A 57,188-nucleotide genomic window follows, 5' to 3' on the forward strand; every position below is an offset into this window, starting at 1 on the left:
CGAGCAGAACGAGGAGATCAAGCGGATCTCGGCGTGGGCGGCGATTCTGTTCGCGCCCACGCTGATCGGCACGGTCTACGGGATGAATTTCGACACCATGCCGGAATTGCATTGGGCCGCAGGATATCCCATGGCCCTACTGATGATGGTCATGACGTGCGCGGGGCTCTACGCGATCTTCCGCCGCCGCGGCTGGTTGTAGCCGGCCGCGGCGGACGGCGACCTCAGAGTGTGTCGGTGCAGACCACGAAACGACGCTCGCTGTAGACGAATCCGCCTTCGGAGACGGAGCAGTCGTTCACGTTGTCGGTGTTCTGCAGGATCTCGGTGACCTTCTCCGTCTCGGGGCCGGGCGCGGCGCAGTCGACGCGTTGCGGGTCCTCACCGGAGATGTCCATGCAGCTGTCCACCACCCAGTCGACGTCGAGGCACAGGGCGCCCACCTCGACACCGGCGGAGGACTCGTAGTAGGTCTGGTCGGCGTCCGAGACACACTGCTCGCTGGAGTCGACGATGTCGATCACCTTGTAGTTCGAGTCCATGCTGCCGCAGGTCGCGTTCTCGATGGTCGCGTCGTCGACGGTGCCGCCGAGGCGCACGCAGTCGCCGATCTCGACGTCGATGTCCAGGCCGGAGGAGCCGGGGGACGTCGGTGCCGTGGTAGTGGTCGGACGGCCGGTGGTGGTCCGGGTATCCGATGCACTCGCCGACGTGGTCTCGGACCCGGACTCGGGCACCGCCCGGGGCTCGACGTCCGATCCGCACGCGCCGAGTACCAGAGCCGCCGCGGCCAGCGCGACGGCGGTGCCGCTCACCCGTCGAATGAAGTTCATGGGGGGAGAGCGTACGGAATGTCCGCCTCGGGCGGGAAACGTAGGGTGATTTCTCGCAAATCCGGCGGGCACGAGTCGGCTCGGGGTGCGACCATGGGCCGGTGCAGCTGCCCGTCGCTCCGCCGATCGCACCGATGCTCGCCAAGGCCGTGTCCGAGGTCCCGGCTCAGCCCGCCGACGGCGACCCCGAGTGGTCGTACGAGCCGAAATGGGACGGCTTCCGCGCCGTCGTGTTCCGCGACGGCGACGAGGTGGTGTTCGCCTCGCGCGGCGGCAAGGACCTCGTGCGGTACTTCCCGGAACTGGCGGCGGCGGTGCGGGCCGAGTTGCCCGCCCGGTGCGTCGTCGACGGGGAGATCGTGGTGCCGCGCCCGCGCGACGGCCGGATCCGGCTCGACTGGCAGGCGCTGTCCGAGCGAATCCACCCGGCGGCGAGCCGCATCGCGTTGCTCGCCGAGCAGACCCCCGCGCAGTTCGTCGGCTTCGATCTGCTCGCGATCGGTGACGAGAACCTGATGGAGGCGCCGTTCGCGCGGCGCAGGGAGCGGCTGCGGGCGGTGGTCGGCGGCGGCCCCAGCTGCCACGTCACGGCCGCCACCCGCGACGCGGACACCGCCGGCCGGTGGTTCGCCGAGTTCGAGGGTGCCGGTCTCGACGGGGTCGTCGCCAAGCGTCTCGACGGGCCCTATGTGCCGGACAAGCGGGAGATGCTCAAGGTCAAGCACGCCCGCACCGCCGACTGCGTGCTCATCGGCTACCGGCCGCACAAGAGCATCGACGGGGTCGGGTCCCTGCTGCTGGGCCTGTACGACGGCGGCGACGAACCGGTGATGGTGGGCGGTGCGTCGGCGTTCACCGTCGAACAGCGCAAGGAGCTGCTCGCCGAACTCGCACCGCTGCGGGTCGGCGCCGACGTCGTCGCCGAGGGGGAGCCGAGCCGGTGGCGGACGGCGGTGGACCGCCGATGGATACCGCTGCGGCCGGAGCGGGTCCTGGAGGTGGCCTACGACCAGATGGAGGGCAACGCCGAGACCGGCCTGCGGTTCCGGCACGCGGCGCGGTTCCTGCGGTGGCGACCGGACCGCGAGCCGCGCAGCTGCACCTTCGAGCAGTTGGACGTGCCGGTGCGGTACGACCTCGGCGACGTCCTCGACCGGACAGGAGTGTGACCTCCGGTGCCCGATGCGAAGCGTTCTCCCGCCGTGGAACTGGACGTCGGCGGCGTGCCCGTCCGCCTGTCCAACCCCGACAAGGTGTACTTCCCCCGGCTCGGAGAGGCCGGCACCAAGCGCCGCCTCGTCGAGTACTACCGGACCGTCGCGACGGCCGGCTCGGCGCCGCTGCTGCAGGCGCTGCGGGAGCGGCCGACACATCTGCAGCGGTTCCCCGACGGGATCGAGGGCGAGGAGATCTACCAGAAGCGGGTGCCTGCCCGCCGGCCCGACCACGTCGCGACGTGCGAGGTGACGTTTCCGTCCGGCCGCACTGCCGACGTGCTGCGGGTGCGCAGCGCGGCGGACGTCGTGTGGGCGGCGAACCTGGGCACCGTGACGTTCCACCCGTGGGCGGTGCGCTGCGGGGACGTCGACCGCCCGGACGAGTTGCGCATCGATCTCGACCCGCAGCCGGGGACCGCGTTCGACGACGCCCGCGCGGTCGCGCTCGAGGTGCTGCGACCGCTGCTCGACGAGCTGGGTCTGGTCGGTTTCCCGAAGACGTCGGGCGGCCGCGGCCTGCACGTGTACGTCCGCATCGTCCCGGAGTGGGACTTCGTCGGCGTGCGCCGCGCCGGGATCGCCCTGATGCGGGAGGTGGAACGCCGCAGCGGCGGCCGGGCCACCACCGCGTGGTGGAAGGAGGAGCGCGGGCAGCGCATCTTCCTCGACTTCAACCAGAACGCCCGGGACAAGACGATCGCGTCGGCATATTCGGTGCGGCGCACCCCGATCGCGACGGTGTCGACACCCCTGACGTGGGACGAACTCGTCGACGCCGACCCGGACGATCTCACGATCGCGACCGTGCCGGGCCTGCTCGAGCGCCGCGGCGATCCGATGGCCGCGATGGACGAGACCGCGCAGGCGCTCGACGTGCTGCTCGAGATGGCCGAGCGGGACGCCGCCGCGGGCCTCGGCGACCTGCCCTACCCGCCGACCCATCCGAAGATGCCGGGCGAGCCGAAGCGGGTGCAGCCGTCCCGCGACACCGACCGCAAGCGGCCCGGCTAGGGATTCACCGGGGCGGTGACCTCTCGTGACCGCATCGATGCCCGCCGACCCGGTGAACCGGTGCGCGTCTCCGTAGACTCCCCCTGGGGGATTCGGTTTGCGGGGGACGAGGCCGGAGGAGGCAGTCACCGTGTCGGTGGTAGCGGATGCGCGGAAGTCGGTTCGGGTTCTCGGTGGTGGGGCCGTGGTGGCGGCGGCCGTCGGGGCCGCACTCGTCGCGGCGCCGTCCGCGCAGGCGGTGACGTGTGCGGCGCCCCCGGGTTCGGCGGCCTCGGTCACCCAGCTCGACGGGCGGACCGCGTGCGGCGCGGTCGCGGACGCACCGAGCGGCGCGTGGGCCCACGGCGACGGCGGAGTCGGCTTCGCCGACGCGCGCACCGGGGCGCGGGTGCTCGCGGCCGGGCTCTCGGGGGGTGCCGGGGCGGGCGAGGCCCGCGGCGGTTCTCTCGCCACGCTCGGTTTCGGTGAGGACGCGCTGGCCCTGGGCATCGTCGAGGAGCCCGCGACCGCGGTCGTCGTGGCCGGCCCGCAGTCCCAGGCCTTCATCGGCGACCTGCGCGACCCGGTGCTGTGCGAGGGGTCCGCCGCGACCGCCGTCAACCTCACCACCGGCCGTGGGTGCGTCGTGCTGGGGACGTTCCGGTACGTCACGCCCTGACCGGGAGCCTGCGGAAAACCCGTTCGGGACCGGACGCTGCGACGTAACCTGGCGGCACGATGTCGACTGGGAGGTACCACGGATGACAGCCCGACCGGTGCGGGGCGCGGCGGCGGTACAGGAACCGCCGCCGACCGAGATGCACGTCGACCGGCGATTCCTGCCGCTCGCGGATCGCTTCTTCGACCTGTACCGGCTGCCCCGGCACGGGGGCGGGGCCCTCGCGGCCTACCTGGACGGCGAGAAGGTGCTCGACATCTGGGCGGGCTGGGCCACCCGCGACCGGCGGTGGAACCGCGACACGGTGTCGCTGTCCTTCTCCACCGGCAAGGGCGTGGCGTCCACCGTGGTGCACCGGCTCGCCGACCGCGGCCTGATCGACTACTTCGCCCCCGTCGCGCGGTACTGGCCGGAGTTCGCGGCGGCCGGCAAGGAGGACGTCACCGTCGCGGACGTGCTCACCCACCGGGCCGGACTGCACCGGGTGCGCAACCTGCGGCCCGGCCGGATGGGCATCGTCGACTACGACGCCACGGTGCGTGCGCTGGCCGCAGCCCCACCCGACCCGCGCCGGCTGGAAGGCCCGGGATACCACGCCGTCACGTACGGCTGGCTCGTCGCGGAGATCGTGCAGCGCGTGACCGGGTCGCCGTTCGTCGACGTCGTCCGGCAGGAGATCGCCGAACCCCTGGATACCCCCGAATTCTGGTTCCGGGTGCCGGAGGAGCAGCGGCACCGCATCGCCAAGCTGTTCCCGCGGATCAATCCCGCCGGCCTGCACTGGGGGATGACCGCCTCGGTGCTGTCCCGGGTGAGCCTCACCCGGGGCCTCGCGGAGGCCGCGATGCCGGAGGAGTTCGACGAGCTGGTGCGCGATCCCGCGGTGCACGACGCGGTGATGCCCGGCTGGAACGGGGTGTTCTCGGCGCGCGCCCTGGCGCGGATGTACGGGGCGATCGCCGCGGGCGGCACGATCGACGGCGTGCAGTTCCTGCACCCGGAAACCATCGAGGCCATGAGCGAGGTCCAGGTGCGCGGCCGCGACTACGTGCTCGGGGTCCCGATGGCGTGGCGGCTCGGCTACCACCAGCCGGTGTTCGTCAGCCGGGAGCGGCCGCGCGGGGCGCTCGGCCACTACGGGGTCGGCGGTTCCGGCGCCTTCGCCGACCTCGACACCGGACTGGCGCTCGCGTTCACGACGAACCGGCTGGGCAGCGGTCCGATCGCGCTGGGCGATCTGCGCCTCGCGCGGCTCGGCGCGCTGGCGCGCGACCTGGCCCGCCGCGCCTGAGGAAGGTGCCGCGGCGCCTACCCCCACGATTGTTCGAAGCAGTTCGATACGGAGGGAGCGACACTGTGAGCCACGTGTACCGGGTGATCGAGGTGGTGGGTTCGTCGACGGACAGCGTCGACGACGCGATCAAGCAGGCCGTCGCGCGTGCGGCGGAGACCACGCGCCACCTCGAGTGGTTCGAGGTGATGAACGTCAGGGGCCACATCGACGACGGGGCCGTCGCGCACATCCAGGTGACCGTGAAGATCGGCTTCCGCATCGAGCCGACCGACGGCTGACGCGTCCGGTCCGGTGGCGGGGGACACGCCGGGAGAGCAGGGGCGGCGAACCGGATCTCGACCGGAATTGGAACACGTTATAGTCTGAGTGGGTCGTCGAACCCCCGGCACTTCAGGCAGGTATCCACCGTGGTTTACGTGATCACCCAGGCGTGTTGCAACGATGCCTCGTGCGTCGAGGTCTGCCCCGTCAACTGCATCCATCCCACGCCCGACGAGGCGCCGTTCGCCACCACCGAGATGCTCTACATCGACCCGGACACCTGCATCGACTGCGGCGCGTGCGTGGACGAATGCCCGGTGGACGCGATCTACGCCGACAACGAGCTGCCCGCCGCGCACGAGCCCTATCTGAAGATCGCCGAGGACTACTACCGGCGATACCCGATCGGACCGGACTGGCCCGAGGAACGCGACCGCACCAAGATTCCCGCCGAGCTCGGCACCCTGCGGGTGGCGATCGTCGGCTCGGGGCCGGCGGCCTGCTACGCCGCGCTGGAGCTGACCGGCCGGGCCCGTGTCGAGGTCGACATCTTCGACCGCCTGCCCACCCCGTACGGCCTCGTCCGCGCAGGTGTCGCCCCGGACCATCAGAGCACCAAGGCCGTCGGCGAGCTGTTCCGTAGTGCCCTCGGCCACAAGAAGAGCCAGTGCTGGTTCAACGTCGAGGTGGGCACCCACATCAGCCACGAGGAACTACTCGCGCACCACCATGCCGTGCTCTACGCCGTCGGCGCCGCCGGGGACCGGCGCCTGGACGTGCCCGGCGAGGACCTGCCCGGTTCGCACGCGGCCACCGAGTTCGTCGCCTGGTACAACGGACACCCCGACTACGCCGACCGCACCTTCGACCTGTCCGGCGAACGCGCGGTGATCGTCGGCAACGGCAACGTCGCCCTCGACGTGGCGCGGGCACTGGTCATGGACCCGGACGAGCTGGCGAAGACCGACATGGCCGACCACGCCGTCGCCGCCCTGCGCGAGTCGAACATCCGCGAGGTCGTCGTCGTGGGACGCCGCGGACCCGCCCAGGCCGCCTACACCAACCCGGAACTGCTGGCCCTCGGTCAGCTCACGGGCGTCGACATCGTCGTCGACCCGGCCGAGGCCGAACTCGACCCGGCCAGCCGCGCCCTCGTCGACGACCCCACCGCCGAACCGCGGATCGCGCTGAAGGTCGAACAGGTCCAGGGCTTCGCCCAGCGGCGCCCCACCGAGGGCAACAAGCGGATCGTGCTGCGCTTCCTCGCCGCCCCTGTCGAGCTGAGCGGTGACGGCCGGGTCGAATCGATCACCCTCGAACGCACCGAACTGGTCGAGGCGAACGGCCGGCTCGAGGCGCACCGCACCGGGCAGACCGAGACCCTGGCCACCGGCCTGGTCCTGCGTTCTGTCGGCTACCGCGGGGCCCCCGTCGCCGACCTGCCGTTCGACGACCAGCGCGGCATCCTCCCCAACGAGGAGGGCCGGGTCGTGGACCCGGAGACGAACGAGCCGCTGCCCGGCGTGTACACCGCCGGCTGGATCAAGCGCGGACCCACCGGCGTCATCGGCACCAACAAGCAGTGCTCCGCCCAGACCGTCGAGCACCTGGTCCAGGATTTCGTGGCCGGCCGGCTCGTCGCACCCGTCGCCGACCGGGAGAAGCTCGCGGCGCTGGTCTCCGAGCGCCGGCCGGAGTACGTCGACTACCGGGGCTGGCAGCAGATCGACAAGCAGGAACGCGCCCGGGGCGGCGCCGCGGGTCGCTCTCGCGTGAAGTTCGTCGCTGTCGCCGATCTCCTTGCCGCCTCTCGAATCGAGTCCTGACCTGGGCGCGAGCCCGCGAGGGGTGGTCCGGGCGGGCATGGTCGAATTGCCCGCTTGCGGGGGAGCTGTGTCTAATGGGTTCGCCAAGTCGTCGCTGTCGGGGCGGACGTGGGTGCGACGGCACGAACGAACGATGGGTTGTCGAATGTTCGAGAAGAAGGGTCGGCCGAGCAGTCGTGGCCGCGCCGGTCGCTGGTCCGGCCGTGTCGCCACCGCGCTGGTGGGGGCCGGCGCCGCCATGCTCACCATGACGGGACCCGCCGCCGCGGTACCCCTGTGGCCGGGCGGGCCCGAACTGCCGAGCGTGCAGGAACTCGTCGAGAGGCTTCCGGGCGGCTCGAACTCCGTCGCACCCACGCCGCCGCCGTTCTCGGCCCCGTCGATCAACCCGTCGAACGGTGAGACGGTCGGCGTGGCCCAACCGATCATCATCCGCTTCGACGAGAACGTCACCGATCGCGCGGCCGCCGAGCGCGCCATCACCGTCACGTCGAACCCGCCGGTGTCCGGGCACTTCTACTGGGCCTCGGACCGGCAGGTGCGGTGGCGGCCGTTCGAGTTCTGGCCGGCCCACACCCAGGTCACCGTGAACGCCGGGGGCACGCAGTCGTCGTACACCGTTGGCGACGCGCTGATCACCGTCGCGGACGACAACACCAAGACCATCACCGTCACCCGCAACGGCGAGGTCGTCAAGACCATGCCGACGTCGTTCGGCAAGCCCGGCTACGAGACGCCCAACGGCACCTACATCGTCGGCGAGAAGTTCCGCGACATGTACATGGACTCGTCCACGTACGGCGTTCCGGTCGACTCGCCCGAGGGATACCGCACCTACGTCGAGTACGCGACCCGCATCTCCAACAGCGGCATCTTCGTGCACGCGGCGCCGTGGTCCGAGTGGGCGCAGGGCAACACCAACGTCAGCCACGGGTGCCTGAACGTGAGCACCGAGGACGGTCGCTGGTTCTTCGAGAACGCCCAGAAGGGCGACCCGGTGATCGTGCAGAACACCGGTGGCGGCACCCTCAACGGCTGGGACGGCCTCGGCGACTGGAACCTCTAGCCGGACAACGGTCGACGCCGGCGAGCACCTGGTGACCTTCCGGGTGGCGAGAGTACTCGCCGGCGCCAGACCGGCGTAACCTCCGGTTCGCCCGCGGCAGGCACACTGCCGCAGTGCGCTCGAGTCCGGAAAGAGTATTGCCCCAACCCGATCGGGGGCTGTCGCGACGCCCATGGGGCGACTACGCGCTGTTCGCCGCGCTGATCGGACCGAATCTCGCGCTGCTGATCCTGTTCACGTACCGGCCGCTCGTCGACAACATCCGCCTCTCGTTCTTCGAGTGGAACATCTCGAGCCCCACCGCCACGTTTGTCGGATTCGGCAACTACCGCGAGTGGTTCGGCCGCGCCGACACCTGGCAGATCGTCGGCAACACCGTCGTGTTCACCGTCGCCACCGTCGCGGGATCCATGCTGCTCGGTCTGGCGCTGGCGCTGTTGCTGGACCGTAAACTCCTGGGCCGCAACCTCGTCCGCTCCGCACTCTTCGCGCCGTTCGTCATCTCCGGCGCCGCGGTGGGCGTGGCGTTCCAGTTCATGTTCGACCCGAACTTCGGCCTCGTCCAGGACCTGCTGGACAGGGTCGGGATCGGCGCCCCGGACTTCTACCAGGATCCGGCCTGGGCGCTGGTGATGGTCACCCTCACCTACCTGTGGAAGAACCTCGGCTACACCTTCGTCATCTATCTCGCCGCCCTGCAGGGCCTGCGCCCCGAACTCTCCGAGGCCGCCGCGATCGACGGCGCCTCGTCGTGGACCGCCTTCCGGCGCGTACTCCTGCCGCAGCTGCGACCCACCACCTACTTCCTGTCGATCACCGTGCTGCTCAATTCGTTCCAGGTCTTCGACATCATCAACGTGATGACCCGGGGCGGACCGCTCGGCACCGGAACCACCACGATGGTCTACCAGGTCTACAACGAGTCCTTCCGCAACTTCCGGGCCGGCTACGGCGCCACCGTCGCGACCGTCATGTTCCTCGTACTGCTGGCGGTCACGGTGTACCAGGTGCGTCTCATGGACCGCGACGACCGGCCCCGCCCCGTCCGCGGCCCCCGCCTTCGCCGTCGCCGTCGCGGGCGCGGGGCCGAATGTGACACGCGTTCGGTCCCCTCGACGGAATGTGACATCCGGCCGGTGGCGCGGAAGAAGATCGTGGGATGACGGCGCTTCTGGACCGCCGGATCGTACGTGCGGAGCCGACGGCGGCAGAGCCGTACCGGCGTCGGGAGCGCGCGATCCGTGTGCTCGCCTACGCCGCGATGGTCGTCGCACTGCTCGTCGTGGCGCTGCCGCTGTACTGGATCGTGGTGACGTCGTTCAAGCAGCGGCCCGACATCTACACGCTGCCGGTCACCTGGTGGCCCAGCATGTTCCATCCCCAGAACTACACGGAGGCCGTCACCTCGGTGCCGTTCGGCACGTTCCTGCGGAACTCACTGATCATCACCACGGTGCTGTCGAGCGTGAAGTTCGTCCTCGGCATCCTGAGCGCCTACGGTCTGGTGTTCCTGCGGTTCCCCGGCAAGAATCTCGTGTTCGTCGGCATCGTCGCCGCCCTGATGGTGCCGAACCAGATCACGGTCATCTCCAACTACGCGCTGGTGGCGGAATGGGGATGGCGCAACACCTTCCAGGGGATCATCGTGCCGCTCGCGGGCATCGCGTTCGGAACGTTCCTGCTGCGCAACCACTTCCTGTCCATCCCCGCCGAGATCATCGAGGCGGCACGGATGGACGGCGCCGGACACGTCCGTCTGCTGTGGCGGGTCGTGCTGCCCGTGTCCGGCCCGACCCTGGTCGCGTTCGCGCTCATCACCGTGGTCAACGAGTGGAACGAATACCTGTGGCCGTTCCTCATGGCCGACGACGCGTCGGTGGCCCCGCTGCCGATCGGACTGACCCAGTTGCAGAACAACGACGGCGTCACCAACTGGGGTCCGGTGATGGCCGGCACGGTGCTGGCCATGCTGCCGATCCTCGTGGTCTTCCTTGCGCTGCAACGACACATGATCAAGGGCCTCACCTCCGGTGCGGTCAAGGGCTGAACTCTTCCAGGAGCAACTTCGTGAACATCGACAGGCGTGGATTTCTGGGACTGACCGGGGTGGTCGCGGCGAGCGCAGCGCTGGCCGCGTGCGCCGGCACCGGCTCGTCCGGGTCGGCGGGCACCTCGGGGTCCGCCTCCGACGCGAACACGATCAAGTTCTGGTCCAACCACCCGGGCAAGTCCCAGGACGTGGAGAAGGAACTCATCGCCCGGTTCCAGGCGAAGTACCCGGACCTGACCGTCGACCTCGTCGACGGCGGCAAGAACTACGAAGAGGTGTCACAGAAGTTCAACGCAGCCCTGTCCGGGGGCGATCTGCCCGACGTTGTGGTCCTGTCGGACGTGTGGTGGTTCAACTACGCGCTCGCCGGCGCGATCACGCCGCTCGACGACCTGTTCACCGAGGTCGGCGTGGATACCGGCGACTACGTCGATTCCCTGCTGGCCGACTACCTCTTCGAGGGCCGCCACTTCGCGCTGCCCTACGCCCGCTCGACCCCGCTGTTCTACTACAACCGCGACGTCTGGCGGCAGGCGGGACTGCCCGACCGCGGGCCCGCCACCTGGCAGGAGTTCTCCGAGTGGGGGCCCGAACTGCAACGCGCCGTCGGCTCAGGCAAGCTGGCGCACGGCTGGGGCAACGCCAAGGACTACCTGGGTTGGACCTTCGAAGGACCGATCTGGACGTTCGGCGGTGCCTACTCCGACGGCTGGCGGCTGCGCTTCGGCGACGCGGAGACGATCGCCGCGGGACAGTTCCTGAAGGACATGATCCACACCGGGAAGTACGCGGGTGTCTCCACGGACATCGCCAACGACTTCTCCGCCGGGATCATCGCGTCCACGATCGCCTCCACCGGCGACCTGTCCGGCATCACGAAGAACGCCGCGTTCGACTTCGGCACCGCATTCCTGCCGGCCCCCGACGGTACTCCGGGATGCCCCACCGGCGGCGCCGGACTGGCGATCCCCGCGAACATCTCCGACGAGCGAAAGCGCAACGCGCTGAAGTTCATCGACTTCGTCACCAACGGGGAGAACACCGCCTACTTCTCGCAGCGGATCGGCTACATGCCGGTGCGCAAGTCCGCCACCGAGAACCCCGACATGAAGGCGTTCCTCGAGCAGAACCCCAACTCTCGTACCGCCGTCGACCAACTCGCGCGCACCCGCTCGCAGGACTACGCGCGCGTCTTCGTACCCGGCGGCGACCAGATCATCGGCACCGGCCTCGAGCAGATCGCCCTCCAGGGCGCCGACGTGACGACGGCGTTCGGCGACGTCACCCGTCAGCTGCAGCAGATCATCGATCGCCAGATCACCCCGAACCTGTAGGAACAGCCTTGGCAAGCATAGGTTTCCGGACCGTCACCCACCGCTACCCGGGCGTCGAACGGCCGTCGGTGGACCGGCTCGACCTCGACGTCGCGGACGGGGAGTTCCTGGTCCTGGTCGGTCCGTCGGGCTGCGGGAAATCCACGAGCCTGCGGATGCTCGCCGGGCTCGAGGCAGTCGACGACGGCCGCATCGACATCGGCGGAGCCGACGTGACGGGGTTGCCGCCCAAGGCACGCGACGTGGCGATGGTGTTCCAGAACTACGCGCTGTATCCGAACATGACGGTGGCGGAGAACATGGGTTTCGCGTTGCGCAACGCCGGCGTCGGCAAGGCGGAACGGTCGGCGCGGGTGCTCGAAGCCGCGCGGATGCTCGAGCTCGAGCCGCTGCTCGACCGCAAACCGGGCAAGCTCTCGGGCGGGCAGCGGCAGCGCGTGGCGATGGGCCGGGCCATCGTGCGACGGCCCGCGGTGTTCTGCATGGACGAACCGCTGAGCAACCTCGACGCGAAGTTGCGGGTCAGCACACGCTCGCAGATCGCGGGACTGCAACGTCGGCTGGGCACCACGACCGTGTACGTCACCCATGATCAGGTGGAGGCGATGACCATGGGGGATCGGGTGGCCGTCCTCGACGGCGGCCGCCTGCAGCAGGTCGCCGCGCCCCGCGACCTGTACGACAACCCGGTCAACACCTTCGTCGCCGGATTCATCGGGTCGCCCGGCATGAACCTGCTCGACGCGCCCGTCCGCGACGGCGCGGCCGTGCTCGGCAGTCTGCGGGTCGCCGTGCCGGCCGACGTCGATGCCGAGCGGATCGTCGTCGGGGTGCGGCCCGAGGCGTGGACCCCCGTCGGGGCGTGGCGTTCCGGAACCCTGTCGTTGACGGTGGACCTCGTCGAGCAACTCGGCGCGGAATCGTTCGTCCACGCGACGGCCGCCGAGCCGGCCGACTGGTCGAGCGCGTCGGGCAAGGTCGTGGTGCGGGTGGATCGACGCGTCCCGATCGGTCCGGGCGAGCGGGTGCACCTGCTCCCGCAGGCGGGCGAGGTCTACTTCTTCTCGGCGACGACGGGCGCCCGCCTCTGACCCCGAGTGGGCGGCCGAATGTCACATGCATTCGATTGAACTGAATGCGTGTGACATTCGGCCCCACGGCGAGCGGACGGTTCACCGGGATCACCCGTCGCCGGTCGGGCCCCGCAGGCTCGCGGGGGCCCAGCACGGCCCGTCCGGTGGCGGGGTGTGCTCGTAGCCGGGGTAGCAGGGCAGTATCTCGGGCGCGGGCGCGGGCGCCGGCGGTGCCGGGGCTGGTGCGGGGGGTGAGCCGGCCGGAAGGCAGGGTCCGTCCGGTGGCGGGGTGTGCTCGTAGCCGGGGTAGCAGGGCAGTACCTGCGGCGCGGGCGCCGGCGGTGCCGGGGCTGGTGCGGGGGGTGAGCCGGCCGGAAGGCAGGGTCCGTCCGGTGGCGGGGTGTGCTCGTAGCCGGGGTAGCAGGGCAGTACCTGCGGCGCGGGCGCCGGCGGTGCCGGTGCCGGTGCAGGTGGCGGTGCCGGTGCCGGTGGCGATTGCGGTGCGGATCGGGGTGTGGGTGCCGGTGGGGCCGCCTCCCGAAGCGGAGGAGCCTCGGCGGCCGGAGCTTCCGTCCGAGGTGTCGCTGGTTCCGGCGGCACCTCGTCCGCACCTGTCGGGGTGGTCGGTGGCGACGGTGTCGGCGCGGCCGGCCGCGCCGCGATCGGGAGCGGAGCGGGGTCGGCGCCCTCGGACGAGGGCGATATCGCGCCGAGTGCCATGCTGCCGACGACGAAAACGGCGATGATCGCCGCCAGCGCGAGGCCTGCGACCAGGATGCGCCGGCTCCAGTCGACCGGAACGATCGCGGTCGAGGCCCTGTGGGCGGGTCGCTGCGATGTTGCCGCGGTGCGCGCGGCAGCGGCCAGCTCGCCCACCGATCCGTAACGCCGCGCGGGTTCGGCTGCCGTTCCGCGGGCGATCACGTCGACCATACCGGCGGGCAGGGTCGAGAGCACCGACGACGATTGCGGTGGCAACGTCGGTCCGCTCGACGACTGGAAGAGTCGGCCGGTGAGGCATTCGTACAGCACGGTGGTCAGGCCGTAGACGCCCGACGCCGCGCCGGGATGCGGGGGGAACCCCACATCGGTGAGGCAGATCAGCCCATCGTCCTGCACGAGGACGTTCGCCGACGTCACCTCCTGCTCGACCAGTCCGGCCGCGTGCACGGCCTCGAGGGCCGACGCCAGCTGCTCGACGACGTCGACCGCGCGCGGCACCTCCATTGCGCCGGTGGCCCGGAGCATCGCCTGCAGGCTCGTGCCCTGGACGATCGTCGTTGCGAGGAAGAGCCGGCTGCCGATCTGCCCGAAGTCGTGGATCGGGACCACATGCGGGTTCCGGATGCGCGCTGCGATCTCGGCTTCCCGTTCGAAACGAGCGCGGTAGTCGTCGTCCTCGGTCGCCTCCGGCGGCAGCGCCCGCACGGCGACGTGCCGATGCGTGATCGTGTCGAACGCGGCCCACACCTCGCCGGTCGCATCCACCGACAGTGGACGGTCCAGGCGATACCTGCCGAACAGGGCACCAACTTGCATATGTCACTCTCCGCCCCTGGAAATTGCCGCGGTTGCGGAACTGTGCGCCGGGGAGGGGAGGGTCGACCGCCTCCTCCACCGGCAGTCTATGCGGCGGATCCGGATGGTGTCGCGCTCGGCTGGGAACCGCCCACCTACGCTGCTACTTTCGATCGGGCGGGCAGCGAGATTCCTCGCGGATACGCGGACATGCGCATCCGCGGAAGCGGGCCCCGGGATGCTCGGAGATTCCGTACGGGGGCCTCAGGCGGCCGGCTGCTTCGCTGTCGGGACCGCTGCCCGGGAGAAGCGCATGGCGCCGTCCTCGAGCCCGCCGCGGCGCATCATCACCAGGTCACGGACGTAGTTCTGGAACAGTCGCCACGGAGCCGCGGGGCCCTGCTTGGGGAGCGAATCGATGCTGCGCAGTACGTACCCGGACGCCAGATCGACCAGCGGTGACGCGGCCGTTGTGGAGGCGGGAGCGGTCGGGGTGCAGTAGGCGTACCCGCGCGCGTCCATGTGCCGCAGCAGGCGGCACACGTATCCGGCGACGAGGTCGGCCTTTAATGTCCAGGACGCGTTGGTGTATCCCACGGTGAACGCCAGGTTGGGGACACCGGAGAGCATCATCCCCTTGTACGCCAGCGTCTTTCCCATCTCCACGTCGCGACCGTCGACGCGTACGGCCATCCCGCCGAGCAGGAGCAGGTTCAGCCCCGTCGCGGTGACGACCACGTCGGCCTCGAGTTCCTGCCCCGAGGCGAGCCGGATTCCGTTCTCCGTGAACGTGCCGATCGTGTCGGTCACGACCGTCGCCCGGCCCTCGCGCAGGGCCTTGAACAGGTCGCCGTCGGGAACGAAACACACCCGCTGGTCCCACGGGTCGTACCGCGGCCGGAAATGGACATCCACCTCGTAATCCGCGGGCAGGTGGCTCAGCACGCCCTTGCGCAGCAGCCTCTTGACCAGAGCCGGCCGGCGCCGGCTCAACTGGAAGAAGGCCATGCTGCCCAGCACGTTGGCCCAGCGGACGATCGGATAGGCGATCTTCGACGGCACCCGGCCGAGCAGCGCACCGGCGACGGGGTCGATCGAAGGCCGTGACATGACGTAGCTCGGGGAGCGCTGCAGCATCGTCACGTGTGCGGCCGACTCCGCGAGCGCCGGGACGAGGGTCACCGCGGTGGCGCCGCTGCCGATGACGACAACGCGCTTGCCGGTGCAGTCCAGGTCCTCGGGCCAGTGCTGCGGATGCACGAGCGTGCCGGTGAACCGTTCGACGCCGGGCAGTTCGGGGGTGAATCCCTCGTCGTAGCGGTAGTAGCCCGAGTTGACGAACAGGAAGCCGCACGTGAGACGAATGCGCTCGCCGGTGTCGGTGCGCTCGGCCGTCACGGTCCAGCGGGCCTCGGGCGTGGACCACTCGGCGCGGACCACACGATGGTGGAACCGGACCTTCTCGTCGATGCCGCGGGTCCGCGCGGTGCGACGGACGTAGTCGCGGATGGACGGGCCGTCGGCGAAGGTTTCTGGTTCGGTCCAGGGCTGGAACGAGTACCCCAGGGTGAACATGTCGGAGTCGGAGCGGATGCCCGGGTAGCGGAACAGGTCCCAGGTGCCTCCGATGGCGTCGCGCGCCTCGAGGACGGTGTAGCTCTTGTCCGGGCATTCGTCCTGCAGATGGCAGGCCGCGCCGATCCCGGAGAGTCCGGCGCCGACGATCAGAACGTCGACGTGCTCGTCGTGCATCGCGCTTCTCCGTTCCCCGAGGTCTCGGCGACCGAGGTAGGTGACGCAGAACACTATCAACGGGCGGGCGATCGGCCAACGGCCTCGGCGCGGACAGCACACGCCCGCGCACGACGCACCGCACACGGCCGTCCGGAAGGTGTGAAGTCAGCGGCGGCGCCGCAGCGCCCCCTGCAACGCTGCGGTGCCACCGATGCCTGCTGCCAGCACGAACAGCAGCAGGACGACATTGGCGGTCACGGCTGCACCCGCCGTGCCGCGGTCCGGAGGTCGCACCCGCGGTGTGCCGCCTCGAATGCCGGACCGAAGGTGTCGAAGCACGCGATCCGGTCCTCGAATCCCGCGTCCCGTACCGCGCGCCGCACCGCCGCACCGCCGGCGACGGTGATGTTCGCGCCCCGCTCGCGGAGCAGCGACTCGGCCCGCTCGAGCAGTGCCGCGGTGTCGCACTCGACGGCGGTGACCTGCAACAGGTCCAGTACCACGCCTCGACCCCGCACGACGGCCTCGCGCAGGAACGAGTGCAGCACCGGCGCGGCGCCCTCGTCGACGCTCCCTGACACCTGCACCACGACGGGACCGCCCGGCGGTTCGTCGACGTCGATGCAGACCCGGGTCCCGTCGCCGGAGAAGTCGTCGAACAGCGCGGTGTCGAGCAGCGACGACGAATACCGGTGCGGTGCGTCCAGGATGGAGCGCAGATAGACCATGGCTGTTCCTCCGATGATTCCGACTGCTGGAGCAGCGCCCGGTCGGGGGACAGGGGAGCGCAGCAATCGCCTCCACGAGACGAGAACCGGCTGCTTCTCAACCTTGTTCGCAACAGTAACGTCTCGGCCCTGTGCCCGGCGGCCGAATCTGTGAAATTTCCGTGAAGATCCCGGGAGTCCCTTCAGCGCGCTCCGGAGCGCGTGGACCGCACCGCCTGCCGCGGTTCCGGCACGCACCGCTCATAGGTGCGCACGGCGTCGGCGGCGGACCGGTCCCACGAGTAGCGGGTGCTCGCCCGGTCGTGGCCGGCGAGACCGAAGGCGGTGCGCTGGACGTCGTCGGTGAGCAGGCCGTGCAGGGCCGCAGCGACGGCCTCGGATGCGTGCGGGGGCACCAGCGTGCCCGTCACCCCGTCGACGACTGTGTCGAGCAGGCTGCCGACGGCGGTCGCGACGACGGGCCGCCCGCAGGCCATCGCCTCCAGCGGCACGATGCCGAGCGGTTCGTACCAGGGAGTGCACACCACGACGTCCGCCGACCGCAGCAGCGCGGGCATGTCCTCCCGGGGCACGGGCCCGGTCATCCGCACCCGGTCCCGCACGTCGTGCTGTTCGGCGACGGCGCGCAGGCGGGCGGCCTCGGCATCGTCGGCGAGGTCGCCGTCCACCGGTCCGCCGGCGATCACCAGTTCCGTGTCGGGGAGCAGGGCCAGGGACCGGATCGCGACGTCGAAGCCCATGCGCGGCACGAGCGGGCCCACGGTGACGATTCGGTGCCCGGCCCCGCGCGCTCGATGCTCGGGGCCGGTGGGCGTGAAGAGCTCGAGGTTCACGCCGCAGGGCACGACGGACGTGCGGGTGCGGGGCAGACCCAGCGTGGCGAGCTCGAACACCTCGTCCGAGCAGGTGGCGGCCACCCGGCTCGCGCCCAGGGCCAGGAGCCGCTCGACGCGGATCCGGCTCGACGAGCCGGAGTCTGCACTGCCCTGGTGCCGGCGCTCGACCACGCCCAGGGTGTGGAAGGTCTGCACCGTGGGCACCCGGGCGTTGCGGGCGGCGAGCTGGGTCGCGATGCCCGACATCCAGAAGTGGGCGTGGGCGACGTCGGGCCGGTCCTTCGTCCATGCGCGTTCGAGGAAGGTGCCGAACTCGCCCATCCGCGGGAGGAGTTCGTCCGCCGGCAGGCGGGTGGGTGGCCCGGCGGGGACGTGGACCACCTCGTACCCCTCCTCGGTCCGGGCTCGTTCGGGAAGATCGGGGTCGTCGCGACGGGTGTAGACGGTGACGTCGTGTCCCGCCCGTACCAGCGCCGCCGACAGTTCGGCGACGTGCACGTCCCGGCCGCCGGAGTCTGCGTCGCTCGGGGCCGCGAGGAGGCGTGCGTGCTCGGACACCATCGCAATCTTCATGACCCTTCCCTCCTGCGGGTTGCCGCGCTCGTCACCTCGTCGATCAGCGCGTACCGCCCGCAGCAGCCCCGCGCCCACGGCCCGCCGTCGAGGAGGGACGGCAACGGGTCCTGGGACCCCTGAACGTGTGAGGGCGTCCACGAGCCGTGGATCTGCCACGGAAGCACGTTCGGTGGGTGCGCCATGGGCACAGGGTTACCGATTCTGCGGCGGGTAAAACCGAGGAGGCGGAATCGTCTCGGACGCACGCGTGCCTCGATCCGGCGGACGGGATCGTCGCACTGCCGGGGGAGCGTCTCGAGTTTGATCGGCGGCTGTGCGGGTAGCGCCCTCGGCCTGACGCGCACAGCCAGGATCCGGGAGCCGTGGAACACACGCACGGGGCAGGCGCACGTCCCACGGCCCGGCGAGCCGTGACCGACCCGGTCGACATGCAAGCTGGCGAAGACCGACCGGTACCCCTCATGGCACCGGATGTCGCGGTGTACCGCGTTCCGCGGGAACGGGTTACCGGTCGAAATCGGTACCGCTCTCGAGGACGCCGACGACCGCCTTGGCCCGAGCGATCCACTCTCGTACCCGCGTCCCGGACACCCGGCGAGGAAGTTGCGCCAATCGCAGCGTGAGCGTGTAGTCACCTTTTCGGTCGCGAACCGGTAGTACGACCGAACCGAGGTCGTACGTTTCCGCACCGTCGAGGTCGTGCAACCGGTAGTCGACCGTCGACCTTACGACGCATTCCCGGATGCTCCGTTCCTGTGCCGGTGTCAGCCTTCCGCTCTCGTACCGGCGGGTGGCGGCGCGCATCTCCTCGTATGCGGCACCGCCCTCCCGGGGCAGGAACGACAGCAGGAACCCGTGTTCGCGGACGAAGTCGAGACGGTCCCGGTAGAGCTGTCTGCCGGACTCCTCGACGCCGCGAGCCTTGGCGATCCACCGCTCCTGATCCTCGGGAGGCAGATCGAAGACGAGTGAATCGCCGATGGGTGGCACGATCGGAACTCGCTGCGCCAGTCCGTTCTCCGGGTCGATTCCGGGAGCCGACGCGGAGAGAACGGTCGCCATCTCGTCATGGCCGACGGCCGTGTAGAGCGTGACTTCGCAACCTATTTCGTTCGCGAGGTCCCTCACGGCCGGCCGCGCGCAGTCCGCATCCTGAATCGCCGACAGAATCCGGTGCTCCATCCGGGCCATCAGCGACGTGCCGACGAAACTTCCGTAACCGCCCTGAAAGAAGATCAGCGGGGCCACCGGGTTGGTGACGGCCATGTCCGCCACAGCGCACAGGACGATCCAATGGTCGCCCGCCTCCACCGTGTCGGTGATGCGGGTGTCGATCCACGCCACCGATTCCGCCAGTACGGGGTCCCCCGACGGGGACAGGAACCAGTCGATCCCGTCGAACTTGTTCTCCCAGCGTCGTGCGACGGTGGCGACCAGTTCCTCCTGCTCGCCGCCGACGATGTTGACGCACAGCGAAGTACACTCCCGCATCTTGGCGAACGTCCTCGACGTCTTCATCGGCATGAAGGAGACGAGGGGCGGATCGAGAGACACCGAACCGAAGGTTCCGACCACCAGGGCGAGCAGTTCCCCGTCGTCCGCGCGGCCGGTCACGACAGCCACACCGGTCGGGTAGTGCCCCATCACTTCCCGGAAGAGCCCCTGGTCGACCGGGGTCGCGAAACCTGTCATGGAGGTCCTCCTGATCTCGGGGACGGTGGGATGGTGCCGGCATGCATCGAGATGCCGGGTTCAGTGCTTGACGTACTTGGACTGCAGTTTCCGGCCGAGGCTCTCGGGCCGCAGGAAGAGGATGCAGAGGAGACCGCCGACGAGAAGGATGATGCCGGTGATGGTGAATGCCTGGTGCACACCGATCGCCATGTTCGTCGCCATTTCGGTGGTCAGTTCGCTTCCTGCAGCGGGAGAGACGTAACCGGCGCGGGCCATCAGCCAGCCCACGAGCGTGGGGGAGACGATGGCACCGATCGACGCCACGCCGCCGAGCGTGGCCATGAGAATCGGTCGCTGCTTGGCGCCGACCGCATAGGCGATCGCAGAGGCGGTCATCGGGTACGCGAGGCTGCAGCCCGCGGCGAGGCACAGGAGGGCGACGGCCAGCACACCGGAGGTCGCCTGGACCAGGATGAAGCAGACTCCGGCCACCAGAGCCGCGATGCCGAACGGGACAGCGATCGCGCGATGCGCGTTGTGGCCGCGCTTCATCAACCGGTGGCCGAGGAAACCGAGCAGCAGCAACACGGCGGCTCCGAGGATCCAGGGAAAGGTGGTGACGGTGCCGACCTGAGGAAGCGACAGGCCGACGACGGTGCCGAGGTACTGGGGCAACCATGTCGTGACGAACCCCTGGACCCAGAAGTTGGAGGCGCCTCCGATCACCGCGGCGAAGAAAGTCATGCTGAGCAGGGCACGCCATACGACGACAGGCTTCTGTTCGTCCACATCGTTCGTGGCCACCTCGTCGGCGACATCGGCCGGCTTCCGATCGGCGGTGCGGTCGGCGGCGGGGTTCTGCTTGCCGTGCCCGGCAAACGGTCCGTCACCGGCGATCAGGAGCCAGGCGACGACCCACACGAGCCCGACGATGCCGAGGACGCCGAAGGCCCAGCGCCATCCCCAGGCGACGATGACCCAGGCGAGGGCAGGCGCGGCGATGACCGGGCCCAGGGTCGAGCCGGCGGCCACCAGGTTGGACGGCAGGGCGCGACGGCGCGGCTCGAACCACGAATGGGCCGCGGTGAGGGACATCGCCGTGGCGGGACCTTCCGCGCCACCCAGGACGATGCGGGTCACCAGCAGCACCGCGGCACCGCCACCGAGGAGCATCGGGAACTGCATGACCGCCCAGACGACGCCCATGGTGAGGATGATCCACTTGACCGAGAATCTGGCGGCGAGGAAACCCGTGACCACGGAGACCACCGCGTAGAGGAAGAAGAACGCGCTGCCGATGAAACCGAACTGTACGGCGGAGATTCCGAGATCGGGCATGGCCTTCGAGGCCACCAGGCCGAGTACGGCCTTGTCGGCGAAGGCCACGATCTGGAAGAGGACGAGCAGAGCCGTGATTATCCACGCCTTGCGGTTCATCCTGTGGAAGTCGATCCTCTTCTCCCCGGGTTCCGGGGAGACAGAGACTTCGGGCGCCACGGTCGAAGCCATGAGCAGCCACCTTTCCTAGCGAGCTGCGGATGCGGAATCCGCCAGCGGGTCGACAGTGGTTCAGAAGCTATTTCCATGCGTCCTTACTGCGGTAGGAGGGAAACCTTTACTGTCGGCCCTCGGCTTGTTCGCCCAGAATGGAGGAGTCGAGACCGGAGGAGGAGTATGAGCACGCGCGCGTCGGAGCTGTCTCTGCGGGAGCAGGTCGGGGTGGTCCGGACCGGGTCGGTGCCGGCCGAGGACCTCGCCACGCAGGTCAGACGAGCGATCGAGCTGCGCGAACCGGAACTCGACGCCTGGGTCTGCCTGTCGTCGACGATTGCGGCAGAGGCTCGTGCCGTCGACCGGGACCCCGGCTCTGCGCCTCTGGCCGGTGTGTCCGTCGGAGTCAAGGACCTCATCGACGTAGCCGGGATGCCCACGCGTGCCGGCTCTGCAGTCACCTCCCCGGATGCCGTCGGCACCGATGCTGCCTGCGTGACCCGTCTGCGTTCCCTCGGTGCGATCGTCCAGGGCAAGACCGTGACGACCGAGTTCGGCTACTTCACCCCCGGCCCCACCCGCAATCCCCACGCCCTCGATCACACCCCCGGCGGGTCCTCCAGTGGATCGGCTGCGGCCGTCGCGGCGGGGACCGTGCCCCTCGCGCTCGGCACCCAGACGGCGGGTTCGCTGACCCGGCCGGCCTCGTACTGCGGAGCCGCCGGCATGGTCCTCGCCCACGGCACCACGGACATGTCCGGCATCACCGGTCTGAGCGAGTCACTCGACTCGCTGGGCCTGCTCACCCGGTCCGTGGCCGATCTTCGCTTCGTGCACAACGCATTCACCGGTCGCGAGCGCTCCGATGCCCGGGCTCCGGAGCCGGTTGCCCGGGGCCTGGTCTGGAACGCCGGTGCTCTCCACCCTCTGGAGCCGCCCATGGCGGCGTTGCTGGAACATGTGCCCGCCCTGCTGGAAGAGATCGGAGTGAAGGCCGAACCGCTCGACTGGGACGATCATGTTCAGACCTTGGCCGAGGACCACGTCACCGTCATGTCGTACGAAGCCGCCCGGGCACGGGCACACGAGTTCGACGAACATGCGCAGGCACTGAGCGCGCCGATCCGAGACCTCCTGGAGAACGGTCGCAGGACCCCCGGGGCCGAGTATTCCGCGGCCCTGACCCGTCGGGACCGCTCTCGTGAACTGCTGGACGAGATTCTGGACTCCGCTCCGATCATCGTCGGTCCTGCAGCGCTGGGTCCGGCCCCGCTCGGCCTGTCCGCGACCGGGTCGCCGATCCTCAGCCGGCCGTGGCAGCTGCTCGGTCTACCGGTCGTGGTCGTGCCGGGTGCCCGTACCCCCGCGGGACTGCCGCTGGGCCTGCAGATCGTCGGGCTGCCGGGGCACGAGGACCGGCTGCTCGACGTGGGCGAGAAGCTCGAGGCCCTCCTGCGTGAACTGCCCGTGATTGCCGTCTGAGCCGCCCGCTCGCTCGGCTCGGTGACAAGACTCGCTCGGCTCGGTGACATTACTCGCTCGGCTCGGTGACATTACTCGCTCGGCTCGGTGAAAGGATCAGCCATGCTCGAACCCCGCCCCACCAACCATCACAGGATGTTCCTCACCTGCTACGAGGACACGTTCGACCGCGGTTGGCACCACGTCGATCTGTTCGTCCACGACGAGTACGGTCGTGAGGTCAACTGGGTCCACTGGACGGTGGAGGCCGACGGCCCCGAGGCGGCCGACGAGTCGGTCCGCAGGGAAGAACCACTCCTGCGACGGACCACCGCCTGGCGGCACCAGGTGAGCGCGGCGGGAATGAACTACTGGACCGCCGATGCCGGCTGGGACGACGCCGCGGCGGACGTCGCCTGAGCAGGTGGTTCCCACCGCGGGGCGGACGGGGACAATGTCGGGAGCCAGGGATACGCCCTGGCCCCCGAATCCGGAGGTGAAGAGCCATGGCGGAGAGTGCGGACGACCTCCGAGCCGAGACGACGGTGTACGTGGTCGACGACGATCTCGAACTGTGCGAATCCGTCGACTGGTTGCTGGAGAGCATCGGGATCAGACCGGTGATCTGCCACAGCGGTGAGCAGTTCCTGAACGCCTACGACGGGAGCCGGCCGGCCTGCATCGTCCTCGACGTGCGCATGCCCCGCATGAGTGGGACACGGTTGCAGGAGAAGCTCAACGAGTTCGCGCCGCACGTGGCGATCATCTTCGTCTCCGCCCACGGCGACATCCGGATGTCCGTCTCCACCCTGAAGGCGGGGGCGCTGGACTTCCTCGAGAAGCCCTACGATCCGCAACGGCTGCTGGACGCCGTGCAGGCCGGGGTGGAGAAGGCCCGGCTCCGCTTCACCGACCATGTCGTGCGGGAATCGGTCCGGAACAAGGTCTCGTCCCTCACGCCGCGCGAGCGTCAGATCCTGGCCCTGGTGGTCGAAGGCCTACCCAGCCAGAACATCGCCCGGAAACTCGGCATGAGCGTGAAGACCGTCGACGTCCATCGTGCTCGTATCAAGAGCAAGACGGACGCCGACAGCATCAGCACCCTCGTGCGGGACGTCCTTCGGTACGGGGTGGACGTGCCGGTCGAGGATCAGTAGTCGAGGATCAGTAGTAGTCCAGCACCAGGCGCTCGCCCGCTGCCCGGGACACGCAGACTGCCATGATCTCGCCGGATTCCTTCTCGGACTGCGTGAGAACGTTGTCCCGGTGGATCGGAGTCCCTGCCAGCACCTGCATGATGCAGGTACCGCAGATGCCCTCCTGGCAGGACGTGTCCACGTCGCAGCCGTTCTCCTGAAGCACCTCGACGATGCTCCGGTCGGCCGGGACCTGATAGGTCTCCCCCTCCAGTTCCACCTCGAACGCGGAGTTCTCGGAGGCGTCCGGCTGTTCCGCCGCGTGGAAGTTCTCGAGGTGGATCGACCCGGCCGGGACGTGCCGGCCGGCGAGCGCAACGACCTTGGTCATGAACCCGTCGGGTCCGCACGTGTAGACGTGGGCTCCGGGATCCATTCCCGCAAAGGTGGTTCCGAGGATCTCGTCCTGGTCCTCCCGGGCCACCCCCAGATGGGCACGGAGCTTCTCCGGGCAGCGGTCACGCAGCAGCGGAAGGAAGGCGGCTTCCTTCTCGCTGCGCGCGAAGTAGTGCAGTTCGAAGCTGATGCCGTGGACGTCCATGTAGCGCGCCAGGCTCAGCATCGGGGTGATGCCGATGCCGGCGGCGACCAGGACGTGGTGCGTGGCGTCCGTCGCGATGCTCAGCAGGTTCCGTGGGGAGCTGATCCGGAGAACGTCGCCCACCCCCACTTCGTGGAGGGCGGCCGAGCCGCCGCGGGAGTTCTCCTCGCGCTTCACCGCGAAGGCGAACGAATCCTGCGCATCGGGCGTGCTGAACAGCGAGTACTGGCGGGTGATCGACGTGGGTCCGACGACATCGATGTGCGCGCCCGGCAGATACGTACCCAGTGGCGACCCGTCGGTCTTCGCCAGCCTGAACGATCTGACGGTGGGTGATTCCTGAATGATCTCGGCGACGGTGACGTCGATGAGTGCCATGTCCGTTCTCCTCGTGAATTTCTCCGGACGGAAAACGCCGACCGGGGCCCTCCCGGACGGGAGGACTCCGCTCAGCGGAGGTACAGCCCGCCGTTGACGTCCCAGCAGGCACCTGTGACGAAGTAGGCGTCGTCCGAGGTGAGCAGCCCGACCATGTCCGCCACGAACGACGGACTTCCCAAGCGGCCCACCGGAATCCCGGCGACGATGCCCGCGAGCCTGTCCGGGGGCACCGTGGCCCGCACGACCGGGAGGTCGTGCGGCCCGGGAGAGATCGCGTTCACGGTCACTCCCCGGCCGGCCAGCTCGCGCGCGAAGACCTTGGTGGTGGTCAGGATCGCTCCCTTGGAGGCCGCGTAGTGGCCACCGGTTGCCGTCCCTCCGTTCTGGCCGGCAAGTGAGGCCATGTTGACGATCCGTCCGAAGCCCTGGTCGGCCATGGCCGCGCCGAACACCTGGCAACCGAAGAAGATGCTGTTCACGTTCGTCGTGAGCACACTCGTGAAGTCCGCCTCCGCCAGGTTCATCAGATCCGCTGCCTGCGTGACGGCAGCATTGTTGACGACGATCGTGGGGATGCCCCAGATCTGCCGGCATGTCGCCAGGGCCTCCTCGAATCCGACCTTGCGACTGACGTCGAGCTCGAGACCGCGTGCGGTCGATCCGTCGGGGGACAACTCCGCCGCGAGGGCTTCGACACCGGCCGTGTCGATGTCGGCGAGCAGAACCCTTCTACCGTCGGCGTGGAGTTTCCGGGCAATGGCGGCACCCATACCTCCGGCCGCGCCGGTGACAACGGCGATACCCGGCCCGGTGCCGGTGGACTGAGAGATCACATCGGCCCCCTACAGCAGGTAACCCGAGGCGCTGACCGCGTCCTCGCTGTCGATGAGCCGCACGACCTTGAGCGAGATTCTGTCCCCGTCCGCTCCGAGAACGATCCGGTGGGTCAGCTCGGCGCCGAGCGTCGTGAATTCGTTGCGCTTGAACGCATTGAGGATCTGGGCCGATCGGAGAGTGACCGAGGTGTCGGTGATTTCCTCCACGGTGAACCGCGAGACGATCCGCACGGTCCGGGCCGCGGCCACCGCGGAGGGCGAGTAGCCCTGCATCATCCGCTCGACGCGCAGGTGCCGCATGCGCTTGTCGTCGTAGACCATGTTCAGGCCCGCGGCGAAGTCGTCGGTGTCCGGATCGATGGGAATCACGTAATGTGCGTCGTCCGTGTACATCTGCTCCCAGGCTCGATAGTCCTTGGCGTCGAGGACCTGAGCTTCCTTCCAGACGAGCTCGATGGCCCGGAGGGTACGGGAGTCCGTCAGGGTCGGCATCGGTACGACCTCAGTCATTGCTCATCATCTTCTTCCACATCGCGTAGGCTTCCCGCATCCCCGTCTCGTCGGTGACATGAGAGGTGGGCCAACCTTCTTCGGTCGTGTACTCGCGTCCCTCGCCGCGGTTGACGAGGATCGGCATGTTCGGATTGCCGCCGGCCCCGATCTGCACCCGGATCCAACCCTCGGCGTCGTCGGGGCTACCGAAACCGAACGGCCCCTGGAAGTGCTCGTGGATCCTCAGTCGCTCGCGGTTGACGCTCTCGGGCCCGCCGTCCATGCCGAGGGCCATGTGCCAGATCTCGGTCTCGTCGACGGAGAGAGGGATCAGGACCCGGAAGAACGACGACGACATCGCGACGTTCGGGAAGGTGTTGAGGTTGAACCCGCAACCGTGCATGGAACGCATATAGCGACGGATCCGTTCGGGGCTTTCTCCCGCGGCGGCGAGTTCGTCGACCAGATGCTGGAAGCGGGGCTGGATCTCCTCCGTTCCGTCGTCCACATCGAGATCCGCGTGGGCCGCGGCCATGATCGCGACGCTGTGCCCGTTGCCGAGGGCGTGGGTCTCGGCCGCGGGGTCGTCCATGAATGACATCATGTCCGCCGTCTCGGCGTCGACGGAGGCCATCCACGACTTGTGCACCATCGGGAAGTGGTACCCGTCCGTGGTGTTCTCGAGCTGGATCTTCCAGTTCCCCTTGAACCGGAACTTGTGAACGCCGAGCACCTTGGTCGGAAATCCGTTGCTCTGCTTGAAGAAGCGTTCCATCCAGATCTTGGCGTCGCCGAGGAAGTCCTCGAGCGGCTCGGCGTCCTGGTCGAAGGTTGCCCAGATCATCCCCAGGTAGCTCTCGGTGCGCAGCGTCTGGAGCGGGAAGTCCTTCTTGTCCACGACGCCCTCGTAACCGTCCGGGTAGGGGATGCCGCGAAGACGTCCGTCGAGTGCGTAGGACCAGTTGTGGTACGGGCACGTGAAGCCGTTGGCCTTGCCGCTGCGCTGGTCGCACACCGTCGCCCCGCGATGCCGGCATCGGTTCAGCAGGGTGTTGAAGTTGCCCTTGCGATCCCGGGTCACGATGACCGGCTGGTCTCCGACCTGGGTGGTCTTGAACGAGCCCGCCTCCGGGATCTCGCTCTCGTGTGCCACCCACACCCAGGTCTTGTAGAAGATCTTCTTCATCTCCTCCTGGAAGATGTCCGGATCGGTGTACAGCCGGCCCGCGACCCGGTCGTTCGCGACGAGGTCCGCGTAGGTGCGTGCGGTGGGTTCTTCTGTCGTCGTCATGTGATTCCTTCGTTCGTGAAGTGCAAGGGCGGGCATCACCGGGATGCATCAGATCCGTTGGAACATCGCCTCGGCGGGCAGCGGCGCGGCGAACATCCGGCGGGTGCAGAACCGGCTCATGCGAGCCGCCGTACGTCCCCCGGTCCGGCCCAGGTCGAAGTCGATCGTGAGCCGGGCGCAGAGAATCTCGGCCGTTCCCGTCGCATAGAGCGACAGTTGCTGCATGATCCACTGCCCGCTCGCACGGTTGCCGTCGAGACGGATCTGCTCGCTCCCGAGGAGATGCACGTTGCGGAGGAAGTGGTCGGCCGGCGGCAGGTACCGGGACACGAGGGCCACGATTTCGTCTCGGCCCCTGGCGATTCCGAATTTGCCGGCGTACTCCGGACCCAGTCCTTCCCAGGTCGCGTCGTCGGTGAACAGGACGCCGAGCTGATCCGGGCTCTGCAGCGGGCCGGGCACGTCACACAGGTCCAGATAGCGGGCGAGACAGTCGCGGACGGCCTCCTTCGCCTCGACCACCTCGAGGCGGTGCTCCGTGTCGGTCACGGATCAGACCTCGACGTCGGCGCGGATCGTCAGCTCTCGGCCCATGCGGGCCTCGATCTTGAAGTACTTCCAGAGGGCGTACTCGCCGATCATCGTCGTCCGCAACAGGTTGCACGCGGCCCGCACGGTTTCCTGGTCCTTCACGTCGGCCAGGACGTAGCAGGTCCAGGGCCAGCCGTCGGACGGGCCCACCATGTGGGCGTCGTCGTCGAACGTGCCGATGACATGGATGCCGTCCATGTTCGCGAGATTCGAGAGCATGGTGGAGATGCCGACCCACACCGGGCCGATCTCCGCCTTCGGCAGGTCGAAGAAGTTCTGGTTGTTGCCGATGCAGAACAGGGTGCGCAACGGTTCGGCGGTCATGGGGCGTCCTTTCGCTGGGAAGGCAGGCGCTGGTCTCGAAGATCCCGCCCTGGTCAGGGGAAACTGGGGATCCCGGGTTCCAGGCCGAGGAGAACGGCTCCGGCCGCCTCGAAGGTGTTGGTCTGAAGCATGGCGTGCTGAGCCGGGACGAGAGCGTCCCGAAGGTAGCGCTGCAGCGGGTGGCTCTCGTAGATCGCCCCGGTGCCGGCCAGGTCGAACGCGGCGAGCACGACGTTGCGGCCGACGTGGGCGGCCTGGGTTGCTCCCAGGCGGAGCAGGGCCGTGTACTCGTCGGTGATCTCGTCGCCGCGGACCGCCAGGTCCCACACCTCGTCGGTGATCTCGTAGAAGAAGGCCCGAGCGGAGCGGAGATCGGCCTCGGCGCGGGCCAGGCCGGTCTTGTAGGCGGGCCGGTTTCCCTTGCTGTCACCGCCGGTGATGCTGGATCGGACCGCTCCGACCTCGTGGACGTAGTCCAGCGCGCCGCGGGCGGCGCCGAGAGTCACCACCGCCAGCACCTGGGCGGCGTAGGCGAGCGACGGATACCGCGTGAGCGGCTCGTCGATCAGGGGAGCGCCACCGCGGACGAACGTCATCTCCTCGGGGACGAAGAGCCTGTCGGCCTTCACTGCGTGTGACCCCGTCGCCTTCATTCCGGCGACATCCCAGTTCTCCACGATCTCCACGTCGGCAGGGTCCACGAGGGCGGTCAGTGGCTTGCCGTTCGTTTCCGGGCCTCCGGCGAGACCGATGCCGAGGATGTCGGCGCCCAGGCATCCGCTGGCGAACTGCCAGAGCCCGCTGCACAGGTAGCCGCCGTCCACCTTCTCGGCCTTCTGCATGGGGAACAACCCGCCGGCATAGGCGACGTCCGGGCCGTCGGAGTAGATCTTCTCCTGGGTTTCGACCGGCAGGGCCGCGAAGTACACGAGCGAGGATCCGAAGCTTGCCACCCACCCGGTGGCCGGATCCACCGCGGAAATCCGCTCGACCTGCCTCATGAAGGAGGAGGGGGCCATCGGTTCTCCGCCGAACCGTGCCGGGGTCGACGCGCGGTAGAGTCCGGCCTGCTTCAAGAGCGCGATGAAGTCCTTCGGCACGAATCGTTGCCGGTTGAACTCGTCGCGCCGGTCCAGCAGCACGGCGAGGGCGTCCTCGAAGGCCTTCTCCCGGGCAGGGCCCACCGCTGCCGCCTGCACTGGTTTCATCGTGCTCCGGATCGCCATCGTCGTCTCCATCCACCTCGTCGTGTCGCGCTGAGGAAAACGCTAGGAAAGGTTCGGACGAGGCGGTATCGGGATTTCCTCCGCCGGTCATAAAGCATTCCCCTATGGTCGATCCGCCGCTCGTGGGTCGACAATGAACCGTCACGGCACCCGGAGGTGAGGATCGATGTTCCCGACAGGCCGCGACTTCCAGGAGATGGTGGAGAAGACGGAAACAGGGATCCTCATCCACGAGGCCGCGTCCAAGAACATCCTCTGGGCCAACCCCGCCGCGTGCCGGATGTTCGGTTTCACCCTCGACGAACTGCGACCGTTGAAGGCCCACCACATGAGCAGCCAGGAGCGTCAGTACCGGCGCTCGGTCGGGGTGGCGTGGTTGCAGGACGCGGTCGTACACGGCTCGAGCCGCAGACAGTGGAAGTACCGGACCAAGGACGGTCAGGACTTCCTGGCAGACGCGGTCGCCTCGCTCCTGACCTTCCAGGACGGGCAGGTCGTGATGGTCGAGTTCCGCAACATCGCCGAAGAGGTGGAGCTCCAGGAGGAGCTCAGCTGGGTGTCGCAGTCCCTACAGCGCATCATGACGCACACGTCGGCGGGCATCGTGGTGCTCGACGAGATGAACTGCATCGAGGACATCTCGCCGCTCGCGGCCCAGCTCTTCGGCAGAACGCCGGACGAACTGTCCGGTGTGTACCTGGAGGATCTGGGCCGGTGTGAGCCTCGCCTGACCGCCGAGCCCGTCGTCGCCAAATTGGACGCGGCGGCCGGGCCGGTGGGCATCATGCAGGAGATCGAGAAGAGCGACGGCAGCACCACCTGGCTGGCCGGCTTTCTCGAGGCCGTGGTGCACGACGGAATGACGTCCCGGGTGCTGACGATCCGTGACGTGACGGATCGCGTGGAGTGGGAACGCCGGCATGCGTATCAGGAGGCCAACCTCCAGTACCTCAGCCGGTACAACGCGATGGGTGACATGGCCATGATCCTCGCTCACGAACTCGGGCAGCCCCTCGCCGCCTCGACGAACTATCTGAGCGGCCTCAAGGCGCGCATCTCCGACCGATCCCTCGACCCCGAGGCGCTGAGCTACGGGTTGGACAGGATGGAGAAGCAGCTCGGCCGGGCGGCGGAAATCGTGTCCTCCGTGAAGCGCTACGTGCGGCGGATCGAGAGCACCAAGGCTGCCATAGACCTCAACGAGACGGTCGAGGAGAGTTTGTACTTCGTTCGTCTGCGGGCAGCCGAGCGGGGCGTGCACATATCGATCGACAGGTCCCGTTCCCCGTTGCCGGTGGAAGGAGAGAGCGTGCTGATCGGGCAGGTGGTCATCAACCTCTGCTTCAACGCGATCGACGAGATCGTGTTGCCCTCGACTTCCGTCAAGGAGCTGACAGTCCGGACGGCCCGGCGGGGTGAGTGGGCCTGCGTCTCCGTTCTCGACCAGGGACGAGGGATGGACGGTGCCTCGGGAAACCGTCTGGCCTCCGGGGCCTTCTCGGCCAAGCAGGACAGTTCCGGGATCGGCCTGATCATCTCGGAGCACATCGTCGAGCGACACGGGGGCAGCATCCGGTACCTGCCAAACCACCCGCACGGTACCGAGGTCCGGATGTGCCTGCCCATCTCCGAGTAACTGCGATCCACCTCCGAGGGCAACCTCGGCTGACACAGGTGTGCTGGGTACGGCGGCACCCGGCCCGGGGCGGCGCCGTGGCCACAACGGCGAAGGTTCCTGGATGACGGGTCCCGGAGAAGCCGCTGACTTCGGTCGTCCCTGGGGGCGAGCTATGGGCTTTGGACCCTAGAGAGCCGGTGATGTGATTCGTAGCGTCGGAGTCGGCGGCATCGCGACGAGGAGGCTGGCGATGACTGATACGACGGCGACCCCCATCCCGGCCGGCATCGAGTCGCCCGACGAGGTTCACACCCGGTTGGGCACGTTGCGGTTCTTCGACGGCTTCCCGGACGACGCGACGGTCCGGACGTTGTTCGACAACCTGGACTTTCAGCGTGCCGTGCAGGCGTACCTGCTGGCTCTGCCCGCGCTGAACATGGCGGCGATGCGCAGCGCGCTCCTCGAATGGGGCCCGGTGAACTCGACGGCGTACGTCTTCGAAGACCTGATGCATCCGCGCACCGTGTGGCTCACGGCTAACACGAGCACGTCGTACACCGCCATCTGGATCGACCTGCACGACGGTCCGCTCGTGATCGAGGCGCCGCCCGGCGTGCTGGGCGCGATCGACGACAGCTGGGGACGCTGGGTGGTCGACGTCGGCCTGACCGGACCCGACAAGGGCCGGGGCGGCGCCTACCTGCTGCTGCCCCCCGGCTACGACGGTGAGGTCCCCGGCGGCTACTTCGTGGTGCGGACCAACAGCTTCGGCATGGTGCTGTTCGTTCGGGGCTTCCTCGACGAGCACGGCGATCCCCACCCCGCCGTCGAGGTCATCAAGGACAAGACCCGGGCCTACCCCCTCGCGCTCGCGGGCCGTCCGCCGTCCATGCGGTTCGTGAACGTGTCGCCCGAACCCATGGTCGGCGTCCCCCCGGCCGACTTCCGGGCGTGGGAAATGCTCGACGAGGTGGTGCAGTCGGAGCCGCCCGAGTCGTCCGATCCGCTCACCCTGGGATTCTTCGCCTCGATCGGCATCCGGCGCGGCAGGCCGTTCGACCCCGACGAGCGCATGCGCGCGATCCTCACCGAAGCCGCCGCGGTGGGTGACGCCACCGGTCGCGCCCTCACCTACCGGTTCCGGCAGCCGGAGGCCTACCGCTACCCGGGCAGTACTTGGCGCGCATTCTTCCTCGGTGGTCATCGGTTCGAGGAGGACGGGGTCGCCCTGCTCGACGCCGCCGCTCAGTTCAACTTCTCGGTGACCGGCGTGAGTCCGGCAGAGGACGTCGAGAGGATCGGCACCGGTTCCCAGTACGTCGTCGCCTGCGTCGACGCCGACGGCGCCCCGTTCGACGGCGGCCGGACCTACCGGCTCCGCGTCCCTGCGAACGTTCCGGCCGGCAACTTCTGGTCGATCCTCGCCTACGACACCCAGACCCGGTCCATGCTGCAGACCGGACAGGAGTGGCCGTCGGTGACGAGCCAGGACCGCGATTTCACCACGAACGAGGACGGCTCCGTCGACGTCCACTTCGGTCCCGAACCGCCCGAGGACGGTCACAACTGGATCCAGACCGTTCCCGGCAAGAGTTGGTGGGCCATGTTCCGGCTGTACGGCCCCCTCGCACCGTGGTTCGACAAGACGTGGCAGCTGCCGGACATCGAGCGACTCGCGTAGAGGCGCCGACGCGGCCTCGTGGTGCCCTCGGCCCGGCACCGGCGAGATCCAGTCGGTGCGATCTCAGATCTCGCGCCAGCTCTCCCCGGCCATGTCGTGGCCGTGTGCCGCCATGAGCATCAGTCCACCGTCGACGGGAATCGAGCCGCCCGTGAGGTACGACGAGCGCGGCGACGCGAGGAATGCGATGGCCGACGCGACCTCGTTGACGTGCCCGGGCCGGCCGACCGGGTTGCCGGGGCGGTCCTCACGATACGCCTGGGATTCGTCCATGCCCGTCATCGGGGTCGAGATCTCGCCCGGCGCAATCGCATTGACGAGGATGCCGTGCCGCCCCAGCTCGAGTGCGAGGCACTTGGTGAGCATGCCCAGGCCGGCCTTGGCGCTGCAGTAGGCGGCGGCGCCGAGCCGGGGGATGTGCTCGTGCACACTCGTGACGTTGATGATCCGGCCACCGCGGCCGCCCGCGATCATCCGACGGGCGGCGCGCTGAGCGCACAGGAACGGACCCTCGAGGTCGGTCGCGAGAACCTCCCGCCACGTGTCGTAGCTCAGGTCGAGGATCCGGTCCATGTGCCCGATTCCGGCGTTGTTGACCAGAACGCCCAGGCCGCCGAGCTTCTCGGCGAGCGTGTCGACGACGTCGGCGGTGTCCGGACTGGTCAGGTCCTGGTGGACGACGAAGCAGCGCTGTCCGCGCTCCTCGATCCCGTCCCGGGTGTTCCGGGCCCCGGCCTCGTCGGTGTGGAACGTGATGCCTACGTCGAATCCCTCCGAGGCCAGCACCTCGGCGGTGGCTTTTCCGATTCCCGAATCGGCTCCGGTGACGATCGCAAGTCTCTCGGGTGCAGGAATATTCATGCAGGGCCTGTACCCACTCGTCGTCCCCTCCACGCCGATCGGTGGTCGACGGGCGCTCACCTCGAGTAACGTCATGACCGGTGAGCACAGGAGGTGCACCCATGACGACCTTTGCCGTGACCGACACCGGCGACGGGCTGGATGTCACCGTCGACGGCACGACCCACCGCCTCGGCGTGGCGGACGCGCGCCGGCTCGCACACCGGATCCTCGACGTCGTCCACGCCGCCTATCCCGAACGCACGGGCGCGGGACTCGAATCGTGGCCCACGGAGCGCCTGGAGGAGTTCGTCGCCGACCTCGAACGGACCGTGAACCCGGACCGGCCCGGGCACATTCTCAGGGCCGCTCGGGTGGAGCTGGATCGCCGTCGGGGCGCCGCCCGGTGATGAGGAAGATGACCCGTTCGGCCACGTCCACGGCCTGGTCCCCGAAGCGTTCGTAGAAGCGTGCCACCAGGGCGAGGTCGACGGCGGGGGTCACGCCGTGCGTCCACGCCGGGTCCCGGAGCGTCCCGAGCAGACGGGCGTGGACGGCGTCGAGTTCCGCGTCGGTGCTCCGGACCCGGGTGACCAGCTCCAGATTCGGCTCCGTGAAGACGTCACACAGTCCGCGCGCCATGCCAGCCGTGAGTTCGCCCATCCGGGCGATGTCGTCCCGGACCTCGTCGGGGGCGAGCTCTCCGGGGGTGCGCCGCCGGGCTGCCCGCGCGATGTGCAGGGCGAGCTGGCCCATCCGCGCCAGGTCGCTGCTCATCCGCACCGCCGAGAAGACGAACCGGAGATCGCCGGCCACCGGATGCTGCAACGCCAGGATCGCCACGGCCCGCTCGCTGCACTCGGTGTGCAACGTGTCGATCTGCTCGCCGAGATCGAGCGCCTCCTCGGCCGCGGCCACGTCGCCGTCGAGCAGCGCACGCGTCGACAGCTCCAGGGCCTTCGCCGCGAGCTCGGCGAGACCGCGGAGCCTGCCGGTGAGGTCGCGTAACTGTTGATCGAACGAGGCCCTCATGTACACCGATCCACTGCGCTGTCCTCCGTTGCCGTTACGGGGGTATACCCGGAAGCGGCCCCGTCGACGCCCGGTGGAGGCCCTTCGGGCCGGGGAACCGCCGCCGTCAGTTCTCGGCTTCCTGCTCGCGCTGCCGCCGCAGCCGCTGTGCGGCCGTGTGCGCGCCTTCCCGCTCGAGGGCCTGGAGCATCTTCTCGACCTTGTCCGCAGAGGCGCGCGGCGGCAGCAGCGGGGTAGCCGGATCGACGACCGCCTGGATCAGCACCGGACGGTCGGCGGTCAGGGCGGTGTGCCACGCCCCGTCGACGTCCTCGGGGCGATCGACCCGGATGCCCTCCAGGCCGAGCAGCCGGGCGTAGTCGGCATAGGGGAAGGGCGGGACGGTCTGCGAGGCGGGGATGCGGGCGTCGCCCTCCATTTCCCTCTGCTCCCAGGACACTTCGGTGAGGTCGCCGTTGTCGAGGACGAGGACGACGAAGCGCGGATCGGCCCAGTCTCGCCAGCGGTGGGCAAGGGTGATCAGCTCCGAGATGCCGTTCATCTGCATGGCGCCGTCCCCGGCCAGGGCGATCACCGGACGATCCGGATGGGCGAGCTTGGCGGCCAGTCCGTACGGCATCGCGGACCCCATCGATGCGAGCGTGCTCGACAGGTGCGCCGGCACTCCCGGCGGCAGTCGCAGGAAACGCGCGTACCAATACACGACCGATCCGACGTCCACCGCCACCTGGGCGTCCGCCGGGAGCCGGTCGGACAGGGCTGCGACGACAGCCTGCGGATCGAGGACGACGGCCTGCGGATCGAGACCGTCCGGGGGCTCCGCGCACCGTGCGGCGGCGATCCGCCGCCAGTTCCGGACCATCTGCTCGACGTCGCGGCGCCACGGTCCGGCGGTCCGGTGCAACCGGGGCAGCAGGGCGCGCAGGGTCTCGCGGGCGTCCCCGGCGAGGGGCACCTCGACGGGATACTTGGCGCCGAGGTTGCGGGCGGCGATGTCGATCTGCACGGCACGTGCCCGTCCCGGGGCGGGATAGAACTCCGTCCACGGATCGTTGCTGCCCACGATCAGCAGGGTGTCGCATCCGGCCGTCAGGTCCGCAGAGGCGGTCGTGCCGAGGTGTCCCATGACACCGCAGGCCCAGTCCCGGGACTCGTCGATCACCGGTTTGCCGAGCAGCGACGTCGTGACGCCGGCGCCGAGCAGCTCCGCGACCTCGCCGATCTCCGCGGCCGCGCCGTATGCGCCCTGGCCGACGAGCAGCGCGACCCGTCGCCCGGCGTTGAGCAGGTCGGCGGCCCGGTCGAGATCGGCGTCGGTGGGCAGCACCCGCGGGACCGCGACCGTCGCGGCGCTGGGGACCACGCCGTGGGCGTGCTCCTCCCCGGCGACGTCGGCCTGCTGCACGTCGTGCGGGACGATCACACACGTCGGGCTGGAGGTCGCCCGTGCGGTGCGGAAGGCGTTGTCGAGCACCGCGCCGAGTTGTTCGGGGGTATCGAGGGTCTGCACGTACTGGGCGCACACGTCCTTGAACAGCGTGGGCAGCGCGACTTCCTGCTGGTAGCCGCTGCCCTGGGCCGTCGTCACCACGTGCCCGACGATCGCCACCACCGGTTTGCCGTCCAGCTTGGCGTCGTAGAGGCCGGTGAGCAGATGCACCGCCCCGGGTCCCTGGGTGGCGAGGCACACCCCCACCTCCCCGGTGTATTTCGCGTGCCCGGTGGCCATGAAGGCCGCCATCTCCTCGTGCCGGGCGGTGACGAGCTCGATGTGCTCGGCCGCCCGATCCAGAGCGGCCAGGATCGGGTCGATCCCGTCTCCGGCGTAGCCGAAGACGCGGTGGACGCCCCAGGCCCGGAGCCGGTCGACTATCCCGTCGGCGACGTTGGCCATGCTGTTCCTCCCGGTGGCGCCCGGCGTCCGCCGCGGGCACCCTTCGTCGTGTCCTCCGGGGCCGGGTGCCCGGTGGGGGACGGGCGAAACCTCGGGTGGGCGGCACACTGGTCGCATGAGGTTGCTGCTGCTGGCCGACACCCACGTCCCCGTCCGCGCGCGGGACCTGCCGGCGCGGGTGTGGGAGGAGGTCGACCGCGCCGACGTGGTGCTGCACGCCGGCGACTGGGTCGAGGTCGCGTTCTTCGACGCATTGTCCGAGCGGGCCGGACGGTTGGTCGCGTGCTGGGGCAACAACGACGGTGCGGAATTGCGGGGCCGGATGCCCGAGACCGCGCGCGTGACATTGGAGGGTGTGCGCTTCACCGTCGTCCACGAGACCGGAGCCTCGGCAGGCCGGGACGGGCGGATGTCGGCCGCTCATCCCGACACCGACGTTCTGGTGTTCGGGCACAGCCACATTCCGTGGGACACCACCACGGCGACGGGGCTGCGCCTGCTCAACCCGGGGTCACCGACCGACCGTCGGCGCCAACCGTTCTGCACCTTCGTGACCGCGACCGTCGCCGACGGCGGACTGCACGAGGTGGAACTGCACCGCCTGTGACGGGCGGAAGTCGGATATCGAGCCGAACGACCGGTTCGGGCGTACGGTGGGTGTGCCCCGCCACCGCCCGAGGGAGCCCACATGCCTGCATCCTTCTTTGCGCATCCGCACCAGGCGTTCACCGCAGGTTTCTACCGCGACGAGGACTTCGACTTCGAGGTCCGGTTCCTGCTCGGACAGGCCGTGCACGGTGCGGCGGACGTGGGGGAGGTACTCGCCACCATCGCCCCGCTCGGCGAGAAGGATCACGAGAAGTGGTTCGAGGCCTGGGTGGCGCTCGGCAGTCGAGTCCGGGGGCTCGCCGATGCCTCCGCCGAGGCCGGGCACGTCGTCAGCGCCGCGGGCGCATACCTGCGTGCCGCAACGTATTTCGCTACCGCGGTCAACTCCGTGGACGGTCTGGCCGACGACGGCCCGCTGCTGCCGACGTTTCGGCAGCACCGGGCGGCGTGGGACCGGTTCGTCGAGACCACCGCGCACCCGGCCGAGCGGGTGGACATTCCCTACGAGGACGGCTTCCTGCCGGGCTATCTGCTGCGGCCGCTCGGCGAGGAGACCCGCGAACCACGCCCCACCCTGATCCTGAACAACGGCAGCGACGGGCCCATCAGCAGCCTGTGGACCGCCGCCGGGGCCGGCGCCCTCGCCCGCGGCTACAACGTGCTGTTCTTCGACGGTCCAGGGCAGCAGTCCATGCTGTTCGAGCGCGGCGTGCCGTTCCGGCACGACTGGGAGGCCGTGATCACGCCGATCGTGGACTTCCTCCTCCGGTACCCGGAGGTCGACGGCTCGCGCATCGCCCTCTACGGGATCAGTCAGGCCGGATACTGGGTGCCCCGCGCACTGGCCTTCGAGCACCGGATCGCGGCGGCAATCGCCGATCCGGGGGTGGTCGACGTGTCCGCGTCGTGGCTTGCCCACATGCCCAAGAACATGATCGAGTTGCTCGAGAAGGGCGACCGGGAGAAGTTCGATCGCGACATGGCCTTCGGCATGCGGCTGTCGGGCCGGCTCGAGCGCACGTGGCGGTTCCGGGCCCGCCCCTACCGCAGGATGGACTCGTACTTCGACACCCTCACCGAGGTGCTGAAGTACCGGCTCGGCGATCTCCCCGAGTCGATCACGACGCCGCTGTTCGTCACCGACCCCGAGGACGAGCAGTTCTGGCCCGGCCAGTCCCGGCAGCTCGCCGACCGGCTGCGCGGGGCGAAGGAACTGGCGTCGTTCACCGCGGCGGAGGGTGCCAACTTCCACTGCCAGCCCCTCGCTCGCAGCCTCACCGATCAGCGGATGTTCGACTGGCTGGACACGGTGCTGGCCGACCGGGCCCGCGTCCGGGCCTCCGACGGCGCGTCGGCGCGTGAGGTGGCGGACGGCTGAGCGAGGTGGCCGCCGGGCAGGAGATCCGGCCCGGAGACCTCCTCAGCCCGCGAGGAACAGGGCCGCCGCCGCATCCCGCGCGATCAGAAACCCGGCGATACCCAGCACCCATCCCAGCGCCGAGTCGGCGTGCCGGGCGGTGAACTCGTCGAGACGTCGCAGCAGCGGCTCGATCCGCCGGTGCACGACGAGCCGGCCCACCACCAGCAGCAGGGCCGGCAGCACCATCACCGCGCAGTACCCGGCGAGCAGGCCGGCGCCGGTGGCGGCCGGCAGTCCCGTCGCCACGATCGTCCCGATCGCCGCCAGGTACGGCAGCATCGTGGCGACCTCGACGGTCCCGGCACCGAGCGCGAGCACTGCCACACCGGACGCCGTCCGTTGCCGCTCGAGGGCCCGGGAGCGCCAGTGCCGCAGCCGGCTCCCGCGGCCCGCAACCCGCGCCTTCCCCGAGTCGAATCGCCAGCTCATCGCGAACAGAGCCGCGCCCACCGAGAGTTGCGCCCAGTGCCACGCCGTCGTGTCGCTCCACCGCGCGAGCGCCGCGGCGCCGTTCCGGCCCGCGGACATCAGCACGAGTCCGACGACGAAGTAGAACGCGGCGATCGACAGCAGGTACACCAGCAGGCGGCGTACGGGGGGCCGGCCCGGCGCGGTGAGCAACCACAGCGGCACGACGAGGGTGCCGAGACTGGTGCTGTCCACGAGCGCCAGCACCGCGAGCGTGCCCAGGAGAGCGAGGTCCATGGCTCGATGCTCGGCGGTCACCGCACGCGTGTCGTCGGTCTTCGGAACGAGGCGGGGTCCTCCGTCGGGAGGACGAACCGGCCGCGCCGCTGTGCTGTGATGAACGGGTGCCGCGTTGGTCGTCTCTCTCCGTCACCGCGCAGGGCTGGTGTATCGCGGTGGCCGAGTTCCTGCTCGGGCTGCTGTTGCTGTCCGCAGGTCTGTACGAACTCGCCCCCGTCAGGGTGGAGGCTCCGGCGGCCGTGCGTGTCGGCCTGCTGGCGGCCGTGTGCGGCGCAGCGGTGCTCCGGGCGCGACGGCCGGTGGCGGCGCTCGTGCTCGGTGCGGTGCCGCTGGGCATCGACCTCCTGCTCGGGCCGTCCCTGCCCGTGTGGCTCGTCTACTCCGACCTGCTCTACGCCGGCGTCCGCTACGGCACCGAGCGGCAGGCACGGGCGCTGCTCGGCCTCGCCTCCGCGCTCTCCGCGGCCTGTTTCGGGGTCGTCTACGTCGTCACCGGGAACTGGCAGCTGCTGGTGCTCACGGCGATTGCGCTGTCCGCGTTCGTCGGCACTCCGCTGTGGTGGGGGCGCGCGGTCCGGTTGCACAAGGACGTCGCCGACGCCGAACGCGCCCGCGCCGAGGCCGTCACCACGATCGCCGAACTCGACCGGCGGGCCGCCGTGGCGGCCGAGCGCAACCGCATGGCCCGCGATCTGCACGACGTCGTCGCCGGGCACCTGTCGGCGATCGCGATCCAGTCCGAGGCCGCGCTGGGCCTCTCCCGCGATGCGTCGTCGCCGACGGCCCGCCGGATGGAGGCGCTGCACGCCGTGCTCGAATCGGTGCGGAGCAACAGCGTCGACGCGCTCGAGGAGATGCGGGAGATGATCGGACTACTGCGGGACCGGCCCGTCCTCGGCGAGACGACCGCGCCCGGGCGGCTGGCCCACCTCGGCAAGCTCGTCGACTCGGCCCACGCCGGGGGCACCGTCGTCCACGTCCGTCGGTCGGGTCCGGGGCGGCAGCTGCCCGTCGCCGTCGACCACGCCGCCTATCGCATCGTCCAGGAGGCCCTGACCAACGCCGCCAAGCACGCGCCCGGCGTCCCCGTCGAGCTGTCGCTGGACGCGCGCGGCGACCGGTTGGAGGTGACCGTGCGCAACCCGCTCCCCGACGGGACGGTTGCCGCGCCGCGCACGCCGTCGGGCGGCCGGGGCCTGGCGAGCATGCGGGAACGCACCGAACTTCTCGGCGGCCGGTTCCGGGCGGGTCCGTCCGACGGGACGTGGGTCGTGGGGGCGTCGCTGCCGCTGCGCCCGGGAGCGCCGTCGTGATCCGGGTGCTGCTCGCCGACGACCACGGAGCCATCCGCGCGGGGCTGGCGATGATCCTGTCCGCGACCTCCGATCTCGAGGTGGTCGGCGAGGCCGCCGACGGCGACGTCGCCGTGCGTCAGGTGCGGGCGCTGCGGCCGGACGTGGTGCTCATGGACATCCGCATGCCGGGCACCGACGGCATCGAGGCCACCCGCCGGATCCGCGAGACGAGCGATACCCAGGTGCTCGTCCTCACGACCTTCGACGTCGACGAGTACGTCCTGGGTGCGCTGCGCGCCGGCGCCGCGGGCTTCCTGCTGAAGTCGGCCTCCGCGCAGGAACTGACCGACGGTATCCGGCGGGTGGCCCACGGCGACGGCGTGCTGTCCCCGCAGGTGACCCGCACCGTCATCGCGGGCCTGGCCGCCGGTGCCGCCGAACCGGTGCCGCCGCCGACCGGCGTTGACCTGCTCACGGACCGGGAACGCGAGGTGCTCGACTGCCTCGGTGAGGGCCTGGCGAACCAGCAGATCGCCGAGCGCCTGAACATCGGCGCCACCACCGTCAAGACCCACGTCTCCCGGGTCCTGGCGAAGCTGGGGGTGGATTCGCGGTTGCACGCCGCGTTCGTCGCCCGGCAGATCGCGGGCAGGTAGGTCGCCTCCTCCGGAAGGAGGACACCCGGTCCGTCGGGTGGCCGACGCGCCGGCGACCGCCTCACGTCAGGGTCGAAGTCATGACGGCAACCGAGACGACGACCCGGCCCGGGCGCATCGTGGCGCTCGACGTCGCGCGCGGCATCGCCATCCTGGGCACGCTCGGCACGAACATCTGGATCTTCACCGACCCGGCCGGCATCGTCGGCTACCTGAACATGCTCGGTTCCGAGCCGTGGCCCCAGCGGATCCTCATGCAACTCGCCCAGGGCAAGTTCCTGGGGTTGCTGACCTTGATGTTCGGGATCGGTCTGGCGATCCAGGCGGCGTCGGCGCGACGGGCGGGACGGCCGTGGCCGGGCGGGTACCGGGTGCGTGCCGCGCTGCTGTTGCTCGACGGCGCGCTGCACTACCTGCTCGTCGCCGAATTCGACATCCTCATGGGTTACGCACTGGTGTCGATGCTCGTGTGCGGTCTCGTCGTCGCGTCGGCACGGGCGCGGCTGTGGGTGGCCGTCGCCGCGTCCGCCGTGCACGTGCTGCTGCTCACCGCGCTGGTGGCGGCGATCGCGGCCGAGCCGGACTCCGGGGCGCCCACCGCCCCGGCCACCGACGTGTTCGCCACCGGCAGCTGGTGGGATCTGGTGGTGTTCCGGGCCGAGAACGTCGGCGCGTACCGGGCCGAGGTGATCTTCGTGATCCCGATGACGATCGCGATGTTCCTCGCCGGTGCCGCGCTGTACGAGGCGGGAATCTTCGATCCGGGCAGCCGGGTGCTGCGGCGGAAGCTGATGCTGCTCGGGGCGGTCGCCGCCCCGGTCGACGCGGTCGTGGGATTGTGCGGCGGTGAGGCCGGTGTGCTGGTCGCCCGCTACGGCGTGGCCCCGTTCGTCGCGGTCGGCCTGCTCGCCTGGATCGCGCAGTTCCACGCGACGCCACGGCGGGCGGGGGTGGTCGCGACCGGGCTGGAACGCATCGGCCGGACCGCGTTGAGCTGCTACGTCGCGCAGAACGTTCTCGCCTCGGCGCTGTGCTACGGCTGGGGCCTCGGGCTGGCGGCGAGAGTTGATCCGTCGCTGCGGGTGCCGTTCACCGTCGCGGTGTACCTGCTGGTGTGTGCGGTGCTGGTCGTCACGGCGAGCTGGTGGCTGCGGCGGTATCGGCAGGGGCCGGTCGAGTGGTTGTGGCGGGTCTCGTACCAGCGGCTGGTGCGCGAGCCGGCGACCCCTTCCTAGTGGGCCGAATGTCACATTTGGATCGCGGAGCGGAACGCCTGTGACATTCGGTCCGCTGGGAGCGGCTACCCACCGACGGAGCTATGCGCTAATCTGTGACTCGACCGTGATCAATCCGTTATTAAACGGACCGCTCGAACGTCGAGGACAGCAGATTGGCCCCGTACGCCCGCCACGATGGTGACAACTCCAGCGAAGCTTCCGAACCCGTGGCGCCCCGGCGTGGGGCCCACCGGCGCTCGACCCGGACCGGGCCCGCGCGCCGGTTGCTGACCATCCCCCTGGCGGTCGGCGCCGTGCTCGCGGCCGGCAGCGCCGCGGCCCAGGCGGCGCCCGGCCAACCCCGGGCCGAGGCCGCCCCCGAGCGGCAGCAGCCGACGGTCGGACTCTCGACGGCACCCCAGGTGCTGCAGCTTCCGGACGCCGGCACCGACCGGTACGTCGACCAGCTGCAGCGCGCCGCCGAGCGGGAGGCCGCGCGCCTCGCCGCGGAGGCCGCGGAGCGCCAGCGCGAGGCGGAGCGCCTCGCCCAGCAGGAGGCCGAACGCCTCGCCCAGCAGGAGGCCGAGCGGATCGCACGGGAACTCGCGAGCCGCCCGAGCGCCGTCTTCCCGACCGTCGGGGCGCTGACCTCCGGCTTCGGGCCCCGCTGGGGCACGGCGCACAACGGCATCGACATCGCCAACGCCATCGGCACGCCGATCAAGTCGGTCACCGACGGCACCGTGATCGAATCCGGTCCCGCCTCCGGCTTCGGGCTGTGGGTTCGCATCCAGCAGGACGACGGCACCATCGGCGTCTATGGGCACATCAACGAGTCGCTCGTGTCCGTCGGCCAGCAGGTGCGGGCGGGCGACGTGATCGCCACGATGGGCAACCGAGGCCAGTCCACCGGGCCGCACCTGCACTTCGAGGTGTGGCAGCCGGGCGGCGCCAAGATGGACCCGATGGCCTGGTTCGGCTCGCGCGGGATCTCGGTACCTCAGGCCTCGCGCTCCTAGTCGGGCGCCGGTACGCCGCCCCGTCGGGGGGCGCGGCGCACCGGCGTCCGGCTCACCAGATCCGCACGCGCTCCTCCTGCGCGAGATACAGCGCATCGCCGGGACGCACGTCGAACGCCTCGTAGAAGGCGTCGATGTTGCGTACCACCCCGTTGCAGCGGAACTCCGGCGGCGAGTGCGGGTCCACGGCTAGCCGGCGCAGCGCCTCCTCGTCGCGGACCTTGGTCCGCCACACCTGCGCCCAGCCGAAGAACACCCGCTGCAGGCCCGTGAGGCCGTCGATCACGGGCGCCTCGGCGCCGTCGAGTGCGATCTCGTACGCCTTCAGCGCGATGGACAGCCCGCCGAGGTCGCCGATGTTCTCGCCGATGGTGAAGCTGCCGTTGACGCGATGGCCGGCGAGCGCCTTCGGCTCGAACTCGTCGTACTGCGCGATCAGCGCCGCGGTGCGCTTGCCGAACTCGGTGCGATCGTCGTCGGTCCACCAGTTCTCGAGATTGCCGTCGCCGTCGTACTTGGCGCCCTGATCGTCGAAGCCGTGCCCGATCTCGTGGCCGATGACGGCGCCGATCCCGCCGTAGTTGGCGGCGTCGTCGGCGTGCAGGTCGAAGAACGGCGGTTGCAGGATCGCGGCAGGGAACACGATCTCGTTCATACCCGGGTTGTAGTAGGCGTTGACGGTCTGCGGCGTCATGAACCACTCGTCGCGGTCCACCGGCCCACCGAGCTTGGCCAGGTCGCGGTCGTACTCGGCGGCGTAGCCGCTGCGGTAGTTGCCGACCAGATCGCCCGCGTCGATCGTCACGGCCGAGTAGTCCCGCCACTTGTCCGGGTAGCCGATCTTGGGGGTGAACTTCTCCAGCTTGCGCAGCGCCGCCTCGCGGGTCTGCGGGCTCATCCACTCCAGATCGGCGATGCTGCGCCGGTACGCCTCCTGCAGGTTGGCGACGAGGTGCTGCATGCGGGCCTTGGCCTCGGCCGGGAAGTGCCGTTCCACATACAGCTTGCCGACGGCCTCGCCGAGCAGGTCCTGTACGAGCGCCACGCCGCGCTTCCACCGGTCGCGGATCTCCTGCGCGCCGGTCAGGGTGCGGCCGTAGAACGCGAAGTTCTCGGCGACGAGCGCCTCGGTGAGGTACGGCGCGCGGGCGTGCAGGACCCGCCAGGTGGCCCAAGCCTTCCAGTCCTCGAGGGGCGCGTCGGCCCACAGCCGCGCGAACGTGTCGAGGAAGTCCGGCTGGCGGACCACGATCTCGGCCCACTGCTCCTCGGTGGCGCCGAGCGCGTCGATCCAGCCGCGCCAGTCGAAGCCGGGCCGATCGGAGGTCAGCGCCTCGAACGTCACCAGGTTGTAGGACAGGTCGGCGTCGCGCCGCTTGACCACGTCCCAGTGCCCGGCCGCCAGCCGCGTCTCGAGGTCGAGGACCCGCTGCGGGTCGTGCCCGATGCCCGCCAGCTCGAACATGCGCCCGATGTGCGCGACGTACTGCGCCCGGATCTCGGCGTGGCCGTCCTCGCGGTAGTACGACTCGTCGGGCAGGCCGAGGCCGGACTGCGTCGTGTGCATCAGATAGCGCGACGAGTTCTTCGCGTCGGTGTCGACGTAGTGCGCGACGGCGCCGCCGACCCCGACGCGTTGCAGCCGCCCGAGCACGGCCGCGAACTCGGCCCGGTCCGCGGCGTCCGCCACGGCGGCCAGCTCGCCGGCGATCGGGCTCAGCCCCGCCGCCTCCACGGCCTCCGTGTTCAGGAAGCTCGCGTACAGGTCGCCGATGCGCTGCGCGTCGGTGCCCCGCTCGGCCGAGGACGCGGCCGCCTCCTCGATGAGGGTGCGGACGTCGACCTCGGCCTTGTCGAACAGCGTGCGGAACGCGCCGTCGAGGGCCCGGTCGGCGGGGATCTCGTGTTCGGCGAGCCAGCGCCCGTTGACGTGCTCGAACAGATCGTCCTGCGCTCGGGTGCTCTCGTCGAGGTGGGTCAGGTCGATGCCCGAGTGCCGAGCCCGGGAATGCTCCACGATGGTCATGTCGTCCATCCTTACACCCATTCTCCGCACCCGGCACGGGCCTGCGCGTGCGCGACCGGCCGTCCCGGCCCGCGACGCGTCCCGCTCGAGTTACCGTGACCGAAGCCTCACAGACACGTGGAAGCGGGGTGAGCATGTGGGTCTGATGGACCCGATCGACGCCGTTCTCATGACGGCGGAGCTGCTGGCCAACCCCATGCACGTCGCGGTGGTGCTGATCCTCGACCCGCCCGAGGATGCCGGCCCGCGGTTCGTCGACGACGCGTACCGGGACGCCCTCGGCCGGGGCGGCGAGGTGGATCCGGTGCTGCGGCGCCGGGCGCACCGGGGAGTGGACACCGGCGGGTGGTGGGCCTGGCGCGACGTGGACGACATCGACCTGAGCTACCACGTGCGGCGGGCGTCGCTGCCGCCGGGCGCCGGACGGGACGAGCTGTGGCAGCTGGTGGGCGCGTTGCATGCCGAGCCCCTCGACCGCTCCCGCCCGATGTGGGAGGCACACCTCGTCGACGGCCTTCCCGACGGCCGGTACGCGCTCTACATCAAGGTCCACCATGCGGTCCTCGACGGGATCGCGGGCCTGCGGATGATCGAGGAGTCGATGTCGCCGGACCCCGATCGTCGATCGATGTCCCCGTTCTTCGCCACCGGCGGGCGGGACCGGCCCGGGTCCGCGCACGGCGGGCTTCCCACCCCGCTCGCCCTGGCCCGCTCGGCCGTCGGGACGGTCGCCTCCGGGATGGGTCTGGTCCGTCGGACCGTCGAAGGGCAGGTCCGCTCCACGGTGCAGGGCCTGACCACCGACACCACCGTGCTGCCGTTCGCGGCGCCCCGCACCCGGCTCAACGGCCCTCTCGGAGCCGGCCGCACCTTCGCGGCCGCCGGCTGGCCGAAGGCGCGGCTGCGCGCGATCCAGCACGCGGCGGGGGTGACCGGCAACGACGTCGTCACGGCCGTTGTGGCCGGGGCGTTGCGCTCGTGGTTCGCCGAGCACGACGAACTGCCCGGTGACTCCCTGGTGGCGATCTGCCCGGTCTCGGTACGCGGGCGGGAGGACGGCGGGACGGCGGGCAATGCGTTCGGAACCGCGGTGTGCACCCTGGGCACCGACCTCGCCGATCCGGCCGACCGGCTGGGCCTGATCCACCGGTCGATGCAGGTGGCCAAGGAGCGCGTCGCGTCGCTGGGGCCGGTGCCGTCGCTGCTGGTGGCAGCTCCGAGCATCCTGCCGACCATTCTGGTCCCGATGCTCCCGTTCGACCCGAGGGTGCGGCCCGGCTACAACCTCCCGATCTCCAACGTGCCCGGCCCGCGCACCGAGCTGTACTGGAACGGCGCCCACCTCGAGGAGATCTACCCCGTGTCGATCGTGTACGACGGGATGGCTCTCAACGTCACGGTGTGCTCGTATGCCGACCGAGTCGGCTTCGGATATGTGGCCGGTGGGGAAGTAATACCGGACATCGAAGCGTTGATACCTCTGACAGAGCGGTCTCTGTCACAACTGGAGGCCGCGGTAGGAGTGGCGCCATGAGTTCCGACACCGGAGCGACCAGGCGGGTGGACGGCGAGCACCCCCGGACGGAGATGATCGTCGACCCTCGCTTCCTGCCGGTTGCCGACCGGTTCTTCAAGATGTTCCGCGACACCCGGCAGGGCGGCGGGGCGCTGGCCGCGTACCTGCACGGCGAACCGGTGCTCGACATCTGGGCGGGCTGGGCGTCCCGGGACAAGCGCTGGACCCACGACACGGTGGCGCTGTCGTTCTCCACCGGCAAGGGCGTCGCGAGCACCGTGCTGCACCGGCTCGCCGAGCGCGGGCTGGTCGACTACGACGAACCGGTCGCGGCGTACTGGCCCGAATTCGGGGCCGCCGGGAAGGAATCCATCACCGTCCGGGAACTGATGTCGCACCGCGCCGGCCTGCACCGCGCGCGCGGCCTCGTGCCGGGACGCTTCGGGCTGCTCGACTCCGACGCGGTGGCGGCCGCCCTCGCGGCAGCCGCGCCGGACCCGCGCCGGCTCGCCGGCCCCGGCTATCACGCCGTCACCTACGGCAACCTCGTCGCCGAGATCGCCATCCGGGTGACCGGCCTGTCCTTCACCGAGCTGATCGAGCAGGAGATCGCCGGCCCACTCGGTCTGCGCGAGTTCTGGTTCCACGTGCCGCAGGAAGATCGGCACCGCATCGCCCGGGTGTTCCCCCGGCTGAATCCGACCCCCGCGCCGTGGGCGGTCACCGGCACCGTGCTGTCGCGGCTGCCCGGGTTGCGCGGCGTCGCCGAAGCGGGCATGGCCGAAGGCTTCGACGAGCTGGCCCGCAGCCCCGCGGCGCACGACGCGGTGATGCCGGGGTGGAACGGGGTGTTCACCGCTCGCGCGCTGGCCCGGATGTACGGGGCCCTCGCGAACGCCGGCGAACTCGGCGGGGCGCGGCTGCTGAAGGAGGAGACCCTCGAACAGGTCCTGGAGGTGCAGACCCGTCGCCGCGACTACGTGCTCGGTATCCGCCCGAACTGGCGGCTGGGCTACCACCCGGGCTGGGTCGCCCTGCGCGAGCAACCGCTGCAGTCGATCGGCCACTTCGGCTTCGGCGGCTCCGGCGCGTTCGCCGATCCGGAAACCGGCCTGTCGATCGCCTTCGTCACCAACCGCCTCGGGAGCGTCACCCCCATCTCGGACATGCGGTTCCCGCGCCTCGGCGCCGCGGGTGTCGTCGTCGCCCGGCAGGCGGCCTGACGGCGGGCTACCTGACGGCCTGCCGAGGAGCCCGCACCCCGTGCCGACCCGGGACCTGTCAGTGGTGCACGCGGCGCCCGGTGACCGCCTCGACCACGAACAGCAGGATCACCGGCGGCTCTGTTCCGAACCACGGATGACGGTGGGAGACTGGGAAGCGCGAAACGGTTTCGTCTGTCCGAGGAGCGCGGCGATGACCACCCACCGAGAACATGCAGGCCACGAACACGCCCACGGCGAGGGCTGCGGGCACGTGGCCGTGCCACACGGCGACCACGTCGACTATGTGCACGACGGGCATCTGCACCGAGTCCACGACGGACACGTCGACGAGTGTGAACCCGCCGAGCATGTGGCCCACGAAGGACACGACCACGTCCACGGTGAAGGCTGCGGGCACGTGGCCGTCCCGCACGGGGATCACCTGGACTACATCCACGACGGGCACCGGCACGCCGCGCACGACGGGCACTACGACGACCACTGACCGGCGACCTGCGCCCACCCCTGATGCGACGGTCCGAGCCGGGGGCCGGACGAGGGTCGTCTCCGCCCACCGCTCGGCGAGTTGATCGAGCGCGGTCGGAAGCCGACACCTTCAGAGCGAACCCATGTGCACGCTCGCGTGGGCCCGCACCAGGACCGCGCCGTCCGGTGCGGTGAGGTGCGTGTCGATCGAGGCGAGTCGCCGGCCCGCACGGGTGACCTTCGCCTCGACGAGCATGTCGGGACCCGGCGCCTCGGGTGAGCGCAGGTAGTCGAGGGTCAGGTTCAGCAGTCGGTACTGCCGGCCGGCGGCGGTGAGGGTCTGGGCCGCCAGTTCGGCAACGGCGTCGGCGACGGAGACCAGCACCCCGCCCTGCACCGCCCCCATGGGATTGGCCATCCACTCCACCGGCGGCACCACCGCGGTGACGTGGCCCTTCTCGACGGTCTGCAGGCGCAGGCCGAGTAGTCCCGCGAGCGGTCCGCGGGCCACCGTGCCGGCGGCGATGCCGGAGACTACGTCGAGCCCGGGGCGGTCGGTGAGCTCCGCCGGATCCGTCCAGGGTTCGGGGGTGGGCCGGGACAGACCGGACGCGTCCGCGAACGAGTCTGCGTCGAACACGGCGGGACGATTCACGACCATGGACCGCCCCGTCAGCTGGATCACCAGATCGCCTGCGTCGTCGCGGATCTGCGCGGTGCTCAGTGCCGTGTCCTCGTCCACGTGGACGGCGCGGCCGGTACCGTGCAGATTCCCCTGGGCGGAAATCGGATTCGCGGTCGACGCGCTGAGTTGGGTGAGTACGGAACGGGTGTCGCGACCCTGGCCCCGCCACACGAGGTGCGGGGCGGCGCCGAGCACGACGTCGGTGAGCACACCGACGGACCCGACGGTGGTGCGGCCGCGGTGGTCGAGAAACCGGTTGCCGAGCGGTTGGCGGAACGCCACCGTTCGGGGCTCCCCGGCCACGGTGTCGATGCCCATGAAGGCGTTGAGGCGATCGGTTTCGGGGGCGGTGACGGTCACGGGAGGCATCCTGGGATCGGGAGGGACGGAGCGAGGGTTCGCTCGGTCACCGTACCGAGGCCGGGACCGGGGCGTCCCGCCCACCCCGGTCAGCCGAGATGCGCGTGCATCTCCCACACGAGGATCTCCGCGGCCGTGTCGGTGTGGATCCGCTGTCCGCCGGACCCGGTCAGTCGCACGGCGTCACCCTCCCGCAGGGTGCCGGCGCCCTCGAGCTCGGCCGTGCCCTGGGCGACGAACACGTGCAGGTACGGCGCATCGGGTAGGACGACCGTCCGGCCCGGCTGCAGCCGGGCGACCGACAGCCCGGCGTACCTGTTGTGGATGCGGATGGCGGCGTGGTCGCGGTGCTCGGGGATCCCGGTCGCGACGGGCACCAGTCCGCCGCGCATCAGCTCGTCGTCGATCTCGAGTTGTTCGTAGCCGGGGGTGATGCCCGACTCGTCCGGGACCACCCACATCTGGATGAAGCGCACCGGTTCGGCGTGTTCCCCGGCGTGCAGCCCCGTGACGCCGGGCAGTCGCCAGGAGTCGTTCTTCTCCGAGTGCAGGATGCCCGTCCCGGCGCTCATCCGCTGCGCCAGGCCGGGGTAGATGACGCCGGAGTGCCCGATCGAGTCCTGGTGCACGAGGCTGCCGCGCAGCACCCAGGTCACGATCTCCATGTCGCGGTGCGGATGCGTGTCGAAGCCCTGGCCCGGCAGGACGGTGTCGTCGTTGCTGACCAGCAGCAGCCCGTGGTGGGTGTTGTCCGGGTCGTAGTGGTGCCCGAAGGAGAACGAGTGCTTCGAATCGAGCCAGGAGATCTTCGTCGTCAGCCGGTCCTCGGCGCGCCGGATGTCGATGGTCGGGGCGTCGGTCATGGTGTCTCCTCGAAAGGTATCGCGGTTCAGGGTACGGAGCGGAACGGGGCGCGGACGGGCCGGGCCGCGCAGCTTTCGGATGCGCGCCCCGGTCCCGGCGCGCGTTACGGCAACTGCTCGTGTTCGGCCGGGACGGTCCCGAGCCGGCCGGCCTGGAAGTCCTCGAACGCCTGGATGATCTCGGCCTTGGTGTTCATCACGAACGGCCCGTACATCGCCACGGGCTCGCGGATCGGCCGCCCGCCGAGCAGGAACACCTCGAGCGACGCGGTGCGCGAGTCCTGGGTGGCGGCGGCGGTGAACGTGACGCTGTCACCGTTGGGTCCGAACACGGCGGTCTGTCCCGCCCGGATCGGTGCGCGCTCCGCGCCGACGGTGCCGTCCCCGGCGAGCACGTAACCGAGCGCGTTGTACTCCCGGCGCCACGGCAGGGTCACCGAGGCGCCGGGCGCGACGGTCAGGTGGGCGAGGGCGATCGGGGTGTGGGTGACGCCGGGGCCGCGCACACCGCCGATCTCGCCGGCGACGACGCGGACGAGGGCGCCGCCGTCGGGGGAGGAGGCCAGGGCCACCTGGCTGCCGGAGATGTCCTGGTATCGGGGCTGCGCCATCTTGTTGTCCCGGGGCAGGTTCACCCACAACTGCACGCCGTGGAACAGGCCGCCGCTGGCCACGACATGTTCGGGCGGGGCCTCGATGTGCAGGATGCCCGACCCCGCCGTCATCCACTGGGTGTCGCCGCCGCCGATGGTGCCGCCGCCGCCGTTGGAGTCCTTGTGCTCCAGGATCCCGTCGATCATGTAGGTGACGGTCTCGAAGCCGCGGTGCGGGTGCCACGGGGTGCCCTTGGGTTCACCGGGTGCGTACTGCACCTCGCCCATCTGGTCCATGTGGATGAACGGATCGAGGAAGCGCTGGTCGATGCCTGCGAATGCCCGGCGCACGGGGAAACCCTCACCCTCGTATCCGACGGGGGCGGTACGGACGCCGAGGACGGGACGGGCGGGGGCGTCGGGCGCGGGGGACGGGATGCGGGGCAGGGTGAGGATGTTGTCTACGGTCACCGCGGGCATGGCGGGCTCCTTCGGCATGTAGTTGACTGTTCAACTACTCTAACCGACCGGCCGGGGGATTTGTTCCTGCCGTGCGACGGGCGCGAGCCGGCCGGTCCGGAAACGGCAAACCCCCTGCCCGAGGGGAGGGGAGGGCAGGGGGTCCGCGCCGGGCGCGTGACGCCCGGCGCCACGTCCCGCCTACGGGGGGAGGGAGGTGGGACGCGGTGTCTGTGACGGCCGATCGTCTCCGTCGGCCGGATGAAGCCAGGATACATACCCGCTGGGGTATGGTCCATCGCTTCGGTGCGCTGAGCACCGGCCGCAGAGCATAGTTCCTCGCACGGCTCTGCGCCGGGATTTCGGCGATCCCGGGCGGGCGATGAGTTTCCCGCTGCCGGGTGGTCTACCTGCTCGACACCCTCACCCGAGGTACCGTCCGCCCGCTCACACGCAAGGAGTTGAAGATGTCCCGCATGCTCTTCGCCAACCTGGCCGTCAAGGATGTCGCCGCCACCCGCACGTTCTTCGACGCTCTCGGCTTCACCTTCAACGAGATGTTCTGCGACGCCAACACCGCCTGCCTCGAGATCAACGAACAGACCTACGTGATGCTCCTCGAGGAGCCGCGCTTCCGCGATTTCATCACCGGCGACATCTGCGACACCGCCACGGCCCGTGAGGTGCTCATGAGCGTGTCCGCCGAGAGCCGCGACGAGGTCGACCGGCTCGTCGACGCCGCGCTCGCCGCCGGTGGCAGCGACTGGATCACCGCCGGCTCGGAGGAGATGAAGACCGACTTCATGTACGGCCGGGCCTTCCGCGACCTCGACGGGCACGTCTGGGAGGTCATGTGGATGGACGTCGAGGCCGCGGCCGCCGCGATGGGACCCCAGGCCGAGACGTCCGTGCAGACGTAGCGGCCGGCGTCAGGGGTGCTCGGGCAGCCCGAACAGGGCGAACAGCTCGGTGTCGAAGAACACCGTCACATGCACCACCCGGTCGCCCACGACATCGAGCACCTGCAGCTGAAACGGATGGTGCTGCCCGTCCTCGCCTCTCATGTAGAGGCCGAGGGCGGGCTGCCCGTTCGCCACCGTCGGCAGCAGAACCTGGTCTCCCGGCCCGCTCGCCGGGCAATGCGTCCGGATGAGGGTCCCGATCGCCTCGGCGCCGCGGTACCAGCCCTCGAACGGCGGCATCTCCCAGACCGCCTCCTGGGTGAGCATCTCGACGATCGAATCGATGTCGTACTTCTCGAACCCCTCGACCCAGCGCCGCACCAGCGCCTGCGCCTCCGGGCTCTCCGGCTCGACCAGATTCTCCTTCGTCACCTGCGCCTGCTGCAGCTGCGCGCGGGCCCGCTGGAGCAGGCTGTTCACCGCGGCCGTCGAGGTGTCCAGCGCGGTGGCCACCTCCGTCGCCCGCCACTGCAGCACGTCCCTCAGCAGCAGCACTGCCCGCTGCCGCGCCGACAGATGCTGCAGCGCCGCCACGAACGCCAGACGGATGGACTCGCGCGAGGTCACGATCGCCGCCGGGTCCGTCGGGTCGTCCGGCCGACCGTCGTCGCCGAGGGATCCGCCGGGAATCGGCTCGAGCCACGGCACTTCCCCGCGCTCGACGAGGTCGTCGACCGGATCCGAACTCGGCGCCCCCAGCCCCGTCGGCAGCGGCCGGCGCGATCGGCCCTCCAGCGCGGTCAGGCACACGTTGGTCGCGATGCGGTGCAGCCACGTCCGCAGCGACGAGCGGCCGCCGAAGTTGGCGTAGCCGCGCCAGGCGCGCAGGTACGTCTCCTGCACGAGGTCCTCCGCGTCGTGGATCGAGCCACTCATCCGGTAACAGTGCGCCAGCAGCTCACGCCGGTACGGACCGGCGAGCGTCAGAAAGTCGTCCTGCGAATCGAGAACCTGCTCCGTCATGGTGTGCCCCCGCCTGCCCGTCGGTCCGAAGTGCAGTTACGAGCGTGAGCGTAGCCCTGGGGGCCGACAGGAAACAGGGTCTCGAACTATCTGTGCACTCCGGGTACCGTCCAGTAACTGCCCCCGGCCGACAGCCCCGCCGGCAGGCAGCAAGGACGAGGGGGACGCGTGCCCGACATCGCGCCACGACCGACAGGCCCGTACGCCGGGGGACCGCCCGCGTCGGCCCTGCACGTCGACATGCCCCCGCTCGAGCGTTTCGGTCTGCGCGAAGCCGGCCGCACGGTCGTCGTCGCCGTGGTGCTCGTCGTCAGCGTGCTGCTGAAGCTGCTGGCCTGGCCACTGCGACCCGACGGGCGCGGCCCGGCCGACGCCGCCGCCGAGGGCACCGTCGACGCATTCGAGATCCTCGGCCCCACGTTCGTCAAGCTCGGCCAGCTCATGGCGTCGTCGTCCGGTGTGTTCCCCAAGCCGCTGGCCGACGCGTGCCTGCGCTGCCTGGACGACGTCGCGCCCGTCTCCGCGGACCAGGCCCGCGCCGTGATCGAGGAAGACCTCGGGCATCCCGTCGGCGAACTGTTCGCCCGGTTCGACGACCTGCCGCTGGCCGCCGCGTCCGTCGGCCAGGTGCACGCGTGCGTGCTGCACGACGGGCGGGAGGCGGTCGTGAAGGTGCAGCGGCCCGGCATCGCCCACCGCATGCTCATCGACCTGCGTGCGGCCTACCTCGGCGCGCGCCTGCTGCAGGCCTTCGAGTTCTTCCGCATCGCGAACGCCACCGCCATCATCCGCGACCTGCACTCGTCCACGATGACCGAACTCAACAGTGCGGTCGAGGCGGACCGGCAGAGCCGGTTCCGGGAGTGCATCGGCGCGTTCGGGGACAACACGGCCGTCGCCACGCCGCAGGTGTACTGGGACTACTGCGGGCCGCGCGTGATCTGCATGGAACGCCTTCGCGGTGTGCCCATGGACCGCGTGCCCGCCGACGCCGGCATCGACACCCGCCTGCTCATCCGCCGCGGGGTGAAGGTATGGATCGAATCGGTCGTCCTGCACGGGCCGTTCCACGGCGACGTGCACGCCGGGAACCTGTGGCTGCTCGACGACGGCCGCCTCGCCTTCCTGGACTTCGGCATCGTCGGCGAGCTGCCCGAGCACTGGCGCGCCATCCTGCGCGACCTGTTCCGCGCGACCGCCATCGACGGGGACTTCGCCCGCGTGGCGCAAGGCATCCGCGCACTCGGCTACACCAGCGGACTCGATGCCGACGACGCCGAGATCGGCCGGCAGGTGGCGCAGGCCCTCGCTCCGCTCCTCGGCCGCGACCTCGGACAGCTCCGGCTCAGCGAACTCATCGTCGCGCTGATCCGGCTCGGCAAGCAATGGGGGATCGCCAGCCCGGAGGAACTGGTGCTGTTCGGCAAGCAGCTCGGCTACTTCGAGCGCTACGCCACCGCCCTCGCCCCCGGCTGGGTCATCGGCCAGGACCTGTACCTGCTGCGCAACGTCTTCCCGGAGGAGGTGGCGCGCCGCGCCGGCGAGCAGGGGCTCGAGCTACCCGCGTAGCGCGGGCGCGGGCGCGCGGGGCGCGGGGGCGAGCGAATGTATCGTTCAGCTCCTCACGTCGACAGCATGGTCCATTCGCTCGGTTCGAGCCGGGGCGGCCCGACGGGTGCGGAGTGCGCCGGGCGCGTCAGCCCACATGCGTGACGGGTATCGAAGCCCCGGTGACGGCGGCGCCGTCGTCGGAGAGCAGGAACCGGATCACGCGCGCGATCTCGGCGGGCTGCGACCACGAGCGCCGGTTCGCGTCGGGCATCGCCGCCCGGTTCGCGGGCGTGTCGATTACGACGGGCAGCAGCGCGTTGACCCGGACGCCGTCGGCGGCGTACTCGACGGCCAGGGTCTCGACCAGTGCGGTCACGGCGGCCTTCGACGCGACGTAGGCGGCGCCCCCGGCGAACGGCCGCTTCGTCGCCGCGGTCGACATGCAGACCACCGACCCACCGCTGCCCGCGAGCAGGTGCGGCAGCGCCGCGCGGGTCACGGCGTAGGCGGTGCGCACGTTGAGATCCAGCTGGGCGTCGAGGACCTCGATCGGAGTCTCGTGCACCCGCGGCCCCGAGGTGAACCCGCCCACCAGATTCACCACACCGAACAGGGGCGCGGATTCCTCGGCCGCCGCGAGCGAGACGGCCTGCCGCAGCTGCGCCTCGTCGGACAGGTCCGCCTCCACGAGATGCAGACGCGGATGGTCCGCGAGCCGGCCGAGTTCGGTACGAGCCACCCAGGGGACCACGACCCGCCAGCCGGTCTCGAGCAGATGCGTCGTGACGGCGGCACCGAGCCCGCCGGTGCCGCCGGTGACGAGCGCGGTCCGGATCGCGGTCATGGGAATCCTCTCGGCCGAGCGGACGGATGCCCGTCCACGATAGGCGTCGGACGTGCCCGCGCATCGCGATACCGAGCCACACGTGCCGGTTCCGGACATCGACAACCGTCCCGGCGGTTGTCGATGTCCGAAACATGCACTCCGATAGTCGAATCCGGATCGCCGACGGACGGGGGTGGTCCTATGCCGTGCGCGACGCCGCGTACGCGCCCTGCCACACCGTGTCGAACGGCGTGTGCGCCCCGACCCGGCCCTCGATGCCGGCGGTGACGAAGTCCTTCGCCAGCGCGACGGCGGCGGGCACGTCGGCGCCCTTGGCGAGTTCGGCGGTCACGGCCGCGGCGAGCGTGCAGCCGGCGCCGGAGACCCGTTCCCGGCCGACCTTCGGCGCGGAGAACACGGTGACCTCCACACCGTCGAAGAGCACGTCGACGGCGTCGTCGCCGGCCAGCTCCACGCCGCCCTTGGCCAGGACGTACCGCGGGCCGAGGGCGTGGATGCGGCGGGCGGCCTCGACGAGGCCGTCGACGCTCTCGATGCGGTCCATCCCCGCCAGGGTGCGGGCCTCGAACAGGTTGGGGGTGACCACCGTGGCCAGGGGCAGCACGGCCTCGCGCAGCGCGTTGTCGGTGTCGAGCGCGGCGCCGGGCTCCTGACCCTTGCAGATCAGCACCGGGTCCAGGACGACGTGCCGCCACGACTGGCGACGCAGGCCCTCGGCGACCACCTCGATGGTCGAGGGGGTGCCGAGCATGCCGATCTTGACGACGTCGAGGTCGTGGGCCGCGGTGGCGGCCTCGATCTGGTCCGCGATGACCTCGGGCGCGATCGGGACGAAGCGGTGCGACCAGTCGTTCCGCGGGTCGAACGAGACGATGCAGGTGGTGGTGCCGACGCCGTAGACGCCCAGCTCCTGGAATGTCTTCAGATCCACCTGCAACCCTGCGCCGCCGGTGGCTTCGGACCCGGCGATGACATAGGCGAGGTCGACCACGATGTACTCCAATCCGATGGGGGACAGACTGCGTGCCGGACCCGGAAGGTACCGGCACGTCGGGGGAGACCACGGCTGCCCGCGACGTCGTCGCCGGGTTCGCACGATCGGTCCCGGCACCAGGCTAGCGCGCCCGGCCGTGCGTCCCGGCCGGACGACCTGCGCCGATGACC

54 protein-coding genes (1 of these 54 running past the window's edge) are annotated in these 57,188 nt (G+C 70.0%); 29 read left to right on the forward strand and 25 right to left on the reverse strand.

What is annotated here, in order from left to right; all coding sequences use genetic code 11:
- A protein-coding gene (gene corA / locus OCS65_RS05085) for a magnesium/cobalt transporter CorA (RefSeq protein WP_006931706.1) crosses the window boundary here: on the forward strand, positions 1-202 show its final stretch. 953 nt of this gene lie to the left of the window's left edge; 202 of the gene's 1,155 nt are visible here — the last part of the coding sequence; the start codon falls outside the window, past its left edge; it ends in the stop codon at positions 200-202.
- A 22-nt stretch (positions 203-224) separates the two neighbouring features.
- Here corA and lppU read toward each other — a convergent pair whose 3' ends face one another.
- Positions 225-833 (reverse strand): LppU family putative lipoprotein, encoded by a 609-nt coding sequence (gene lppU, locus OCS65_RS05090; RefSeq protein ID WP_006931708.1) that lies wholly within the window; start codon positions 831-833, stop codon positions 225-227.
- A 101-nt stretch (positions 834-934) separates the two neighbouring features.
- Between lppU and OCS65_RS05095 the strand changes: the two genes are divergently transcribed.
- The 11 genes from OCS65_RS05095 (at position 935) to OCS65_RS05145 (ending at position 12,641) form a co-directional block, all read left to right on the forward strand.
- Positions 935-2,002: an ATP-dependent DNA ligase gene (locus OCS65_RS05095; protein ID WP_006931710.1), complete on the forward strand. Its 1,068-nt coding sequence runs from the start codon at positions 935-937 to the stop codon at positions 2,000-2,002.
- Positions 2,003-2,008: 6 nt separating this feature from the next.
- The gene (locus OCS65_RS05100; RefSeq protein ID WP_006931712.1) at positions 2,009-3,061 is read left to right on the forward strand and encodes a DNA polymerase domain-containing protein; all 1,053 of its coding nucleotides are present in this window, start codon (positions 2,009-2,011) and stop codon (positions 3,059-3,061) included.
- Positions 3,062-3,191: 130 nt separating this feature from the next.
- Positions 3,192-3,719 (forward strand): DUF6764 family protein, encoded by a 528-nt coding sequence (locus tag OCS65_RS05105; protein WP_050035963.1) that lies wholly within the window; start codon positions 3,192-3,194, stop codon positions 3,717-3,719.
- An 82-nt stretch (positions 3,720-3,801) separates the two neighbouring features.
- A complete protein-coding gene (locus OCS65_RS05110) occupies positions 3,802-5,010 on the forward strand; it encodes a serine hydrolase domain-containing protein (RefSeq protein WP_263509051.1) in 1,209 nt (402 codons plus the stop codon).
- 65 nt (positions 5,011-5,075) lie between these two features.
- Complete coding sequence (locus OCS65_RS05115) at positions 5,076-5,291, forward strand: dodecin (protein WP_006931721.1); 216 nt, start codon at positions 5,076-5,078, stop codon at positions 5,289-5,291.
- A gap of 129 nt (positions 5,292-5,420) precedes the next feature.
- Entirely contained in the window at positions 5,421-7,100 is a 1,680-nt protein-coding gene (locus tag OCS65_RS05120) for an FAD-dependent oxidoreductase (protein WP_029546321.1), read from the forward strand.
- Positions 7,101-7,245: 145 nt separating this feature from the next.
- Positions 7,246-8,166, forward strand: a complete 921-nt coding sequence (locus OCS65_RS05125; protein ID WP_029546319.1) for a L,D-transpeptidase — start codon at positions 7,246-7,248, stop codon at positions 8,164-8,166.
- Between the two features lie 113 nt (positions 8,167-8,279).
- The gene (locus OCS65_RS05130; RefSeq protein WP_029546318.1) at positions 8,280-9,329 is read left to right on the forward strand and encodes a carbohydrate ABC transporter permease; all 1,050 of its coding nucleotides are present in this window, start codon (positions 8,280-8,282) and stop codon (positions 9,327-9,329) included.
- The gene (locus OCS65_RS05135) at positions 9,326-10,213 is read left to right on the forward strand and encodes a carbohydrate ABC transporter permease (protein WP_029546317.1); all 888 of its coding nucleotides are present in this window, start codon (positions 9,326-9,328) and stop codon (positions 10,211-10,213) included. Before OCS65_RS05130 ends, OCS65_RS05135 begins: the two co-directional genes overlap by 4 nt.
- 20 nt (positions 10,214-10,233) lie before the next feature.
- Positions 10,234-11,550 (forward strand): ABC transporter substrate-binding protein, encoded by a 1,317-nt coding sequence (locus tag OCS65_RS05140; protein WP_029546316.1) that lies wholly within the window; start codon positions 10,234-10,236, stop codon positions 11,548-11,550.
- 8 nt (positions 11,551-11,558) lie between these two features.
- Positions 11,559-12,641 (forward strand): ABC transporter ATP-binding protein, encoded by a 1,083-nt coding sequence (locus OCS65_RS05145; protein WP_029546308.1) that lies wholly within the window; start codon positions 11,559-11,561, stop codon positions 12,639-12,641.
- Positions 12,642-12,731: 90 nt separating this feature from the next.
- Here the strand turns inward: OCS65_RS05145 and OCS65_RS05150 are convergent, their stop codons facing one another.
- The 6 genes from OCS65_RS05150 to OCS65_RS05175 all read right to left on the reverse strand — a co-directional run bounded on the left by OCS65_RS05150 (position 12,732) and on the right by OCS65_RS05175 (position 21,198).
- Positions 12,732-14,162, reverse strand: a complete 1,431-nt coding sequence (locus OCS65_RS05150; protein WP_263509056.1) for a serine/threonine-protein kinase — start codon at positions 14,160-14,162, stop codon at positions 12,732-12,734.
- 243 nt (positions 14,163-14,405) lie between these two features.
- A complete protein-coding gene (locus OCS65_RS05155) occupies positions 14,406-15,893 on the reverse strand; it encodes a flavin-containing monooxygenase (protein ID WP_029546298.1) in 1,488 nt (495 codons plus the stop codon).
- Positions 15,894-16,129: 236 nt separating this feature from the next.
- Positions 16,130-16,603, reverse strand: coding sequence for an STAS domain-containing protein (locus OCS65_RS05160; RefSeq protein WP_006931741.1), 474 nt, complete (start codon positions 16,601-16,603; stop codon positions 16,130-16,132).
- Between the two features lie 182 nt (positions 16,604-16,785).
- On the reverse strand, positions 16,786-18,012 hold the full coding sequence (locus tag OCS65_RS05165) for a glycosyltransferase (RefSeq protein ID WP_029546295.1): 1,227 nt from the start codon (positions 18,010-18,012) through the stop codon (positions 16,786-16,788).
- A 507-nt stretch (positions 18,013-18,519) separates the two neighbouring features.
- A complete protein-coding gene (locus OCS65_RS05170) occupies positions 18,520-19,707 on the reverse strand; it encodes a flavin reductase family protein (protein ID WP_029546293.1) in 1,188 nt (395 codons plus the stop codon).
- Between the two features lie 60 nt (positions 19,708-19,767).
- Entirely contained in the window at positions 19,768-21,198 is a 1,431-nt protein-coding gene (locus OCS65_RS05175) for an MFS transporter (RefSeq protein ID WP_029546291.1), read from the reverse strand.
- 165 nt (positions 21,199-21,363) lie between these two features.
- Between OCS65_RS05175 and OCS65_RS05180 the strand changes: the two genes are divergently transcribed.
- From OCS65_RS05180 to OCS65_RS05190, 3 genes are all read left to right on the forward strand, one after another.
- Positions 21,364-22,662, forward strand: a complete 1,299-nt coding sequence (locus tag OCS65_RS05180) for an amidase (protein WP_029546288.1) — start codon at positions 21,364-21,366, stop codon at positions 22,660-22,662.
- A 102-nt stretch (positions 22,663-22,764) separates the two neighbouring features.
- Positions 22,765-23,061, forward strand: coding sequence for a hypothetical protein (locus OCS65_RS05185; protein WP_006931784.1), 297 nt, complete (start codon positions 22,765-22,767; stop codon positions 23,059-23,061).
- 86 nt (positions 23,062-23,147) lie between these two features.
- The gene (locus tag OCS65_RS05190; protein WP_006931786.1) at positions 23,148-23,798 is read left to right on the forward strand and encodes a response regulator transcription factor; all 651 of its coding nucleotides are present in this window, start codon (positions 23,148-23,150) and stop codon (positions 23,796-23,798) included.
- Between the two features lie 7 nt (positions 23,799-23,805).
- On the opposite strand, the gene OCS65_RS05195 is transcribed toward OCS65_RS05190, so the two are convergent.
- The 7 genes from OCS65_RS05195 to OCS65_RS05225 all read right to left on the reverse strand — a co-directional run bounded on the left by OCS65_RS05195 (position 23,806) and on the right by OCS65_RS05225 (position 29,531).
- Complete coding sequence (locus OCS65_RS05195; protein ID WP_006931788.1) at positions 23,806-24,756, reverse strand: PDR/VanB family oxidoreductase; 951 nt, start codon at positions 24,754-24,756, stop codon at positions 23,806-23,808.
- 71 nt (positions 24,757-24,827) lie between these two features.
- Positions 24,828-25,592 (reverse strand): SDR family NAD(P)-dependent oxidoreductase, encoded by a 765-nt coding sequence (locus OCS65_RS05200; protein WP_080688648.1) that lies wholly within the window; start codon positions 25,590-25,592, stop codon positions 24,828-24,830.
- A gap of 9 nt (positions 25,593-25,601) precedes the next feature.
- Positions 25,602-26,105, reverse strand: a complete 504-nt coding sequence (locus OCS65_RS05205) for an aromatic-ring-hydroxylating dioxygenase subunit beta (RefSeq protein ID WP_029546282.1) — start codon at positions 26,103-26,105, stop codon at positions 25,602-25,604.
- A complete protein-coding gene (locus tag OCS65_RS05210; protein ID WP_006931795.1) occupies positions 26,098-27,378 on the reverse strand; it encodes an aromatic ring-hydroxylating oxygenase subunit alpha in 1,281 nt (426 codons plus the stop codon). The genes OCS65_RS05205 and OCS65_RS05210 overlap by 8 nt, the downstream gene beginning before the upstream one ends.
- A gap of 48 nt (positions 27,379-27,426) precedes the next feature.
- Positions 27,427-27,927 carry a nuclear transport factor 2 family protein gene (locus OCS65_RS05215; protein WP_263509064.1) on the reverse strand — a complete coding sequence of 167 codons (501 nt, stop codon included), beginning with the start codon at positions 27,925-27,927 and terminating at the stop codon, positions 27,427-27,429.
- A 3-nt stretch (positions 27,928-27,930) separates the two neighbouring features.
- On the reverse strand, positions 27,931-28,293 hold the full coding sequence (locus OCS65_RS05220; RefSeq protein WP_168580147.1) for a hypothetical protein: 363 nt from the start codon (positions 28,291-28,293) through the stop codon (positions 27,931-27,933).
- Between the two features lie 53 nt (positions 28,294-28,346).
- Positions 28,347-29,531, reverse strand: coding sequence for an acyl-CoA dehydrogenase family protein (locus OCS65_RS05225; protein WP_050035955.1), 1,185 nt, complete (start codon positions 29,529-29,531; stop codon positions 28,347-28,349).
- Between the two features lie 154 nt (positions 29,532-29,685).
- Between OCS65_RS05225 and OCS65_RS05230 the strand changes: the two genes are divergently transcribed.
- Both OCS65_RS05230 and OCS65_RS05235 read left to right on the forward strand, forming a co-directional pair.
- Complete coding sequence (locus OCS65_RS05230; protein ID WP_006931801.1) at positions 29,686-31,155, forward strand: PAS domain S-box protein; 1,470 nt, start codon at positions 29,686-29,688, stop codon at positions 31,153-31,155.
- Positions 31,156-31,387: 232 nt separating this feature from the next.
- A complete protein-coding gene (locus OCS65_RS05235) occupies positions 31,388-32,818 on the forward strand; it encodes a DUF1254 domain-containing protein (protein WP_168580143.1) in 1,431 nt (476 codons plus the stop codon).
- Between the two features lie 63 nt (positions 32,819-32,881).
- Here OCS65_RS05235 and OCS65_RS05240 read toward each other — a convergent pair whose 3' ends face one another.
- Positions 32,882-33,679 carry an SDR family oxidoreductase gene (locus OCS65_RS05240; RefSeq protein ID WP_231772412.1) on the reverse strand — a complete coding sequence of 266 codons (798 nt, stop codon included), beginning with the start codon at positions 33,677-33,679 and terminating at the stop codon, positions 32,882-32,884.
- A gap of 101 nt (positions 33,680-33,780) precedes the next feature.
- On the opposite strand from OCS65_RS05240, the gene OCS65_RS05245 reads away from it, so the two are divergent.
- Positions 33,781-34,068: a hypothetical protein gene (locus tag OCS65_RS05245; RefSeq protein ID WP_006931807.1), complete on the forward strand. Its 288-nt coding sequence runs from the start codon at positions 33,781-33,783 to the stop codon at positions 34,066-34,068.
- Here the strand turns inward: OCS65_RS05245 and phoU are convergent.
- Both phoU and OCS65_RS05255 read right to left on the reverse strand, forming a co-directional pair.
- A complete protein-coding gene (phoU, locus tag OCS65_RS05250; protein ID WP_006931809.1) occupies positions 34,019-34,690 on the reverse strand; it encodes a phosphate signaling complex protein PhoU in 672 nt (223 codons plus the stop codon). The two genes, OCS65_RS05245 and phoU, sit on opposite strands and share 50 nt — an antisense overlap.
- A 106-nt stretch (positions 34,691-34,796) precedes the next feature.
- Positions 34,797-36,584 (reverse strand): thiamine pyrophosphate-requiring protein, encoded by a 1,788-nt coding sequence (locus OCS65_RS05255; protein WP_006931811.1) that lies wholly within the window; start codon positions 36,582-36,584, stop codon positions 34,797-34,799.
- Between the two features lie 115 nt (positions 36,585-36,699).
- Between OCS65_RS05255 and OCS65_RS05260 the strand changes: the two genes are divergently transcribed.
- The gene (locus OCS65_RS05260) at positions 36,700-37,191 is read left to right on the forward strand and encodes a metallophosphoesterase family protein (protein WP_029546272.1); all 492 of its coding nucleotides are present in this window, start codon (positions 36,700-36,702) and stop codon (positions 37,189-37,191) included.
- Between the two features lie 81 nt (positions 37,192-37,272).
- Positions 37,273-38,571 carry an alpha/beta hydrolase family protein gene (locus OCS65_RS05265; protein WP_006947317.1) on the forward strand — a complete coding sequence of 433 codons (1,299 nt, stop codon included), beginning with the start codon at positions 37,273-37,275 and terminating at the stop codon, positions 38,569-38,571.
- A gap of 42 nt (positions 38,572-38,613) precedes the next feature.
- On the opposite strand, the gene OCS65_RS05270 is transcribed toward OCS65_RS05265, so the two are convergent.
- Positions 38,614-39,318: a GAP family protein gene (locus OCS65_RS05270; RefSeq protein ID WP_029546270.1), complete on the reverse strand. Its 705-nt coding sequence runs from the start codon at positions 39,316-39,318 to the stop codon at positions 38,614-38,616.
- A gap of 107 nt (positions 39,319-39,425) precedes the next feature.
- Between OCS65_RS05270 and OCS65_RS05275 the strand changes: the two genes are divergently transcribed.
- From OCS65_RS05275 to OCS65_RS05290, 4 genes are all read left to right on the forward strand, one after another.
- Positions 39,426-40,634 (forward strand): sensor histidine kinase, encoded by a 1,209-nt coding sequence (locus OCS65_RS05275; RefSeq protein ID WP_029546268.1) that lies wholly within the window; start codon positions 39,426-39,428, stop codon positions 40,632-40,634.
- Positions 40,631-41,272 (forward strand): response regulator, encoded by a 642-nt coding sequence (locus OCS65_RS05280; RefSeq protein WP_006947321.1) that lies wholly within the window; start codon positions 40,631-40,633, stop codon positions 41,270-41,272. The genes OCS65_RS05275 and OCS65_RS05280 overlap by 4 nt, the downstream gene beginning before the upstream one ends.
- Before the next feature lie 80 nt (positions 41,273-41,352).
- Complete coding sequence (locus OCS65_RS05285) at positions 41,353-42,507, forward strand: DUF418 domain-containing protein (protein ID WP_263509071.1); 1,155 nt, start codon at positions 41,353-41,355, stop codon at positions 42,505-42,507.
- Between the two features lie 266 nt (positions 42,508-42,773).
- Complete coding sequence (locus tag OCS65_RS05290) at positions 42,774-43,508, forward strand: M23 family metallopeptidase (RefSeq protein ID WP_263510364.1); 735 nt, start codon at positions 42,774-42,776, stop codon at positions 43,506-43,508.
- A 52-nt stretch (positions 43,509-43,560) separates the two neighbouring features.
- Here OCS65_RS05290 and OCS65_RS05295 read toward each other — a convergent pair whose 3' ends face one another.
- On the reverse strand, positions 43,561-45,534 hold the full coding sequence (locus OCS65_RS05295) for a M13 family metallopeptidase (RefSeq protein WP_065923380.1): 1,974 nt from the start codon (positions 45,532-45,534) through the stop codon (positions 43,561-43,563).
- A gap of 136 nt (positions 45,535-45,670) precedes the next feature.
- Here OCS65_RS05295 and OCS65_RS05300 point away from each other — a divergent pair, with 136 nt between their 5' ends.
- The 3 genes from OCS65_RS05300 to OCS65_RS05310 all read left to right on the forward strand — a co-directional run bounded on the left by OCS65_RS05300 (position 45,671) and on the right by OCS65_RS05310 (position 48,760).
- Entirely contained in the window at positions 45,671-47,068 is a 1,398-nt protein-coding gene (locus OCS65_RS05300) for a WS/DGAT/MGAT family O-acyltransferase (RefSeq protein WP_006947329.1), read from the forward strand.
- Positions 47,065-48,273: a serine hydrolase domain-containing protein gene (locus OCS65_RS05305; RefSeq protein ID WP_006947337.1), complete on the forward strand. Its 1,209-nt coding sequence runs from the start codon at positions 47,065-47,067 to the stop codon at positions 48,271-48,273. Before OCS65_RS05300 ends, OCS65_RS05305 begins: the two co-directional genes overlap by 4 nt.
- A gap of 193 nt (positions 48,274-48,466) precedes the next feature.
- Positions 48,467-48,760 (forward strand): hypothetical protein, encoded by a 294-nt coding sequence (locus OCS65_RS05310; RefSeq protein WP_037201177.1) that lies wholly within the window; start codon positions 48,467-48,469, stop codon positions 48,758-48,760.
- 111 nt (positions 48,761-48,871) lie between these two features.
- On the opposite strand, the gene OCS65_RS05315 is transcribed toward OCS65_RS05310, so the two are convergent.
- The 3 genes from OCS65_RS05315 to OCS65_RS05325 all read right to left on the reverse strand — a co-directional run bounded on the left by OCS65_RS05315 (position 48,872) and on the right by OCS65_RS05325 (position 51,722).
- Entirely contained in the window at positions 48,872-49,786 is a 915-nt protein-coding gene (locus tag OCS65_RS05315) for a PaaI family thioesterase (RefSeq protein WP_203329866.1), read from the reverse strand.
- Between the two features lie 89 nt (positions 49,787-49,875).
- Positions 49,876-50,649 (reverse strand): pirin family protein, encoded by a 774-nt coding sequence (locus OCS65_RS05320; RefSeq protein WP_006947341.1) that lies wholly within the window; start codon positions 50,647-50,649, stop codon positions 49,876-49,878.
- A 104-nt stretch (positions 50,650-50,753) separates the two neighbouring features.
- On the reverse strand, positions 50,754-51,722 hold the full coding sequence (locus tag OCS65_RS05325; protein WP_006947342.1) for a pirin family protein: 969 nt from the start codon (positions 51,720-51,722) through the stop codon (positions 50,754-50,756).
- A gap of 446 nt (positions 51,723-52,168) precedes the next feature.
- Between OCS65_RS05325 and OCS65_RS05330 the strand changes: the two genes are divergently transcribed.
- Positions 52,169-52,621 carry a VOC family protein gene (locus OCS65_RS05330; protein ID WP_029546253.1) on the forward strand — a complete coding sequence of 151 codons (453 nt, stop codon included), beginning with the start codon at positions 52,169-52,171 and terminating at the stop codon, positions 52,619-52,621.
- Positions 52,622-52,630: 9 nt separating this feature from the next.
- Here the strand turns inward: OCS65_RS05330 and OCS65_RS05335 are convergent, their stop codons facing one another.
- A complete protein-coding gene (locus OCS65_RS05335) occupies positions 52,631-53,626 on the reverse strand; it encodes a sigma-70 family RNA polymerase sigma factor (protein ID WP_006947344.1) in 996 nt (331 codons plus the stop codon).
- Between the two features lie 168 nt (positions 53,627-53,794).
- Between OCS65_RS05335 and OCS65_RS05340 the strand changes: the two genes are divergently transcribed.
- Positions 53,795-55,195, forward strand: coding sequence for an ABC1 kinase family protein (locus tag OCS65_RS05340; protein WP_263509077.1), 1,401 nt, complete (start codon positions 53,795-53,797; stop codon positions 55,193-55,195).
- Between the two features lie 127 nt (positions 55,196-55,322).
- Here the strand turns inward: OCS65_RS05340 and OCS65_RS05345 are convergent, their stop codons facing one another.
- Both OCS65_RS05345 and thiD read right to left on the reverse strand, forming a co-directional pair.
- Complete coding sequence (locus OCS65_RS05345) at positions 55,323-56,021, reverse strand: SDR family NAD(P)-dependent oxidoreductase (RefSeq protein WP_029546250.1); 699 nt, start codon at positions 56,019-56,021, stop codon at positions 55,323-55,325.
- 181 nt (positions 56,022-56,202) lie between these two features.
- Complete coding sequence (gene thiD, locus OCS65_RS05350; RefSeq protein WP_065923381.1) at positions 56,203-57,015, reverse strand: bifunctional hydroxymethylpyrimidine kinase/phosphomethylpyrimidine kinase; 813 nt, start codon at positions 57,013-57,015, stop codon at positions 56,203-56,205.
- Positions 57,016-57,188: the final 173 nt, after the last annotated feature.

The sequence above is a fragment of the Rhodococcus aetherivorans genome, from assembly GCF_025722975.1.
Lineage (GTDB): Bacteria > Actinomycetota > Actinomycetes > Mycobacteriales > Mycobacteriaceae > Rhodococcus > Rhodococcus aetherivorans.

Coding starts and splice junctions, on each gene's coding strand:
- OCS65_RS05295 (WP_065923380.1), bottom strand. CDS start 45,534: ATGACCATCGTGGAGCATTCCCGGGCTCGGCACTCGGGCATCGACCTG.
- OCS65_RS05110 (WP_263509051.1), top strand. CDS start 3,802: ATGACAGCCCGACCGGTGCGGGGCGCGGCGGCGGTACAGGAACCGCCG.
- OCS65_RS05220 (WP_168580147.1), bottom strand. CDS start 28,293: ATGACCGCCGAACCGTTGCGCACCCTGTTCTGCATCGGCAACAACCAG.
- OCS65_RS05240 (WP_231772412.1), bottom strand. CDS start 33,679: ATGAATATTCCTGCACCCGAGAGACTTGCGATCGTCACCGGAGCCGAT.
- OCS65_RS05210 (WP_006931795.1), bottom strand. CDS start 27,378: ATGACGACGACAGAAGAACCCACCGCACGCACCTACGCGGACCTCGTC.
- OCS65_RS05255 (WP_006931811.1), bottom strand. CDS start 36,584: ATGGCCAACGTCGCCGACGGGATAGTCGACCGGCTCCGGGCCTGGGGC.
- OCS65_RS05230 (WP_006931801.1), top strand. CDS start 29,686: ATGTTCCCGACAGGCCGCGACTTCCAGGAGATGGTGGAGAAGACGGAA.
- OCS65_RS05190 (WP_006931786.1), top strand. CDS start 23,148: ATGGCGGAGAGTGCGGACGACCTCCGAGCCGAGACGACGGTGTACGTG.
- OCS65_RS05345 (WP_029546250.1), bottom strand. CDS start 56,021: ATGACCGCGATCCGGACCGCGCTCGTCACCGGCGGCACCGGCGGGCTC.
- OCS65_RS05170 (WP_029546293.1), bottom strand. CDS start 19,707: ATGACAGGTTTCGCGACCCCGGTCGACCAGGGGCTCTTCCGGGAAGTG.
- OCS65_RS05270 (WP_029546270.1), bottom strand. CDS start 39,318: ATGGACCTCGCTCTCCTGGGCACGCTCGCGGTGCTGGCGCTCGTGGAC.
- OCS65_RS05160 (WP_006931741.1), bottom strand. CDS start 16,603: ATGGTCTATCTGCGCTCCATCCTGGACGCACCGCACCGGTATTCGTCG.
- OCS65_RS05305 (WP_006947337.1), top strand. CDS start 47,065: ATGAGTTCCGACACCGGAGCGACCAGGCGGGTGGACGGCGAGCACCCC.
- OCS65_RS05245 (WP_006931807.1), top strand. CDS start 33,781: ATGACGACCTTTGCCGTGACCGACACCGGCGACGGGCTGGATGTCACC.
- OCS65_RS05195 (WP_006931788.1), bottom strand. CDS start 24,756: ATGGCACTCATCGACGTCACCGTCGCCGAGATCATTCAGGAATCACCC.
- OCS65_RS05125 (WP_029546319.1), top strand. CDS start 7,246: ATGTTCGAGAAGAAGGGTCGGCCGAGCAGTCGTGGCCGCGCCGGTCGC.
- OCS65_RS05155 (WP_029546298.1), bottom strand. CDS start 15,893: ATGCACGACGAGCACGTCGACGTTCTGATCGTCGGCGCCGGACTCTCC.
- OCS65_RS05320 (WP_006947341.1), bottom strand. CDS start 50,649: ATGACCGACGCCCCGACCATCGACATCCGGCGCGCCGAGGACCGGCTG.
- OCS65_RS05335 (WP_006947344.1), bottom strand. CDS start 53,626: ATGACGGAGCAGGTTCTCGATTCGCAGGACGACTTTCTGACGCTCGCC.
- OCS65_RS05175 (WP_029546291.1), bottom strand. CDS start 21,198: ATGGCTTCGACCGTGGCGCCCGAAGTCTCTGTCTCCCCGGAACCCGGG.
- OCS65_RS05310 (WP_037201177.1), top strand. CDS start 48,467: ATGACCACCCACCGAGAACATGCAGGCCACGAACACGCCCACGGCGAG.
- OCS65_RS05150 (WP_263509056.1), bottom strand. CDS start 14,162: ATGCAAGTTGGTGCCCTGTTCGGCAGGTATCGCCTGGACCGTCCACTG.
- lppU (WP_006931708.1), bottom strand. CDS start 833: ATGAACTTCATTCGACGGGTGAGCGGCACCGCCGTCGCGCTGGCCGCG.
- phoU (WP_006931809.1), bottom strand. CDS start 34,690: ATGAGGGCCTCGTTCGATCAACAGTTACGCGACCTCACCGGCAGGCTC.
- OCS65_RS05285 (WP_263509071.1), top strand. CDS start 41,353: ATGACGGCAACCGAGACGACGACCCGGCCCGGGCGCATCGTGGCGCTC.
- OCS65_RS05205 (WP_029546282.1), bottom strand. CDS start 26,105: ATGACTGAGGTCGTACCGATGCCGACCCTGACGGACTCCCGTACCCTC.
- OCS65_RS05225 (WP_050035955.1), bottom strand. CDS start 29,531: ATGGAGACGACGATGGCGATCCGGAGCACGATGAAACCAGTGCAGGCG.
- OCS65_RS05165 (WP_029546295.1), bottom strand. CDS start 18,012: ATGAAGATTGCGATGGTGTCCGAGCACGCACGCCTCCTCGCGGCCCCG.
- OCS65_RS05185 (WP_006931784.1), top strand. CDS start 22,765: ATGCTCGAACCCCGCCCCACCAACCATCACAGGATGTTCCTCACCTGC.
- OCS65_RS05135 (WP_029546317.1), top strand. CDS start 9,326: ATGACGGCGCTTCTGGACCGCCGGATCGTACGTGCGGAGCCGACGGCG.
- OCS65_RS05235 (WP_168580143.1), top strand. CDS start 31,388: ATGACTGATACGACGGCGACCCCCATCCCGGCCGGCATCGAGTCGCCC.
- OCS65_RS05260 (WP_029546272.1), top strand. CDS start 36,700: ATGAGGTTGCTGCTGCTGGCCGACACCCACGTCCCCGTCCGCGCGCGG.
- OCS65_RS05180 (WP_029546288.1), top strand. CDS start 21,364: ATGAGCACGCGCGCGTCGGAGCTGTCTCTGCGGGAGCAGGTCGGGGTG.
- OCS65_RS05265 (WP_006947317.1), top strand. CDS start 37,273: ATGCCTGCATCCTTCTTTGCGCATCCGCACCAGGCGTTCACCGCAGGT.
- OCS65_RS05325 (WP_006947342.1), bottom strand. CDS start 51,722: ATGCCCGCGGTGACCGTAGACAACATCCTCACCCTGCCCCGCATCCCG.
- OCS65_RS05330 (WP_029546253.1), top strand. CDS start 52,169: ATGTCCCGCATGCTCTTCGCCAACCTGGCCGTCAAGGATGTCGCCGCC.